63 protein-coding genes (2 of these 63 running past the window's edge) are annotated in these 55,924 nt (G+C 69.1%); 59 read left to right on the top strand and 4 right to left on the bottom strand.

The window, feature by feature from the left end; all coding sequences use genetic code 11:
- From QRN30_RS06735 to rpoC, 6 genes are all read left to right on the top strand, one after another.
- Window positions 1–74: the final stretch of a hypothetical protein gene (locus tag QRN30_RS06735; protein WP_214563204.1), read on the top strand. It extends 448 nt beyond the left edge of the window; 74 of the gene's 522 nt are visible here — the last part of the coding sequence; the start codon falls outside the window, past its left edge; its stop codon occupies window positions 72–74.
- A complete protein-coding gene (locus QRN30_RS06730) occupies window positions 71–1,339 on the top strand; it encodes a sensor histidine kinase (protein WP_284760690.1) in 1,269 nt (422 codons plus the stop codon). The genes QRN30_RS06735 and QRN30_RS06730 overlap by 4 nt, the downstream gene beginning before the upstream one ends.
- Window positions 1,336–2,019: a response regulator transcription factor gene (locus QRN30_RS06725; RefSeq protein WP_042537513.1), complete on the top strand. Its 684-nt coding sequence runs from the start codon at window positions 1,336–1,338 to the stop codon at window positions 2,017–2,019. The genes QRN30_RS06730 and QRN30_RS06725 overlap by 4 nt, the downstream gene beginning before the upstream one ends.
- A 332-nt stretch (window positions 2,020–2,351) precedes the next feature.
- Entirely contained in the window at window positions 2,352–2,951 is a 600-nt protein-coding gene (locus tag QRN30_RS06720) for a hypothetical protein (RefSeq protein WP_017885549.1), read from the top strand.
- Window positions 2,952–3,369: 418 nt separating this feature from the next.
- Entirely contained in the window at window positions 3,370–6,858 is a 3,489-nt protein-coding gene (gene rpoB / locus QRN30_RS06715; protein ID WP_071250140.1) for a DNA-directed RNA polymerase subunit beta, read from the top strand.
- 44 nt (window positions 6,859–6,902) lie between these two features.
- Window positions 6,903–10,784: a DNA-directed RNA polymerase subunit beta' gene (rpoC, locus tag QRN30_RS06710; protein WP_017885547.1), complete on the top strand. Its 3,882-nt coding sequence runs from the start codon at window positions 6,903–6,905 to the stop codon at window positions 10,782–10,784.
- Between the two features lie 129 nt (window positions 10,785–10,913).
- Here rpoC and QRN30_RS06705 read toward each other — a convergent pair whose 3' ends face one another.
- The gene (locus tag QRN30_RS06705; protein WP_017885546.1) at window positions 10,914–11,309 is read right to left on the bottom strand and encodes a VOC family protein; all 396 of its coding nucleotides are present in this window, start codon (window positions 11,307–11,309) and stop codon (window positions 10,914–10,916) included.
- A 185-nt stretch (window positions 11,310–11,494) separates the two neighbouring features.
- On the opposite strand from QRN30_RS06705, the gene QRN30_RS06700 reads away from it, so the two are divergent.
- From QRN30_RS06700 to map, 34 genes are all read left to right on the top strand, one after another.
- On the top strand, window positions 11,495–12,412 hold the full coding sequence (locus QRN30_RS06700) for a prepilin peptidase (RefSeq protein WP_250891863.1): 918 nt from the start codon (window positions 11,495–11,497) through the stop codon (window positions 12,410–12,412).
- 61 nt (window positions 12,413–12,473) lie between these two features.
- Window positions 12,474–12,722: a type IV pilus biogenesis protein PilM gene (locus QRN30_RS06695; protein WP_017885544.1), complete on the top strand. Its 249-nt coding sequence runs from the start codon at window positions 12,474–12,476 to the stop codon at window positions 12,720–12,722.
- A gap of 161 nt (window positions 12,723–12,883) precedes the next feature.
- Window positions 12,884–13,504 carry a CBU_0592 family membrane protein gene (locus QRN30_RS06690; RefSeq protein WP_414734093.1) on the top strand — a complete coding sequence of 207 codons (621 nt, stop codon included), beginning with the start codon at window positions 12,884–12,886 and terminating at the stop codon, window positions 13,502–13,504.
- Window positions 13,505–13,531: 27 nt separating this feature from the next.
- Window positions 13,532–14,059, top strand: coding sequence for a DUF6121 family protein (locus tag QRN30_RS06685; RefSeq protein ID WP_042537507.1), 528 nt, complete (start codon window positions 13,532–13,534; stop codon window positions 14,057–14,059).
- A gap of 37 nt (window positions 14,060–14,096) precedes the next feature.
- Window positions 14,097–15,329 (top strand): hypothetical protein, encoded by a 1,233-nt coding sequence (locus QRN30_RS06680; protein ID WP_042537506.1) that lies wholly within the window; start codon window positions 14,097–14,099, stop codon window positions 15,327–15,329.
- 228 nt (window positions 15,330–15,557) lie between these two features.
- Window positions 15,558–15,926 (top strand): 30S ribosomal protein S12, encoded by a 369-nt coding sequence (gene rpsL, locus QRN30_RS06675; protein WP_017885540.1) that lies wholly within the window; start codon window positions 15,558–15,560, stop codon window positions 15,924–15,926.
- Between the two features lie 5 nt (window positions 15,927–15,931).
- Entirely contained in the window at window positions 15,932–16,402 is a 471-nt protein-coding gene (rpsG, locus tag QRN30_RS06670; protein WP_017885539.1) for a 30S ribosomal protein S7, read from the top strand.
- Between the two features lie 87 nt (window positions 16,403–16,489).
- On the top strand, window positions 16,490–18,607 hold the full coding sequence (gene fusA / locus QRN30_RS06665) for an elongation factor G (RefSeq protein WP_017885538.1): 2,118 nt from the start codon (window positions 16,490–16,492) through the stop codon (window positions 18,605–18,607).
- Between the two features lie 147 nt (window positions 18,608–18,754).
- Entirely contained in the window at window positions 18,755–19,942 is a 1,188-nt protein-coding gene (gene tuf / locus QRN30_RS06660; protein ID WP_017885537.1) for an elongation factor Tu, read from the top strand.
- 173 nt (window positions 19,943–20,115) lie between these two features.
- Complete coding sequence (locus QRN30_RS06655) at window positions 20,116–21,093, top strand: DNA topoisomerase IB (RefSeq protein WP_042537504.1); 978 nt, start codon at window positions 20,116–20,118, stop codon at window positions 21,091–21,093.
- Window positions 21,094–21,172: 79 nt separating this feature from the next.
- Window positions 21,173–22,000 (top strand): DarT ssDNA thymidine ADP-ribosyltransferase family protein, encoded by an 828-nt coding sequence (locus QRN30_RS06650; protein ID WP_052481641.1) that lies wholly within the window; start codon window positions 21,173–21,175, stop codon window positions 21,998–22,000.
- Between the two features lie 521 nt (window positions 22,001–22,521).
- Window positions 22,522–22,830, top strand: a complete 309-nt coding sequence (gene rpsJ / locus QRN30_RS06645) for a 30S ribosomal protein S10 (RefSeq protein WP_017885534.1) — start codon at window positions 22,522–22,524, stop codon at window positions 22,828–22,830.
- A gap of 12 nt (window positions 22,831–22,842) precedes the next feature.
- Window positions 22,843–23,499 (top strand): 50S ribosomal protein L3, encoded by a 657-nt coding sequence (rplC, locus tag QRN30_RS06640; protein WP_017885533.1) that lies wholly within the window; start codon window positions 22,843–22,845, stop codon window positions 23,497–23,499.
- Between the two features lie 2 nt (window positions 23,500–23,501).
- Window positions 23,502–24,161 (top strand): 50S ribosomal protein L4, encoded by a 660-nt coding sequence (gene rplD / locus QRN30_RS06635; protein WP_027466730.1) that lies wholly within the window; start codon window positions 23,502–23,504, stop codon window positions 24,159–24,161.
- A complete protein-coding gene (gene rplW / locus QRN30_RS06630) occupies window positions 24,158–24,457 on the top strand; it encodes a 50S ribosomal protein L23 (RefSeq protein ID WP_017885531.1) in 300 nt (99 codons plus the stop codon). The genes rplD and rplW overlap by 4 nt, the downstream gene beginning before the upstream one ends.
- Window positions 24,458–24,475: 18 nt before the next feature.
- Window positions 24,476–25,315: a 50S ribosomal protein L2 gene (gene rplB / locus QRN30_RS06625; RefSeq protein WP_017885530.1), complete on the top strand. Its 840-nt coding sequence runs from the start codon at window positions 24,476–24,478 to the stop codon at window positions 25,313–25,315.
- An 11-nt stretch (window positions 25,316–25,326) separates the two neighbouring features.
- Window positions 25,327–25,608 (top strand): 30S ribosomal protein S19, encoded by a 282-nt coding sequence (gene rpsS / locus QRN30_RS06620; protein ID WP_017885529.1) that lies wholly within the window; start codon window positions 25,327–25,329, stop codon window positions 25,606–25,608.
- 25 nt (window positions 25,609–25,633) lie between these two features.
- Window positions 25,634–26,026, top strand: a complete 393-nt coding sequence (rplV, locus tag QRN30_RS06615; RefSeq protein ID WP_017885528.1) for a 50S ribosomal protein L22 — start codon at window positions 25,634–25,636, stop codon at window positions 26,024–26,026.
- Window positions 26,026–26,838, top strand: a complete 813-nt coding sequence (gene rpsC, locus QRN30_RS06610) for a 30S ribosomal protein S3 (protein ID WP_017885527.1) — start codon at window positions 26,026–26,028, stop codon at window positions 26,836–26,838. Before rplV ends, rpsC begins: the two co-directional genes overlap by 1 nt.
- A 2-nt stretch (window positions 26,839–26,840) precedes the next feature.
- Window positions 26,841–27,260 (top strand): 50S ribosomal protein L16, encoded by a 420-nt coding sequence (gene rplP / locus QRN30_RS06605; protein WP_017885526.1) that lies wholly within the window; start codon window positions 26,841–26,843, stop codon window positions 27,258–27,260.
- Window positions 27,260–27,580, top strand: coding sequence for a 50S ribosomal protein L29 (gene rpmC / locus QRN30_RS06600; RefSeq protein WP_017885525.1), 321 nt, complete (start codon window positions 27,260–27,262; stop codon window positions 27,578–27,580). The genes rplP and rpmC overlap by 1 nt, the downstream gene beginning before the upstream one ends.
- Complete coding sequence (gene rpsQ, locus QRN30_RS06595; RefSeq protein ID WP_017885524.1) at window positions 27,580–27,864, top strand: 30S ribosomal protein S17; 285 nt, start codon at window positions 27,580–27,582, stop codon at window positions 27,862–27,864. The genes rpmC and rpsQ overlap by 1 nt, the downstream gene beginning before the upstream one ends.
- 31 nt (window positions 27,865–27,895) lie before the next feature.
- Window positions 27,896–28,264, top strand: coding sequence for a 50S ribosomal protein L14 (rplN, locus tag QRN30_RS06590; protein ID WP_017885523.1), 369 nt, complete (start codon window positions 27,896–27,898; stop codon window positions 28,262–28,264).
- A gap of 3 nt (window positions 28,265–28,267) precedes the next feature.
- On the top strand, window positions 28,268–28,627 hold the full coding sequence (gene rplX / locus QRN30_RS06585; protein WP_017885522.1) for a 50S ribosomal protein L24: 360 nt from the start codon (window positions 28,268–28,270) through the stop codon (window positions 28,625–28,627).
- Complete coding sequence (gene rplE / locus QRN30_RS06580; protein ID WP_042537502.1) at window positions 28,627–29,217, top strand: 50S ribosomal protein L5; 591 nt, start codon at window positions 28,627–28,629, stop codon at window positions 29,215–29,217. The genes rplX and rplE overlap by 1 nt, the downstream gene beginning before the upstream one ends.
- Before the next feature lie 153 nt (window positions 29,218–29,370).
- Window positions 29,371–29,769 carry a 30S ribosomal protein S8 gene (gene rpsH / locus QRN30_RS06575; RefSeq protein WP_017885519.1) on the top strand — a complete coding sequence of 133 codons (399 nt, stop codon included), beginning with the start codon at window positions 29,371–29,373 and terminating at the stop codon, window positions 29,767–29,769.
- 6 nt (window positions 29,770–29,775) lie between these two features.
- A complete protein-coding gene (gene rplF, locus QRN30_RS06570; protein ID WP_017885518.1) occupies window positions 29,776–30,312 on the top strand; it encodes a 50S ribosomal protein L6 in 537 nt (178 codons plus the stop codon).
- A 2-nt stretch (window positions 30,313–30,314) separates the two neighbouring features.
- Window positions 30,315–30,689, top strand: coding sequence for a 50S ribosomal protein L18 (gene rplR / locus QRN30_RS06565; RefSeq protein WP_031259041.1), 375 nt, complete (start codon window positions 30,315–30,317; stop codon window positions 30,687–30,689).
- Window positions 30,686–31,534: a 30S ribosomal protein S5 gene (gene rpsE, locus QRN30_RS06560; RefSeq protein WP_017885516.1), complete on the top strand. Its 849-nt coding sequence runs from the start codon at window positions 30,686–30,688 to the stop codon at window positions 31,532–31,534. The genes rplR and rpsE overlap by 4 nt, the downstream gene beginning before the upstream one ends.
- Complete coding sequence (gene rpmD / locus QRN30_RS06555) at window positions 31,534–31,719, top strand: 50S ribosomal protein L30 (protein ID WP_017885515.1); 186 nt, start codon at window positions 31,534–31,536, stop codon at window positions 31,717–31,719. The genes rpsE and rpmD overlap by 1 nt, the downstream gene beginning before the upstream one ends.
- Window positions 31,716–32,180: a 50S ribosomal protein L15 gene (rplO, locus tag QRN30_RS06550; protein ID WP_017885514.1), complete on the top strand. Its 465-nt coding sequence runs from the start codon at window positions 31,716–31,718 to the stop codon at window positions 32,178–32,180. Before rpmD ends, rplO begins: the two co-directional genes overlap by 4 nt.
- 147 nt (window positions 32,181–32,327) lie before the next feature.
- Window positions 32,328–33,650 (top strand): preprotein translocase subunit SecY, encoded by a 1,323-nt coding sequence (secY, locus tag QRN30_RS06545; protein ID WP_017885513.1) that lies wholly within the window; start codon window positions 32,328–32,330, stop codon window positions 33,648–33,650.
- On the top strand, window positions 33,647–34,237 hold the full coding sequence (locus tag QRN30_RS06540; protein ID WP_017885512.1) for an adenylate kinase: 591 nt from the start codon (window positions 33,647–33,649) through the stop codon (window positions 34,235–34,237). Before secY ends, QRN30_RS06540 begins: the two co-directional genes overlap by 4 nt.
- 59 nt (window positions 34,238–34,296) lie before the next feature.
- Window positions 34,297–35,076: a type I methionyl aminopeptidase gene (map, locus tag QRN30_RS06535; RefSeq protein WP_042537634.1), complete on the top strand. Its 780-nt coding sequence runs from the start codon at window positions 34,297–34,299 to the stop codon at window positions 35,074–35,076.
- Between the two features lie 150 nt (window positions 35,077–35,226).
- Here map and QRN30_RS06530 read toward each other — a convergent pair whose 3' ends face one another.
- A complete protein-coding gene (locus tag QRN30_RS06530; RefSeq protein ID WP_071250148.1) occupies window positions 35,227–36,525 on the bottom strand; it encodes an LCP family protein in 1,299 nt (432 codons plus the stop codon).
- Window positions 36,526–36,821: 296 nt separating this feature from the next.
- On the opposite strand from QRN30_RS06530, the gene infA reads away from it, so the two are divergent.
- The 13 genes from infA to glmM all read left to right on the top strand — a co-directional run bounded on the left by infA (window position 36,822) and on the right by glmM (window position 48,870).
- Window positions 36,822–37,043: a translation initiation factor IF-1 gene (infA, locus tag QRN30_RS06525; protein ID WP_017885509.1), complete on the top strand. Its 222-nt coding sequence runs from the start codon at window positions 36,822–36,824 to the stop codon at window positions 37,041–37,043.
- 70 nt (window positions 37,044–37,113) lie between these two features.
- Window positions 37,114–37,230, top strand: a complete 117-nt coding sequence (rpmJ, locus tag QRN30_RS06520) for a 50S ribosomal protein L36 (RefSeq protein ID WP_022903266.1) — start codon at window positions 37,114–37,116, stop codon at window positions 37,228–37,230.
- Window positions 37,231–37,416: 186 nt separating this feature from the next.
- Entirely contained in the window at window positions 37,417–37,791 is a 375-nt protein-coding gene (gene rpsM / locus QRN30_RS06515; RefSeq protein ID WP_017885508.1) for a 30S ribosomal protein S13, read from the top strand.
- A 9-nt stretch (window positions 37,792–37,800) separates the two neighbouring features.
- Complete coding sequence (gene rpsK, locus QRN30_RS06510; protein WP_017885507.1) at window positions 37,801–38,199, top strand: 30S ribosomal protein S11; 399 nt, start codon at window positions 37,801–37,803, stop codon at window positions 38,197–38,199.
- 205 nt (window positions 38,200–38,404) lie between these two features.
- Complete coding sequence (locus tag QRN30_RS06505) at window positions 38,405–39,400, top strand: DNA-directed RNA polymerase subunit alpha (RefSeq protein WP_017885506.1); 996 nt, start codon at window positions 38,405–38,407, stop codon at window positions 39,398–39,400.
- A 63-nt stretch (window positions 39,401–39,463) separates the two neighbouring features.
- A complete protein-coding gene (gene rplQ, locus QRN30_RS06500) occupies window positions 39,464–40,030 on the top strand; it encodes a 50S ribosomal protein L17 (RefSeq protein ID WP_042537495.1) in 567 nt (188 codons plus the stop codon).
- A gap of 141 nt (window positions 40,031–40,171) precedes the next feature.
- Complete coding sequence (locus QRN30_RS06495) at window positions 40,172–41,290, top strand: FUSC family protein (protein ID WP_017885504.1); 1,119 nt, start codon at window positions 40,172–40,174, stop codon at window positions 41,288–41,290.
- A 76-nt stretch (window positions 41,291–41,366) separates the two neighbouring features.
- On the top strand, window positions 41,367–42,275 hold the full coding sequence (gene truA, locus QRN30_RS06490) for a tRNA pseudouridine(38-40) synthase TruA (RefSeq protein WP_175470701.1): 909 nt from the start codon (window positions 41,367–41,369) through the stop codon (window positions 42,273–42,275).
- Window positions 42,272–43,015 carry an MBL fold metallo-hydrolase gene (locus QRN30_RS06485; RefSeq protein WP_017885502.1) on the top strand — a complete coding sequence of 248 codons (744 nt, stop codon included), beginning with the start codon at window positions 42,272–42,274 and terminating at the stop codon, window positions 43,013–43,015. The genes truA and QRN30_RS06485 overlap by 4 nt, the downstream gene beginning before the upstream one ends.
- An 84-nt stretch (window positions 43,016–43,099) precedes the next feature.
- Window positions 43,100–46,171, top strand: coding sequence for an ExeM/NucH family extracellular endonuclease (locus QRN30_RS06480; protein WP_284760680.1), 3,072 nt, complete (start codon window positions 43,100–43,102; stop codon window positions 46,169–46,171).
- A 333-nt stretch (window positions 46,172–46,504) separates the two neighbouring features.
- Window positions 46,505–46,951 (top strand): 50S ribosomal protein L13, encoded by a 447-nt coding sequence (gene rplM, locus QRN30_RS06475; protein ID WP_017885500.1) that lies wholly within the window; start codon window positions 46,505–46,507, stop codon window positions 46,949–46,951.
- Between the two features lie 37 nt (window positions 46,952–46,988).
- Window positions 46,989–47,474 (top strand): 30S ribosomal protein S9, encoded by a 486-nt coding sequence (gene rpsI, locus QRN30_RS06470; RefSeq protein WP_017885499.1) that lies wholly within the window; start codon window positions 46,989–46,991, stop codon window positions 47,472–47,474.
- A 22-nt stretch (window positions 47,475–47,496) separates the two neighbouring features.
- Entirely contained in the window at window positions 47,497–48,870 is a 1,374-nt protein-coding gene (gene glmM, locus QRN30_RS06465; protein WP_056072023.1) for a phosphoglucosamine mutase, read from the top strand.
- Between the two features lie 93 nt (window positions 48,871–48,963).
- Here glmM and coaA read toward each other — a convergent pair whose 3' ends face one another.
- Both coaA and QRN30_RS06455 read right to left on the bottom strand, forming a co-directional pair.
- Window positions 48,964–49,908 carry a type I pantothenate kinase gene (coaA, locus tag QRN30_RS06460; RefSeq protein ID WP_056072020.1) on the bottom strand — a complete coding sequence of 315 codons (945 nt, stop codon included), beginning with the start codon at window positions 49,906–49,908 and terminating at the stop codon, window positions 48,964–48,966.
- Between the two features lie 105 nt (window positions 49,909–50,013).
- A complete protein-coding gene (locus QRN30_RS06455) occupies window positions 50,014–50,499 on the bottom strand; it encodes a glutathione peroxidase (RefSeq protein ID WP_017885496.1) in 486 nt (161 codons plus the stop codon).
- 70 nt (window positions 50,500–50,569) lie between these two features.
- Between QRN30_RS06455 and glmS the strand changes: the two genes are divergently transcribed.
- From glmS to QRN30_RS06425, 6 genes are all read left to right on the top strand, one after another.
- The gene (gene glmS / locus QRN30_RS06450) at window positions 50,570–52,417 is read left to right on the top strand and encodes a glutamine--fructose-6-phosphate transaminase (isomerizing) (protein WP_284760676.1); all 1,848 of its coding nucleotides are present in this window, start codon (window positions 50,570–50,572) and stop codon (window positions 52,415–52,417) included.
- An 8-nt stretch (window positions 52,418–52,425) separates the two neighbouring features.
- Window positions 52,426–52,821, top strand: coding sequence for a holo-ACP synthase (locus QRN30_RS06445; protein WP_017885494.1), 396 nt, complete (start codon window positions 52,426–52,428; stop codon window positions 52,819–52,821).
- Window positions 52,818–53,921: an alanine racemase gene (alr, locus tag QRN30_RS06440; protein WP_284760674.1), complete on the top strand. Its 1,104-nt coding sequence runs from the start codon at window positions 52,818–52,820 to the stop codon at window positions 53,919–53,921. Before QRN30_RS06445 ends, alr (QRN30_RS06440) begins: the two co-directional genes overlap by 4 nt.
- Window positions 53,918–55,084: an alanine racemase gene (gene alr, locus QRN30_RS06435; RefSeq protein WP_284760673.1), complete on the top strand. Its 1,167-nt coding sequence runs from the start codon at window positions 53,918–53,920 to the stop codon at window positions 55,082–55,084. The genes alr (QRN30_RS06440) and alr (QRN30_RS06435) overlap by 4 nt, the downstream gene beginning before the upstream one ends.
- Complete coding sequence (gene tsaE / locus QRN30_RS06430; RefSeq protein WP_017885491.1) at window positions 55,081–55,596, top strand: tRNA (adenosine(37)-N6)-threonylcarbamoyltransferase complex ATPase subunit type 1 TsaE; 516 nt, start codon at window positions 55,081–55,083, stop codon at window positions 55,594–55,596. Before alr (QRN30_RS06435) ends, tsaE begins: the two co-directional genes overlap by 4 nt.
- 92 nt (window positions 55,597–55,688) lie before the next feature.
- Window positions 55,689–55,924 carry the 5' portion of a GNAT family N-acetyltransferase gene (locus QRN30_RS06425; RefSeq protein WP_308159306.1) on the top strand. 127 nt of this gene lie beyond the right edge of the window, so the window shows 236 of its 363 coding nt (coding positions 1–236); the start codon lies at window positions 55,689–55,691; its stop codon lies beyond the right edge, outside the window.

The following is a 55,924-nucleotide window of genomic DNA, read 5'->3' as shown; positions in this document are numbered from 1 at the left end:
TGGTCGTCGACCAGCGCATCCCTCGCGGGACCGACCGCCCGGCGACCGTCGGCCGCGGCATGATGGTGCGGTGAGCCTGCCGACCGAACCGGAGCGGACCGACCCCGCCGGGGTCCGGTCCCGCTCCGGCGTCTCGTGGCTGCTCAACGGCGTGGGCATCGCCGTGGTCGCCTTCTGGTTCGTCCGGAACGGCGTCCTGCTCCACCACCCCGCGTGGGTCTGGGTCCTCGGGGCCGCTGCGCTCGCCGCCTGGGCCGTCCGCGAAGGGGCACGTACACCCCGGGTCCTCGTCGCCGCAGCCGGCGTGATGGTCGCCGCCGGATCGCCCACCGTGGTGCCGACCGACTCGCTGCTGGTCGTGCCGGTGATCGTCGGGCTCGTCGTCCTCGGTGCCGACCTCCGCCTGCCGGTCTGGACGGCCGCGGTCGCCGCGCTCGCCGCAGTCGTGGTGGTCGCCGTCACCGCGACGCTCGAGCAGACGTCCGTGCAGTTCGTCCTCGGCGTGAGCGGCGGGCTGCTGCTCGGCGTGCTCGTCGGGTTCAGTCGTCGGCAGGCGCGGCTCACGACGGCGCAGGCCCGCGAGACCGAGCGCCAGCAGCAGCGCGCACGGCTCCTGGCCGACCGGTCGCGGGCGTCCCGGGACATCCACGACGTCCTCGCCCACTCGCTCGGCGGCCTGGTGCTGCAGCTCGACGCGGTCGAGGCCCTGCTCGAGGCCGGCCGCGTCGACGAGGCCACCCGCCGTGCCGGTGACGCCCGCGCGCTCGCCGCCGACGGTCTGGCCGAGGCGCGGCGTGCGGTGCACGCGCTCCGCGACGAGCCGCCGTCCGGACGACCGGCGCCCGACGAGTCCCGGACCCACCGACCGCAGCCCGACCAGCCGGAGCCGACCCGTGCCTCCAGTCCGTCCGCCGACCGCGGGGCGGGCCTGACGGCCCTCGTCGACGCGCACCGCTCGTTCGGCGGCGAGGTCGTGGTGCAGGGCGACGCGACCCTCGCGGTCCTCGACGACGCCCACCGTGCCGCCGTGGTCCAGGTCGTCCGGGAGGCCCTCAGCAACGCCCGCAGGCACGCCCCCGGCCGCCCCGTGTCCCTGTCCGTGATCCGGGACGGCGACGCCGTGGACGTCGTCGTGGCGAACCCGTTGCCGAGCGGCGGCCAGGGGCTGCTCGGGATGCGCGAGCGGTTCGCGGAACTCGGCAGCGAGGCCACGGTCGAGGCCGAGCGTTCCGACGACGAGTTCGTCGTCGCCATGCACCTGCCCGTCGACGGCACGCGCGAGGCGGACACTGCGGACGACGCGGACGCGGCGGTCGTCGCCGAGGACGACCGCTCGTGACCATCCGGGTGCTCGTGGTCGACGACCAGGCCATCGTCCGCGACGGCCTGGTGACGGTGCTGTCGCTCGTGCCAGACCTGCGGGTGGTCGGGCAGGCGGCCGACGGGGCCGAGGCGATCGCCGCCGTCGGCCGGGACACACCCGACGTCGTCCTGATGGACCTGCGGATGCCGGGCGTCGACGGGCCGACCGCCACCGCACGGATCGTCGCCGAGCACCCCGGGGTCGCGGTGCTGGTGCTGACGACGTACGCCGACGACGACTCCATCGTCACCGCGATGCGGGCCGGGGCGCGTGGCTACCTGACGAAGGACGCGGGGCGGGCGGAGATCGCGGCCGCGGTGCGTGCGGTGGCCGCGGGGCAGTCGACCTTCGACGCGACGGTGGGAGCGCGGCTCGTGGCACACCTCGTCGGTGGTGCCGGTGCCGGTGCCGGTTCCGGTGGCCCTGCTGCTGCGCCTGCGGAGCCCGATCCCGGCCCGGCGCTCGGTGCGCGGTTCCCGGACCTCACCCCGCGCGAAGTGGACGTCCTCGAGCGCATCGCCGACGGCCGGACGAACCCCGAGATCGCCGCCGAGCTGTTCCTGACGGTGCCCACCGTGAAGTCGTACGTGAACCAGGTCTTCGCGAAGCTCGGGGTCCGCACCCGCGCCGAGGCCGTCGCCCGCGTCCTGCGCTGACCGTCCGCAGCACCCCGTCGTCCCCGGGCGACGCACTGCGGACACGTGAATGCGTACACATGGACGACCAGCGGACGCCAAGACTCGTCGCCTACCGTTGACGCCTGTCGTCACGACGCCCGAGCGTCGATGCGTGTGTGCCCCACACCCCACGCGTCCGCCCGGACACCGTGACCACGACGTGCCCGTGAGCGCCCCCACCGCTCGAGCGTGCGCGCCGTCGGCGTGCTGCTGCGCGCCACCCCTCCGGCCACCCGCGCGCGCTGGCCGTCGAACGCACCGCACCCGATGACGAGTGCACCACTGCTGATCCGCCGCAGGAGACCTCCGTCATGACCGCCGACACCATGAGCGTGCCCACCACACGCCGCACCACCCCGGACCCCCACCGGTCCGGGAGCCGACCCACCCGGGCGATCCGGGCCTCCAGGCCGTTCCACGCCGACCGCGAGGCGGCGCCGACCTGGATGCGCGTCGTCGGCACCGCGCTGTTCGTGGCCGGCGCCGGGCTGTCCGCCGCCGTGCTCGGCTGGCCGGGCGATGCACCCGAGGTCGCGCTCCTGGTGCCGGGACTGCTCGCCGTCGCCCTCGGACTGCTGCTCGTCCTCGCCCGTGCCGGGTTCACCGTCACCGAGCGGCACGTGACCCTGCACTTCCGTCCGCTCCCGCCGCGGCGCATCGCGCGCCGGCGGATCACCGACGTCCGTCTGGTCGAGGCGGACGCGGCCACCTACGGCGGGGTCGGCCTGCGGATCCGTCGCGGCGTGCGGGCGCTCATCCTCACGCCGGGGCTCGGGATCGAGCTCACCGACGACCGGGGGCGGGTCACGTTCGTCCGCACGCGGCGTCCCGAGGACGCGTTCCGTGCGCTGGCCGGACTGCCGGGCGGGCCGGGAGGCGCGGATCGCGTCGATCGCGAGCGTCTGGGCTGAGCAGGGGGCGCGTCCGGGCCGCACATCGGATGCGTCTCGGCTGCCTGCGCAGGGGAATGGAAGCGGCGTCCGGCGGCTTATACACGCCACTGCCGAATCCGGTCAAGCCGGGACTGGACAGCACGCCGCGGAGCGAACTATGATGACAGTTCGCGCTCCCTGGCATCCGTGTCGTCATATTTCGGTCGACGCAGAGTTCTGAGACAGAAACTCATCTCGCCCTGGTGCAGCCGGACCCGTATATGGCGGCGGGTACCGCTCACGGAGATCATCCCACACGTGCACCGACGTTCCGCGTCAGGCACGCGTCGGCGTGGTCGCAGGGCTTGCACTCTCAGGGTTCGCCGAGCGATCAATCCACTCACCTACACACTGCTCGTCAGTGTCGGCCCGACGGGGCCTACCGGAGGTCACACCCTTGGCTGCTGCGCCCAACGCATCCACCAACCCCAAGAACGGTCGCAACCACTCGCGACTCTCGTTCGCCAAGATCACGGACACCCTCACGGTTCCTGATCTGCTCGCACTCCAGACGGAGAGCTTCGACTGGCTCGTCGGCAACGACGTCTGGAAGGCCCGCCTCGCCGAAGGGCAGGAGCAGGGTCGCACCGACCTCGCGCTGCACTCGGGGCTCGAGGAGATCTTCGAGGAGATCTCCCCGATCGAGGACCTCGGCGAGACCATGCAGCTCTCGTTCACGGCTCCCGAGCTCGAGGACCCGAAGTACTCGATCGACGACTGCAAGGAGCGCGGCAAGACCTACGCCGCTCCGCTGTACGTCAACGCCGAGTTCATGAACCACATGACGGGTGAGATCAAGACGCAGACGGTCTTCATGGGCGACTTCCCGCTCATGACCGAGCGCGGCACGTTCATCATCAACGGCACTGAGCGCGTCGTCGTGTCGCAGCTCGTCCGTTCGCCCGGCGTGTACTTCGAGCGCCAGCAGGAGAAGACCTCCGACAAGGACATCTACTCGGCGCGGATCATCCCGTCGCGTGGTGCCTGGCTCGAGTTCGAGATCGACAAGCGCGACCAGGTGGGCGTGCGCATCGACCGCAAGCGGAAGCAGTCCGTGACCGTCTTCCTCAAGGCCCTCGGCCTGACGAGCGAAGAGATCATGGACGAGTTCCAGGGCTTCGCGTCGATCGAGTCGACCCTCGAGAAGGACGCCGTCCTCACGAAGGAAGAGGCGCTCAAGGACATCTACCGCAAGCTCCGCCCGGGCGAGCAGGTCGCTGCCGAGGCCGCGCGTGCGCTCCTCGACAACTTCTACTTCAACTCGAAGCGCTACGACCTGGCGAAGGTCGGCCGGTACAAGGTCAACCGCAAGCTCGGCATGGACGCCCCGCTGTCCGACTCGGTGCTCACCGTCAAGGACATCGTCGCGACGATCAAGTACCTGGTGTCGCTGCACGCCGAGCGCACCACGATCGACGGCACCCGTGACGGCGAGCCGGTGCAGCTGCGCCTCGACGTGGACGACATCGACCACTTCGGCAACCGTCGCATCCGCGCCGTCGGCGAGCTCATCCAGAACCAGGTCCGCACGGGTCTGTCCCGCATGGAGCGCGTCGTCCGCGAGCGCATGACCACGCAGGACATCGAGGCGATCACGCCCCAGACGCTCATCAACGTGCGTCCGGTCGTCGCCGCGATCAAGGAGTTCTTCGGGACCTCCCAGCTGTCGCAGTTCATGGACCAGAACAACCCGCTCGCGGGTCTGACGCACAAGCGTCGCCTGTCGGCCCTCGGCCCGGGTGGTCTGTCCCGTGAGCGTGCCGGCGTCGAGGTCCGCGACGTCCACCCGTCGCACTACGGCCGCATGTGCCCGATCGAGACCCCGGAAGGCCCGAACATCGGCCTGATCGGCTCGCTCGCGTCGTTCGGTCGGATCAACTCGTTCGGTTTCATCGAGACCCCGTACCGTCGCGTCGTCGACGGCGAGGTCACGAAGACCATCGACTACCTCACCGCTTCGGAAGAGGACGACTTCGTCGTCGCGCAGGCCAACGCCCCGCTGACGAACGACTTCCACTTCGCCGACGACAAGGTGCTCGTCCGCAAGAAGGGCGGCGAGGTCGAACTCGTCGCCAAGGGCGAGGTCGACTACATGGACGTCTCCCCGCGCCAGATGGTGTCGGTCGCGACGTCGCTCATCCCGTTCCTCGAGCACGACGACGCGAACCGCGCCCTCATGGGTGCGAACATGCAGCGTCAGGCCGTCCCGCTGCTCCGCTCCGAGTCGCCGCTCGTCGGCACCGGCATGGAGGGCTACACGGCCATCGACGCCGGCGACGTCGTCACCGCCGACAAGGCCGGTGTCGTCTCCGAGGTCTCGGCCGACGCCGTCACCCTGCAGCTCGACGAGGGCGGCACGCAGACCTACTACCTGCGCAAGTTCGACCGCTCCAACCAGGGCACGAGCTATAACCACCGCGTCATCGTCTCCGCAGGCGAGCGCGTCGAGCAGGGCGAGGTCATCGCCGACGGTCCCGCGACGGAGAACGGCGAGCTCGCGCTCGGCAAGAACCTCCTCGTCGCGTTCATGCCGTGGGAGGGCTACAACTACGAGGACGCGATGATCCTGTCGCAGAACCTCATCAAGGACGACACGCTCTCCTCGATCCACATCGAGGAGTACGAGGTCGACGCCCGCGACACCAAGCTCGGCAAGGAGGAGATCACCCGTGACCTCCCCAACGTCAGCCCGGACCTGCTGGCCGACCTCGACGAGCGCGGCATCATCCGCATCGGTGCCGAGGTCCGCCCCGGCGACATCCTCGTCGGCAAGGTCACGCCGAAGGGCGAGACCGAGCTGAGCGCCGAGGAGCGTCTGCTCCGTGCCATCTTCAACGAGAAGTCGCGCGAAGTCCGCGACACCTCGCTCAAGGTGCCCCACGGTGAAGAGGGCACGATCATCGGCGTCAAGGTGTTCGACTCGCAGGACGGCGACGACGAGCTCGGCTCGGGCGTCAACCAGCGTGTGGTCGTCTACATCGCCCAGAAGCGCAAGATCACCGCGGGTGACAAGCTCGCCGGTCGTCACGGCAACAAGGGCGTCATCTCGACCATCCTCCCGGTCGAGGACATGCCGTTCCTCGCCGACGGCACCCCCGTCGACATCGTCCTCAACCCGCTCGGCGTCCCCGGCCGCATGAACTTCGGTCAGGTGCTCGAGATCCACCTCGGGTGGCTCGCCAAGCAGGGCTGGAACGTCGAGGGCATCCAGGAGTGGGCCGAGAACCTGCCGGAGGCAGCGCACAGCGCCGAGCCCGGCACCAAGGTCGCCACCCCGGTGTTCGACGGTGCGTACGAGCGCGAGATCGAGGGCCTCCTCGACTCGACCCTCCCGAACCGCGACGGCGAGCGCCTGATCGGCTCGTCCGGCAAGGCGCAGCTCTTCGACGGCCGCTCCGGCGAGCCGTTCCCGGAGCCCGTCTCGGTCGGCTACATGTACATCCTCAAGCTGCACCACCTGGTCGACGACAAGATCCACGCGCGTTCGACCGGTCCGTACTCGATGATCACGCAGCAGCCGCTGGGTGGTAAGGCGCAGTTCGGTGGACAGCGATTCGGTGAGATGGAGGTGTGGGCGCTCGAAGCGTACGGCGCCGCTTACGCCCTCCAGGAGCTCCTGACGATCAAGTCCGACGACATCCTCGGCCGCGTGAAGGTCTACGAGGCGATCGTCAAGGGCGAGAACATCCAGGAGCCCGGTATCCCCGAGTCCTTCAAGGTCCTCATGAAGGAGATGCAGTCGCTCTGCCTGAACGTCGAGGTCCTCTCGGCCGACGGCCAGGCGGTCAGCCTGCGCGACAACGATGACGAGGTCTTCCGCGCTGCGGAGGAGCTGGGCATCAACATCTCCTCGCGGTTCGAGTCGTCCTCCGTCGACGACATCTGATCCCGCCCGTACATCGAAGCCTGAATCAGCAAGAGAGAAGAACATTGCTCGAAGCAACTTCCTTTGACGCCATTCGGATCGGCCTCGCAACCGCCGAGGACATCCGTCAGTGGTCGTACGGCGAGGTCAAGAAGCCGGAGACCATCAACTACCGCACCCTGAAGCCCGAGAAGGACGGTCTGTTCGGCGAGCAGATCTTCGGTCCTTCCCGCGACTGGGAGTGCGCCTGTGGCAAGTACAAGCGTGTCCGGTTCAAGGGCATCGTCTGCGAGCGCTGCGGCGTCGAGGTCACCAAGTCCTCGGTCCGTCGTGAGCGCATGGGCCACATCGAGCTCGCTGCCCCCGTCACGCACATCTGGTACTTCAAGGGCGTCCCGTCGCGCCTCGGGTACCTCCTCGACATGGCGCCGAAGGACCTCGAGAAGGTCATCTACTTCGCGGCGTACATGATCATCGACATCGATGAAGAGGGCCGTCACGCGGACATGCCGGGTCTCGAGAACGAGATGCGTCTCGAGATCAAGACCCTCGAGGGCCAGCGCGACTCGATCATCGCCGACCGCCTCAAGAAGCTCGAGGACGACCTCGCAGCCCTTGAGGAAGAGGGTGCGAAGGCCGACGTCAAGCGCCGCACCAAGGACACCGCCGAGAAGGAGATGTCCCAGGTCCGCAAGTCGTTCGACGAGGACATCACCCGTCTCGAGCGTGTGTGGGAGGACTTCCGCAACCTCAAGGTGGGCGACCTCAAGCCCGAGGACGCCGTCTTCCACGAGCTCCAGGACCGGTTCGGGATCTACTTCGACGCCTACATGGGCGCCGAGGCGATCAAGCTCCGGCTCGAGGCGTTCGACCTGGCCGCCGAGGCCGAGGCGCTGCGTCTGCAGATCGCCGAGGGCAAGGGCCAGAAGAAGATCCGTGCGATCAAGCGTCTGCGCGTCGTCAGCTCCTTCCTCGCCACCGGCAACTCGCCGGCGGCGATGGTGCTCGGCGTCGTGCCGGTCATCCCGCCGGAGCTGCGCCCGATGGTGCAGCTCGACGGTGGCCGGTTCGCCACGTCGGACCTCAACGACCTCTACCGTCGTGTGATCAACCGCAACAACCGTCTCCGCCGCCTGCTCGACCTCGGTGCTCCCGAGATCATCGTGAACAACGAGAAGCGCATGCTGCAGGAAGCCGTCGACGCGCTGTTCGACAACGGTCGTCGTGGACGTCCGGTCACGGGTACCGGCAACCGCGCCCTGAAGTCCCTGAGCGACATGCTCAAGGGCAAGCAGGGTCGTTTCCGCCAGAACCTGCTCGGCAAGCGTGTCGACTACTCGGGCCGTTCGGTCATCATCGTCGGCCCGCAGCTGAAGCTGCACCAGTGCGGTCTGCCCAAGCAGATGGCGCTCGAGCTCTTCAAGCCGTTCGTCATCAAGCGCCTGATCGACCTGTCGCACGCGCAGAACATCAAGTCGGCCAAGCGCATGGTCGAGCGTTCGCGTCCGCAGGTGTGGGACGTGCTCGAGGAGATCATCCGCGAGCGCCCCGTCCTGCTGAACCGTGCGCCGACGCTGCACCGTCTGGGCATCCAGGCGTTCGAGCCGCAGCTCGTCGAGGGCAAGGCCATCCAGCTCCACCCGCTCGTCTGTGCTGCGTTCAACGCGGACTTCGACGGTGACCAGATGGCCGTGCACCTGCCGCTGTCGGTCGAGGCCCAGGCCGAGGCACGCATCCTGATGCTCGCCTCGAACAACATCCTGAAGCCGTCCGACGGCCGCCCGGTGACCCTGCCCGCACAGGACATGATCATCGGTCTGCACCACCTCACGACCGTCCGCGAGGGCGCCGTGGGCGAGGGCCGTGCGTTCTCGTCGGTGGCCGAGGCGATCCTGGCGAACGACCAGCACACGCTGCACCTCAACGCGATGGTGAAGATCCGCATGACGGGTGTCCACTTCGCCGAGGGTGAAGCCCCCGAGGGCTACGAGCAGGGCGACACGCTGCTGCTCGAGACGACCCTGGGCCGTGCGCTCTTCAACGAGACCCTGCCGGCGAACTACCCGTTCGTCCAGAAGGTCACCGACAAGGGTGTGCTCTCCGCGATCGTCAACGACCTCGCCGAGCGCTACTCCAAGACCGAGACGGCCGCTGCGCTGGACCGGATCAAGGACGCCGGCTTCTACTGGGGCACCCGCTCCGGTGTGACCGTCGCCCTGTCGGACGTCGTGACGCCTCCTCGCAAGAAGGAGATCATCGCGGGCTACGAGATCCAGGCCGCCAAGGTGCAGGGCGAGTTCGACAAGGGTCTGATCACCGACTCCGAGCGTCGCGCCGACCTGATCAAGATCTGGACCGAGGCCACCAACGAGATCGCACAGGAGATGCGGGACAACTTCCCCGTCGACAACACGATCAACCGCATGGTGTCGTCCGGTGCTCGTGGTAACTGGCTGCAGGTCCGCAACATCGCCGGTATGCGTGGTCTGGTGAACAACCCGAAGGGCGAGATCATCGCCCGCCCGATCATCAACTCGTACCGCGAGGGCCTGACCGTGGCGGAGTACTTCATCGCCACGCACGGTGCTCGCAAGGGTCTGGCCGACACGGCGCTCCGTACGGCCGACTCCGGCTACCTGACCCGTCGTCTCGTCGACGTCTCCCAGGACGTCATCATCCGCGAGGACGACTGCGGTACGACGCGTGGCCTCGAGCTGCCGATCGCGACCGTGGACGCCGACGGCAAGCTCGTCCGCGACCCGCGCGTCGAGAACACCGTGTACTCCCGCACCCTGGCCACCGAGGCCGTGGACGCCAAGGGCACGGTCGTTGCAGAGGCCGGTGAGGACGTCGGTGACGTGCTCCTCGAGAAGCTGCTGGCAGCCGGTGTCGAGAGCATCAAGGTGCGCTCGGTCCTGACCTGCGAGTCGGCCGTCGGTGTCTGCGCGAAGTGCTACGGCCGTTCGCTCGCCACCGGCAACCTGGTCGACATCGGTGAGGCAGTCGGCATCATCGCCGCGCAGTCCATCGGTGAGCCCGGTACCCAGCTGACGATGCGTACCTTCCACACGGGTGGTTCGGCCTCGGCCGACGACATCACCCAGGGTCTGCCGCGTGTCACGGAGCTCTTCGAGGCCCGTACGCCCAAGGGCGCGTCCCCGATCGCCGAGGCCCCCGGCCGCGTCGTCGTCGAGGACACGGACAAGGGCCGTCGGATCATCCTGACGCCGGACAACGGCGACGAGCCGTTCATCTACCCGGTGCTCAAGCGTGCGACGCTCCTCATCGAGGACAACCAGCACGTCGAGCTCGGCGAGCAGTTCATCGCCGGCACCGTCGACCCGAAGGAAGTCCTCCGGGTCAAGGGTGTCCGAGAGGTCCAGAAGCACCTGGTCAACGGTGTGCAGGACGTCTACGGCTCGCAGGGTGTGCCGATCCACGACAAGCACATCGAGGTCATCGTCCGCCAGATGCTCCGCAAGGTCACCGTCGTCGACCACGGCGACACCGACCTGCTGCCGGGTGAGCTCGTCGACCGGTCGCGCTACAACGCGCTGAACCGTGCGGCGCTGCAGGAGGGTCGCAAGACCGCCTCGGCTCGCCAGGAGGTCATGGGCATCACGAAGGCGTCCCTCGCGACCGAGTCGTGGCTGTCCGCCGCTTCCTTCCAGGAGACCACCCGCGTGCTCACGCAGGCGGCCATGGAGGGCAAGCAGGACCACCTCGTCGGCCTCAAGGAGAACGTCATCATCGGTAAGCTCATCCCTGCCGGGACGGGCCTCAGCCGGTACCGTGACGTGGACGTGAACGCGACCGAAGAGGCGAAGGCGGAGCGGTACCCCAACCGCATCTTCGCTGACGACTCGTCGTTCTCGGACGCCGACCTGAGCTTCGTCGACTTCGACAGCTTCTCGTCGGACGACTTCACGCCGGGCACGTACAACTGAGCCTGATGTGATCCCACGAAGGCCCCGTCTCCGCAAGGAGGCGGGGCCTTCGTCGTGTCGTCACCACGTGACGGCCTGGAGGCACGGTGCCCGGCCGTCACGGGCCTCCCGTCCGCCGTGGGGTCGCGGCTAGAGCGCGCGGCCCGCGCCGTTGTCGCGGCCGGAGCCGCGACCGGTCTCGTCGACCAGCGAGAACAGGCTCAGCACGTTGCCGTCGGGGTCGCGGACGTCGAACCAGTCGACCGCGCCGTCGACGCACTCGACGGGGCCGATGTCGATGCCGAGCGCGCCGATCCGTGCGTGCTGCGCGGCGACGTCGTCGACGCCGAAGCGGACGCTGACCGGGTTCTCCTCGGCCTGTTCGTCGACGTAGAGCTGGATCCAGATGCCGCCGACCTCGTACTCGGCGACGCCGTCCTCGGGTTCGAGGTCCGGCTCAGTGCGCTCGAAGACCGCGCCGTACCAGAGGCAGGACGCCTCGATGTCGGTGACGGGCAGCCCCACGGTCACGCTCGTGATGTCCATGTCTCATCATGTGCCCGGGCGGGGGCGCGCGTCGAGAGGGATTCCGCTGCGTCGCGCTGTCCGGCCCGTGTCGACCTGGTGTCGTTCGTCGCGGTGTTCCTCCACAGGCGGCATCGCGCCGATGTCCTCCACCGACTGCCGGTCGGAGGCCACGGAGCGGTGCGCGGTTGGTGAGGCTGGTCGACATGTGCACCCGAACGACCGCAGCGAGACCGCACCGACGGCACCCCGACGGGGAGGTGACCGGCACCGTGTCCACCTCGGCGCTGCCCCTCGTCACCGCGTTGGTCGGTCTGCTCGGTCTCGCGATCGGGTCGTTCCTGAACGTCGACGTGCACCGCATCCCCGCCGGGATGTCGGTCGTCGCACCGGCCAGCTCCTGCCCCGGCTGCGGCCACGGGATCCGGGGGCGCGACAACGTGCCGGTGGTGTCCTGGCTCCTCCTGCGTGCCCGGTGCCGTGACTGCGACGCGCCCATCTCGGCTCGATACCCGCTCGTCGAGGCCGCCACGGGCCTCCTGTTCGTCGCGGTGACCCTGCTCTCGGTCCTCGCACCGTGGTCGACGTCGGCGGCACCGGACGGTCTTCCCGGAGCGATCCACGCTGCGATCCTGCTCGTCGCACTGCTGTACCTGATGGCGATCAGCATCTCGTTGACGCTCATCGACCTCGACACCCACACCCTGCCGAACCGGATCGTGCTGCCGGCGTACATCGTGTTGCCCGTGCTCCTGCTCGTGGCATCGGCGGTGTCCGAGGACTGGGGCGCCGCGGTCCGCGGGATCGTCGGTCTCGTCGTCCTCGGCGGTGTCTACCTCTTGCTCGCGCTGGCGGTCCTCGGCGGGATGGGACTCGGGGACGTGAAGCTCGCCGGCGTGCTCGGTCTCGTGCTGGCGTACCTCGGATGGGGACCCCTCGCAGTGGGTTCTTCCGCCGCGTTCCTGCTCGGCGGTACCTTCGCAGTCGTCCTCCTGGCCGTGCGCCGGGCGGGCCGCCGGAGCGGGATCCCGTTCGGCCCCTGGATGCTCGCGGGTGCCTGGCTCGGCATCGCCGTCGGTGCGCCCACGTGGGATGGCTACCTGCGCCTGCTCGGACTCACCTGACGCCTCGTCACGCGCTGCCCCACCAGACCGACCCGAAGACGGTCACGGGGAAGGACCGCCCATGTCGAAGAGCATCGTCGGCGTCGACATCGGCGCCGCCGCGATCCGTTCCGTCGAGGTGCAGGACGCGGACCGGGCGAGACCGACGATCCTGCGGTTCGCCGAGGTGCCGGTACCCGTCGGCGCGACGAAACAGGGCGAGGTGCTCGAACCGAACACCGTGGCGGTCGCACTCCGCCAGCTCTGGTCGATCGGACGCTTCCGCTCGAAGGACGTGACGACGGACGCAGGCGGCACCGCGGCGGGCTGATCCGACCCGCACGGACCGGTGTCGGCCGCGCCACGCCGACATCACTTCCGCGACGCCCGTCGCGGAGATTACGATGCTCACGGCGCCGTGTCCGCGGCTGCTCATCCCCTCTCGAACGGTCGGCTCGAATCGGCCGTTCCTCGTCGTGCCCGGAGTCGCGCGTGTTGGTCGGAATCGTGGAGTTCCTCGGTTGGTTCGGGGCGGTAACCGTCCTTGCTGGTTACATCTTGTTCTCCACGGGCAGGATCCCGAACGGTCCGCTCTACCAGTTGCTCAACCTGGTCGGCGGCCTCGCGGTGGCCGTCAACGTCGCCGCCCACCACGCCGTCCCCTCGACGATCGTCAACGGCATCTGGGCGATCGTCGCCGTCGTCGTCCTGGTGAAGATGCTCCGTGCGCGTCGCGCGGCGAAGCGCGACGGGTCCGCTGCGGCCGAGCCGCCGGTCCTGCACGCGGAGCCCCCGGCCACGACCGGGGTCCTGCCGGTGATCGGGCCGGCGCTGCGCGACCACGAGCCGGAGGGGGCCGGCGAGACGGACGCGACCACGGGCCTCCAGTGGGTCGACCTGGCGGACGCGACGGACGCCACGGACGCGACTGACCCGACCCGCCCGACGACGTCGGATCTCGTGCCCGCGACGGTGCCGGAGGCGCCCGCCCCGATGACGGAGACCGTCCCGATCATCACGGCGACCATCGCGCTCGCCCTGGTCGCCGCAGCGCAGGAGCAGTCCGACCGTGCGCACGCCGACGACACGGACCACGCCGAACCCGCTCGCTGACCAGCCGGTCGGCGATACGATCGGCCCATGTCCCGGTGGCTGATCGCGACGATGACGTCGATCCTCTTCATCGCGCTCGTGATCGCCGTCACGGGCTTCGAAGCCCTGCTCGCCGACGTCGAGGTCATCTCGCAGCCCGACGCCACCCCGTACCTCGGGCCTGCGATGGTGGTCGGCGGCGCGGTGGTCGTCTTCCTGGCGACCGCGGCGGGTGTCCGCGACGGCAACCCCGGGGTGACCGCCCTCGTCGCGGCGGCGACCGTCTACCTGGTCATGCTCGGCGTCGGAGCCGTGGGCTACGCACTCGTCCGCTCGGACGCGACCGAGCTCCTCGTCTTCCCGGCGGGGTACGCCCTCGGCCCGTTCGTGGTCGGTTCCGTCGTGGTGGCGCTCCTGTCGGTGCTCGGCGGGATCGCGACGGCTCGCCACCAGGCGCGGACCGCGGGCGGCTCGGTCGCGACCGACGGGACGCACGCGACCAGCGGTGCGGACGGGTCGGGCGGGCTCTCCGGGCACAACCGGACGAACGCGGGCGAGGGACCCGCCGAGCGGTAGTCTTCGGACAGCACGACGCACACCAAACGGGGGAACGATGAGCGACCAGCACGCGCAGGATCCGGACCAGCAGGGCGGCTGGGGTGCCGTCCCGCCGGTGGCATCGATCCGTGGCACCGACGGCACGTCCGCCGCAGCCGGCCAGACGGTCGGCCCTGGTCCTGCGGTCGGTCCCGGCGCCGGTTTCGCCGGAGCGCCCGGCGCCGGCTTCGCCGGAGCGCCCGGGCCGGTGCCGCAGCGTCCCCGCCGGAAGCTCCGCCGCGGGCCGCTCATCGGGATCATCTCGGGTGGCACCGCCGTCGTCCTGCTGCTCGTCGCCGGGGTCGTCGGGTACTCGGTCGGTTCCGCCTCGCACTCGGCCGACCGCCCCGTGCGGGCGTTCCTCGACGACCTGACGGCCGGACGCGTGGCCGACGCCCTCGACGACGCGGGCATCGAACGTGGGAAGTCCGACGTGCTGCTCGGTGACGCCGCCTACGCGAAGGCATCGGACAAGGTCACCGGGTACCGCGTCGCCGCGACGCGGACGGACGGCGACACCGCGACCGTCCGGGCGTACCTGCGCCAGGGTGGCCAGGACGTCGCCGCGACCTTCACGCTCGACAAGACCGGGACCGACTGGGGTGTGTTCCCGGTCTGGGAGCTCCAGGCCCCCGAGCTCGGCTCGGTCGACGTCGCCGTGCGCGGACCGTCCGGTGCGTCGGTCACGGTCGCAGGCCGGAACGTGCGGACCGCGAAGGACGGCACGGTGAGCCTCCGCGCGCTGCCCGGTACCTACGACGTCGCCTTCGACGGCGGCAAGTGGACCACGGCACGTGGTGGATCGGCGGACGTCAGCGGGTTCGGCCGGACGACGTCGACCCCGGTGCAGATGACGACCACCCTCACGACCGCGGGGCAGCAGGCCGCCAAGCGAGCGGTGGACGACTGGGTGGACGGCTGCATCGCCTCCACCGACGCCGCGCCGGCCGGCTGCAGCTTCTACGCGTACGGCCAGAACCCCGCGTACACCTACACGAACCAGAAGTGGACGCTCGAGACGCGGCCGACGGTCCGGGTCGGCAGCTGGACGACGAACGGCTGGTTGATCACGACGACCACGTTCGGGCGGGCGAAGTACACGGCGGACATCTCGGGTGCCGCCGGCACCGGAACGGCGTCCGCGGGGCCGCTCAACGTCAACGCGAGCGGGTACGTCACCGGCTTCTCGAGCGACGGTGCGACGTTCCGCTCGGCGGTGGGCAACGGCTCGTCCGACACCGGCTCATGACGGTGTCGGTTCCCGGGGTGACCCGGATTGATTTCGTCCCGTTCCGCGGGTAGTCTCTACCGGGTGTGCGCCCTCGGGCGCGCCCGAAAAGTCCGGCGAGCGGGATCGCCCAGCCGGACCACTCCGTCCCCCACTCGAACACCCGCCGTCCGGCGGTGATCAGCGTGGGACGAGGAAGCCGGCGGAACGCGCCGGCCAGAGAGCACGAGCGAAGAACCAGGAGAACAGTTGCCTACTATTCAGCAGCTGGTTCGCAAGGGTCGTACGCCGAAGGTCACCAAGACCAAGGCGCCCGCCCTGAAGGCGAACCCCCAGCAGCGTGGTGTGTGCACCCGCGTCTACACCACCACCCCCAAGAAGCCGAACTCGGCACTGCGCAAGGTCGCTCGTGTCAAGCTCTCGAACGGCACCGAGGTCACGGCCTACATCCCCGGTGAGGGCCACAACCTCCAGGAGCACTCGATGGTGCTCGTCCGCGGCGGTCGTGTGAAGGACCTCCCGGGTGTGCGGTACAAGATCATCCGTGGCGCCCTGGACACCCAGGCAGTCAAGAACCGTAAGCAGGCTCGCAGCCGCTACGGTGCGAAGAAGGGTTGAGTTAGATGCCTCGTAAGGGTCCCGCTCCCAAGCGTCCCGTCGTCGCCGACCCGGTCTACGGTGCGCCGATCGTCAGCCAGCTCGTCAACAAGATCCTGCTCGACGGCAAGAAGGGCCTCGCTGAGCGCATCGTCTACGGTGCACTCGAGGGCGTTTCCGCCAAGAACCAGCAGGACGCCGTCGTGACGCTGAAGAAGGCGCTCGACAACGTCCGTCCGACCCTCGAGGTCCGCAGCCGCCGTGTCGGTGGCTCGACCTACCAGGTCCCGGTCGAGGTCAAGCCGCACCGCGCGAACACCCTCGCGCTCCGTTGGCTCACCTCGTACGCCAAGGCCCGTCGCGAGAAGACGATGACCGAGCGTCTCATGAACGAGATCCTCGACGCGTCCAACGGCCTCGGTGCCGCGGTCAAGCGCCGCGAGGACACGCACAAGATGGCCGAGTCGAACAAGGCCTTCGCCCACTACCGCTGGTAGTCCCGGCACCGTCCGGGCGCCGGTGGTCAAGAACCCCGGCGCCCGGACGGCCGCCAACCTCTCCTACAACTCTTCCGGAGGAACCCTGTGGCACAGGACGTGCTCACCGACCTGAACAAGGTCCGCAACATCGGCATCATGGCGCACATCGATGCCGGCAAGACCACGACGACCGAGCGCATCCTGTTCTACACGGGCATCACGCACAAGATCGGTGAGGTCCACGACGGCGCTGCCACGATGGACTGGATGGCGCAGGAGCAGGAGCGCGGCATCACGATCACGTCGGCCGCGACGACCTGCTTCTGGGACAACAACCAGATCAACATCATCGACACCCCCGGTCACGTGGACTTCACGGTCGAGGTGGAGCGTTCGCTCCGCGTCCTCGACGGTGCCGTCGCCGTGTTCGACGGGAAAGAGGGCGTCGAGCCCCAGTCCGAGACCGTCTGGCGTCAGGCCGACAAGTACGAAGTCCCGCGCATCTGCTTCGTCAACAAGATGGACAAGCTGGGCGCCGACTTCTACTACACCGTCGACACCATCGTGAACCGCCTCGGCGCGGAGCCCCTCGTGCTCCAGCTGCCGATCGGTTCCGAGAGCTCGTTCGAAGGCGTCGTCGACCTCGTCCAGATGCGTGCACTCACCTGGCGCGGCGACGCCAAGGGTGACGTCGCGATGGGCGCGAAGTACGAGATCGAAGAGATCCCGGCCGACCTGCAGGACCGTGCCGCCGAGTACCGCGAGAAGCTCATCGAGCGCGTGGCCGAGGCGGACGACGTCCTCATGGAGCGCTACCTCGAGGGCGACACCGACTTCTCGGTCGCCGAGATCAAGGCAGCGATCCGTGCCCTCACGGTGAGCAGCACGCTCTACCCGGTCCTCTGCGGTTCCGCGTTCAAGAACCGTGGTGTCCAGCCGATGCTCGACGCCGTCATCGACTACCTCCCGTCCCCGCTCGACGTGCCGCCGATGATCGGCCACGACGTCAAGGACGAGGAGAAGGAGATCATCCGCAAGCCCGACGCGACCGAGCCGTTCTCGGCGCTCGCGTTCAAGGTCGCGGTGCACCCCTTCTTCGGTCGTCTGACCTACGTGCGCGTCTACTCCGGCTCGATCGAGTCCGGTGCCCAGGTCATCAACTCGACCAAGGGCAAGAAGGAGCGCATCGGCAAGATCTTCCAGATGCACTCCAACAAGGAGAACCCGGTCGCCAACGTGACCGCTGGCCACATCTACGCGGTCATCGGCCTCAAGGACACCACCACCGGTGACACCCTGTGCGACCCGACCAACCAGGTCGTCCTCGAGTCGATGACGTTCCCGGAGCCGGTCATCGAGGTCGCCATCGAGCCGAACACGAAGGCTGACCAGGAGAAGCTCTCCACGGCCATCCAGAAGCTCGCCGAAGAGGACCCGACGTTCCGCGTCGAGCTCAACGCCGAGACCGGTCAGACGACGATCAAGGGCATGGGCGAGCTCCACCTCGACATCCTCGTCGACCGCATGAAGCGCGAGTTCCACGTCGAGGCGAGCGTCGGCAAGCCCCAGGTGGCCTACCGCGAGACGCTCACCAAGATCGTCGAGCGCTACGACTACACCCACAAGAAGCAGACCGGTGGCTCCGGTCAGTTCGCGAAGGTGCAGATCGCGCTCGAGCCGATGGAGGTCACGAGCGAGAAGGTCTACGAGTTCGTCAACGCGACCTCCGGTGGCCGTGTCCCGCGCGAGTACATCCCGTCGGTCGACGCCGGTATCCAGGACGCCATGCAGGTCGGCATCCTCGCGGGCTACCCGACCGTCGGCGTGAAGGCCATCCTCAAGGACGGCGCGGCGCACGACGTCGACTCGTCCGAGATGGCGTTCAAGATCGCCGGCTCGATCGCCTACAAGGAAGCGGCTCGCAAGGCCGGTCCGGCGATCCTCGAGCCGATCATGGCCGTCGAGGTCCGTACTCCTGAGGAGTACATGGGCGACGTCATCGGTGACCTGAACTCCCGTCGTGGCCAGATCGCCTCGATGGAGGACGCCTCGGGCGTCAAGGTGGTCCGCGCGAGCGTGCCGCTGTCCGAGATGTTCGGCTACGTCGGCGACCTGCGGTCGAAGACCTCTGGTCGTGCGGTCTACTCGATGACCTTCGAGACCTACAGCCAGGTCCCGGCCAAGGTCGCCGAGGAGATCATCGCGAAGAACGCGGGGGAGTAGCGCTCAGCGCTTCTCCACAGGCGGGGGCGCCCGGCGACGGGCCCCTCGCCACCAAGTAAAGTACAGACACACACCGCGCACCAACGGTCCCGAGCCCATCCAGGGCCGGCCGGGGGTGACGCTTCCGAGTCCTGAGGAGGACCCACAGTGGCCAAGGCCAAGTTCGAGCGCACCAAGCCGCACGTCAACATCGGAACCATCGGTCACGTCGACCACGGCAAGACCACGCTCACGGCGGCGATCACCAAGGTTCTGCACGACCAGTACCCGGACCTCAACGAGGCCCGCGACTTCGCGCAGATCGACAACGCTCCCGAGGAGCGCCAGCGCGGCATCACGATCAACATCTCGCACGTCGAGTACCAGACCGAGAAGCGTCACTACGCGCACGTCGACGCCCCCGGTCACGCCGACTACGTGAAGAACATGATCACGGGTGCGGCACAGATGGACGGCGCGATCCTCGTGGTCGCCGCCACCGACGGCCCGATGCCCCAGACGCGTGAGCACGTCCTGCTCGCCCGCCAGGTCGGCGTCCCCTACATCGTCGTCGCACTGAACAAGTCCGACATGGTGGACGACGAGGAGATCCTGGAGCTCGTCGAGCTCGAGGTCCGCGAGCTCCTCGGCTCGCAGCAGTTCGACGAGGACGCCCCCGTCGTGCAGGTCTCGGCGCTCAAGGCGCTCGAGGGCGACGAGAAGTGGGTCAAGTCGGTCCAGGACCTCATGGCCCAGGTCGACGAGCACGTGCCGGACCCGGTGCGCGCCACCGACCAGCCGTTCCTGATGCCGATCGAGGACGTCTTCACGATCACCGGTCGTGGCACCGTCGTCACCGGTCGCGTCGAGCGTGGCACGCTCAACCTGAACGCCGAGGTCGAGATCGTCGGCATCCGCGCGACGCAGAAGACCACGGTCACGGGCATCGAGATGTTCCGCAAGCTGCTCGACTCCGCGGTCGCCGGTGACAACACCGGTCTGCTCATCCGTGGCCTCAAGCGCGAGGACGTGGAGCGCGGCCAGGTCGTCGTGAAGCCGGGTTCGGTCACGCCGCACACCGAGTTCCAGGCGAACGCGTACATCCTGACCAAGGACGAGGGTGGGCGTCACAACCCGTTCTACGCGAACTACCGCCCGCAGTTCTACTTCCGCACCACGGACGTCACCGGCGTCATCACGCTGCCCGAGGGCACCGAGATGGTCATGCCCGGTGACACCGTCGCCATGACGGTCGAGCTGATCCAGCCGATCGCCATGGAAGAGGGCCTCCGCTTCGCCATCCGTGAGGGTGGTCGTACGGTCGGCGCCGGTACGGTCGAGAAGATCATCAAGTAACTCCGGTTCCTTGCGACAGCGGGGTCGGGCCTTCGGGTCCGGCCCCGCTTCGTCGTACCCGGCCACTGGCGCGCCGTACAGGGCGCCGGACAGGAGGCACGGGGCGGGGTCGGCCACGGGCCTCCTGTCCGCCCCGTGCCCCGTCACAGGCTTCACGGAGTTGGCTCGGGCACGTGACCCGCCTCCGCAGATCCGCGACCTCCGGTCGCGGCTACCACCGCGTCCGTTCCGGACGCGGTTTCTCGTTCCGTGACCCCGACGGCAAGACCGTGACCGATCCGGACGAGCGCCGTCGGCTCGAGGAGTTCGTGATCCCGCCGGCGTGGGACGACGTCTGGATCTCGCCGTACCCGAACGGCCACATCCTGGCCACGGGCACGGACGGTGCTGGCCGTCGCCAGTACATGTACCACCCGTCGTGGCGTGAACGGATGGACCGGATCAAGTACGACCGCGCGCTCGCGCTGGCGGAGTCGTTGCCGGTCGCCCGTCGCGGTGTCACACAGGACCTCCGCCGGCCGGAACCGGACCGCCGGCGCGCGCTGGCCGCAGCCTTCCGGATGCTCGATCAGGGGTCGCTCCGGGTCGGGTCCGAGCGGTACGCCACCGAGCACGGCAGCCGCGGGCTGTCCACGCTGCTCTGCGCGCACGCCCACGTGTCCGGCGACGACATCGAACTCGACTTCCCCGGCAAGAGCGGGCAGGAGTGGTCGTCGTCGATCCACGACCACGACCTGGCGCGGGTCATCGTCGGCATGAAGCGTCGCGGACCCAATGCGCGTCTGCTGTCGTTCCGCGAGCGCCGTGGGGCGGAGTGGGAGCCGCTCTCCGCCGAGGACATCAACGCCTACGTGAAGGAACGTGCCGGCGACGAGTTCACCGCGAAGGACTTCCGGACCCTGCACGGGACGGTCGCGGCCGCGGTCGACCTGGCGAAGACCGGGCCGCAGTCATCCCAGGCCAAGCGGAAGAAGGCCGTGTCGCACGCGGTGAAGGCCGCGAGCGACGAGCTCGGCAACACCCCGACGGTGTGCCGACAGAGCTACATCGACCCCCGTCTGCTCGATGCGTACGACCACGGGGAGACCATCGATCCGGACCGCCTGGCGTCCGCCGAGGCCGAGGTCCGGGCACTGCTCTACCGACAATGACCCGGGGGCCGTCCGGATGACGTAGCGTTGGTCGACGTGCCGGACCACCCCACACGGCACGGAAGGACCCACAACAGTCGTGACCGACGAGTGCATCCACGGTTTCCCCACCGAGCTCTGCGACATCTGCGCACCCCGGCAGCGCGAGGCGTCGGAGATCCCAGCCACCCCGGCACCACGCCGGACCCGCATCACCACCAACCTGCGCGTCGACCCGCCGGCCTCCGGGCCGAACACGTCGCTCCGGTCGCCGACGTCGCTCCGTTCGTCGTCCGCCGACCTGCCCGAGGCACGTGAGTTCGCAGCGCTCCGTGCCCACCACGTCACCCACATCGACAACCTCGACGGCATCGTCGGCGCCGGCGCGATCCTGGCGGCCGACCAGGCCGAGCCTGTCGTGGACGTCAGCTCCGCCGACACCCGTGCCGCACGTGCCGAGGCCGAGGCACCGGACGGTTCCTCGATCGCCGGGCACGTGCCGTTCACGCTGTCGCCCGACGCGACGCGGTGGGACGAGCTCCGCACGGGCGCCGAGGGTGAACGCTGGTCCGATGCCGCCCGTCGCACCCGCGCGATCGACTACGTGGTGCTCGTCGTGCCGGTCTCGGCGTTCGGCGCCTCGGTGATCGTCGCGGACCAGGACGCCGACGCCGACGACGTCCGGTTCGCCGTCGGCCCCGACGCCGGCACGAACCTGATCCGTCGCACCGACTTCACGGACCCGGAGATGCACGGCCTCGAGCTGCTCGCCGGTCCGAGCGTGCCGTTCACCTCGGTGGCCGTGATCGGTGTGCCGAACGACAAGGCCCGGCAGACCGTCCGCGCCGTGCTCGCCGACCACGGCGGACACGCTCCCCGCGTGGCCGTCTTCCCGCCGTGGTTCGTGCCCCCGGTGACCGCCGAGTGACGGTCTCCTGACCCGTGTCGACGCACCCTCCGGACCACGTCCGGAGGGTGCGTTGCGTTGCGGGGCCGAGCCGGGCCTCCAGACCGTCCGATCCCCGTGGATCCGGGCAAGCGAGCCGGCGGGACACGCCCGGCAATTCGCGACACGCCCGGGTTGCACGTGGGCCGGGGCTATGCGAGACTTGTCCGGTTCCGAATTCCCCGTGGGTGTACGCCCACAGGATCACTGCTCTGGCAGTGCACAACCCCCTTGTTCAGCAGGGCTGGGTTGGGCCGCAGGCAGCAGAACACGACTCCCCGAGATGTGACGGACGCGGTGCACCACTGCTGCGCCCGGAGCACGAGGCAGTCGATTGCCCACGCTGGACGGCCACGGTCGCCCGCGAGGTTGACAGGTGAACAGCGGTCATCCCCAGTGGATGCGGCCGGTTGGTTCAGGAAAACAGCACGGTCTGCAGGAATGCGGAACCGAGCGGCGTCAGGCGGCCAGAGGGTGCGCGGCGCAGAGAGGACAAGAGACACATGGCGGGACAGAAGATCCGCATCCGGCTCAAGTCGTATGACCACGAGGTCATCGACACGTCGGCCCGGAAGATCGTCGACACGGTGACCCGTGCCGGTGCAACCGTGGTCGGCCCGGTGCCGCTCCCCACCGAGAAGAACGTGATCGCAGTGATCCGTTCCCCTCACAAGTACAAGGACTCGCGCGAGCACTTCGAGAAGCGCACGCACAAGCGGGTCATCGACATCGTCGACCCGACGCCGAAGGCCGTGGACTCGCTCATGCGACTCGACCTGCCGGCCGACGTCAACATCGAGATCAAGCTGTAAGGGGGCTGACCAATGGCGAACTCAACCAAGACCGTCAAGGGCCTCCTCGGCAAGAAGCTCGGGATGACCCAGGTGTGGGACGAGAACAACAAGTTCATCCCCGTCACCGTGATCGAGGTCGGCCCGAACGTGGTCACCCAGATCCGCAACGCTGAGCGCGACGGCTACGAGGCGATCCAGATCGCCGCCGGTGCCATCGACCCGCGCAAGGTCAACAAGCCGGCCGCTGGCCACTTCGAGGCCGCTGGCGTGACCCCGCGTCGCACCCTCACCGAGATCCGTACCAACGACTCCGCTGAGTACACGCTCGGCCAGGAGCTCACCGTGGACAGCACGTTCACGGCGGGCCAGAAGGTCGACGTCGTCGGTACCTCCAAGGGCAAGGGCTTCGCCGGTGTCATGAAGCGCCACGGCTTCCACGGCGTCGGCGCCTCGCACGGTGCGCACCGCAACCACCGCAAGCCCGGCTCGATCGGTGCTTCCTCGACCCCGTCGCGTGTCTTCAAGGGCATGCGCATGGCCGGTCGTATGGGTGGCGACCGCGTGACCGTCCTCAACCTCACGGTGCACGCCGTCGACGCCGAGAAGGGTCTGCTGCTCGTCAAGGGCGCCGTCCCCGGTGCTCGTGGCCGCTCCGTCTTCGTCCGCACCGCCGTGAAGGGTAAGTGATCATGGCCACCACGACCGCAACCACGATCGACGTCCTCGACGCATCGGGTGCCAAGTCCGGCACCGTCGAGCTCCCCGCAGCTCTCTTCGACGTCGAGACCAACGTCCCGCTGATCCACCAGGTCGTCACCGCGCAGCTCGCAGCCGCGCGTCAGGGCACCCACAAGACCAAGAACCGCGGCGAAGTCCGCGGTGCCGGTCGCAAGCCGTTCAAGCAGAAGGGCACCGGCCGCGCCCGTCAGGGTTCCGTCCGTGCTCCGGAGCACACCGGCGGTGGCGTCGTCCACGGACCGACCCCGCGTGACTACTCGCAGCGCACCCCGAAGAAGATGATCGCCGCTGCTCTGCTCGGCTCGCTCTCGGACCGCGCCCGCGGTGGCCGCATCTCCGCTGTGGAGGGCTTCGTCGCGGCTGAACTGCCGTCGACCAAGACCGCCCGCACGCTCCTCGAGAAGGTCGCGCCCGTCAAGAACGTGCTCGTCGTGCTCGAGACGGACGACGAGCTGACGCTCAAGTCGATCCGCAACCTGTCGAACGTCCACGCGCTCTCGTACGGCCAGCTCAACGCCTACGACGTGCTGCGTTCGGACGCCGTCGTCTTCAGCAAGAGCGCCCTCGACGCCTTCATCGCGTCGAAGACCGCGAAGGAGATCACCGCATGAGCGGCTTCAACAAGGACCCGCGCGACGTCGTCATCTCGCCGGTCGTCTCGGAGAAGAGCTACGCGCTCATCGACCAGGGCAAGTACACGTTCATCGTGGACCCCCGCTCGAACAAGACCGAGATCAAGCTCGCCATCGAGAAGATCTTCAACGTCAAGGTCGCGAGCATCAACACGCTGAACCGCCCGGGCAAGACCCGTCGCACCAAGTTCGGTCTCGGCAAGCGCAAGGACACCAAGCGCGCCATCGTGACGCTCAAGTCCGGTTCGATCGACATCTTCACGGCTGTCGGCTGAGGACCAGAGGGATAAATCATGGCTATTCGTAACTACAAGCCGACGACCCCCGGTCGTCGCGGCTCGTCGGTCGCCGACTTCGCTGAGATCACCCGTTCGACTCCGGAGAAGTCACTGCTTCGTCCGCTGCCGAAGACCGGTGGTCGCAACAGCTCCGGCCGTATCACCACGCGTCACATCGGTGGTGGCCACAAGCGCCAGTACCGCGTGATCGACTTCCGTCGCTCCGACAAGGACGGCGTCGACGCCAAGGTCGCTCACATCGAGTACGACCCCAACCGCACTGCGCGCATCGCGCTCCTGCACTACGTGGACGGCACGAAGCGGTACATCATCGCGCCGAACAAGCTGAAGCAGGGCGACGTCGTCGAGCAGGGCCCCGGCGCCGACATCAAGCCCGGCAACAACCTGCCGCTGCGCAACATCCCCGTGGGTACCGTCGTGCACGCCATCGAGCTCCGCCCCGGTGGCGGCGCCAAGATGGCCCGCTCCGCCGGCGCCTCGGTGCGTCTCGTCGCCAAGGACGGCCCCTACGCGCAGCTCCGTCTGCCGTCGGGCGAGGTCCGCAACGTCGACGCACGCTGCCGCGCCACGATCGGCGAGGTCGGCAACGCCGAGCAGTCGAACATCAACTGGGGTAAGGCCGGCCGCATGCGCTGGAAGGGCGTCCGCCCGACCGTTCGTGGTGTCGCCATGAACCCGGTCGACCACCCGCACGGTGGTGGTGAGGGCAAGACGTCCGGTGGTCGTCACCCGGTCAGCCCCTGGGGCCAGTCCGAGGGCCGTACGCGCAAGCCGAACAAGCCGAGCGACAAGCTCATCGTCCGTCGCCGTAACGCCGGCAAGAAGCGCAAGTAGGAGTTCAGAAGATGCCACGCAGTCTGAAGAAGGGCCCCTTCGTCGACGAGCACCTGCTCCGCAAGGTCGTCACGCAGAACGAGGCCAACACCAAGAACGTGATCCGTACGTGGTCGCGTCGGTCGATGATCGTCCCGAACATGCTCGGGCACACGATCGCCGTCCACGACGGCCGCAAGCACATCCCGGTGTTCGTCACCGAGTCGATGGTCGGTCACAAGCTCGGCGAGTTCGCGCCGACCCGCACCTTCCGTGGTCACGTGAAGGACGACAAGAAGGGCCGTCGCCGCTGAGGCGGCGACGCAGAGGAGGAACGAAATGGTGGAGTCGATCGCACGCGTGCGACACATCCGCGTCACGCCTCAGAAGGCCCGTCGCGTCATCGAGCTGATCCGCGGCAAGCAGGCCCACGAGGCCCTCGCCATCCTGAAGTTCGCCCCCCAGGGCGCTTCGGAGCCCGTGTACAAGCTGGTCGCCTCGGCGATCGCGAACGCACGGGTCAAGGCGGACTCGACGAACAGCTTCCTCGACGAGCGCGACCTCTACGTGAGCCGCGTCTTCGTCGACGAGGGCACGACCCTGAAGCGGTTCCAGCCGCGCGCCCAGGGCCGCGCCTTCCGCATCAACAAGCGCACCAGCCACATCACGGTCGTCCTCGCGACGCCGGACGAGGTCGAGGCTGCCGCGACGAGCAAGAAGGCGAGCAACTAATGGGCCAGAAGGTCAACCCGTACGGTTTCCGTCTCGGGATCACGACGGACCACGTCTCGCACTGGTTCACCGACAGCAAGAAGGCCGGTCAGCGCTACGCCGACTACGTGGCCGAGGACATCAAGGTGCGCGAGTACCTGAAGAAGACCCTCGACCGCGCCGGTGTCGCACGCATCGAGCTCGAGCGCACCCGTGACCGTGTCCGCGTGGACATCCACACGGCTCGTCCGGGCATCGTCATCGGCCGCCGCGGCGCCGAGGCGGAGCGCGTTCGCGGTGAGCTCGAGAAGCTCACCAAGAAGCAGATCCAGCTGAACATCCTCGAGGTCAAGAACCCCGAGACCGAGGCCCAGCTCGTCGCGCAGGGCATCGCCGAGCAGCTCTCCGCTCGTGTCGCGTTCCGTCGCGCCATGCGCAAGGGCCTGCAGGGTGCACAGCGCGCCGGCGCCAAGGGTGTCCGCATCCAGGTGTCGGGTCGTCTCGGCGGCGCCGAGATGTCGCGTTCGGAGTTCTACCGCGAAGGCCGTGTGCCGCTGCACACGCTCCGCGCGAACATCGACTACGGCTTCTACGAGGCCCGGACCACGTTCGGCCGCATCGGCGTGAAGGTCTGGATCTACAAGGGCGACATCACGAACAAGGAGCTCGCTCGCGAGCAGGCGAACCAGCGTTCGTCGCGCCCCGAGCGTCGTGGCGGCCCGCGCGGTGAGCGTGGAGACCGTGGCGGCGACCGTCGTGGCGGCGACCGCGGTGACCGTCGCCCGCAGCAGGCCCCGCAGGACGCGCCGGCCGGCGCAGGAGTTGAGGCGTAACCATGCTTATTCCCCGTCGAGTCAAGCACCGCAAGCAGCACCACCCGAAGCGTTCGGGTCAGGCAACCGGTGGTACCAAGGTCAGCTTCGGCGACTACGGCATCCAGGCCCTCACCCCGGCGTACGTGACCAACCGTCAGATCGAGTCCGCTCGTATCGCCATGACGCGTCACATCAAGCGTGGTGGCAAGGTCTGGATCAACATCTACCCGGACCGTCCGCTGACCAAGAAGCCCGCCGAGACCCGCATGGGTTCCGGTAAGGGCTCGCCCGAGTGGTGGGTCGCGAACGTGAAGCCGGGCCGGGTGCTCTTCGAGCTCTCCGGCGTCAGCGAGGAGATCGCCCGCGAGGCGTTGACTCGTGCAATCCACAAGCTGCCCCTCAAGGCACGCATCATCAAGCGCGAGGAGGGCGACGCATAATGGCGATCGGTTCCAAGGAGCTCCGTCCGACGGAGCTCGACACGTTCGAGAACGAGCGTCTCGCTGACGAGCTGAAGAAGGCCAAGGAGGAGCTCTTCAACCTCCGCTTCCAGTCGGCCACCGGCCAGCTGGAGAGCCACGGTCGTCTCCGTGCCGTCAAGCGCGACATCGCCCGCATCTACACCGTCCTCCGCGAGCGCGAGCTCGGCATCCGTGCCACTCCCGCGCCCGTCGAGACCGCCCCCAAGGCCAAGAAGACGACGAAGAAGGCTGACAAGCCGGCCGAGTCGACCGAGGCCGAGACCGCCGAGGAGAAGTAATGGCGAACGAAGAGAAGAACTCCGCCGCCCTCACTCGCGGCTACCGCAAGACGCGTCGCGGCTACGTGACGAGCGACAAGATGGACAAGACCATCGTGGTCGAGGTCGAGGACCGCGTGAAGCACGCGCTCTACGGCAAGATCATCCGTCGTACGTCCAAGGTGAAGGCCCACGACGAGCTCGGCACCGCTGGTGTCGGCGACCTCGTCGTGATCAGCGAGACCCGTCCCCTCAGCGCGTCCAAGCGCTGGCGCCTGGTCGAGATCCTCGAGAAGGCCAAGTAGGCCTCGGCCTGCTTCGGAATAGGAGACAGCAGTGATTCAGCAGGAATCCCGCCTGAAGGTCGCCGACAACACGGGTGCCAAGGAGATCTTGACCATCCGCGTGCTCGGTGGCTCGGGTCGTCGCTACGCCGGCCTCGGTGACGTCATCGTCGCCACGGTGAAGGACGCCATCCCCGGCGGCAACGTGAAGAAGGGTGACGTCGTCAAGGCCGTCATCGTTCGCACCAAGAAGGAGACCCGTCGTCAGGACGGCTCCTACATCAAGTTCGACGAGAACGCGGCAGTGATCCTCAAGGCCGACGGCGACCCGCGCGGTACGCGCATCTTCGGTCCGGTCGGTCGCGAGCTCCGTGACAAGAAGTTCATGAAGATCATCTCGCTCGCGCCGGAGGTGCTGTAAGCCATGGCGAACATCAAGAAGGGTGACCTCGTCCAGGTCATCACGGGCGCGACGCAGGAGCGTGGCGGCGACCGTGGCAAGCAGGGCAAGGTCATCGAGGTCCTCAAGGACAAGAACCGCGTCGTCGTCGAGGGCGTGAACTTCGTCACGAAGCACGTCCGCGTCGGCCAGACGCAGCGTGGTTCGAAGACCGGTGGCATCGAGCAGCACGAAGCCTCGATCCACGTCTCGAACGTCGCGCTCGTCGACCCGAAGACGAAGAAGCCGACGCGTGTCGGTTTCCGCACCGAAGAGGTGGAGAAGGACGGCGTCAAGAAGACCGTCCGTGTCCGCTACGCGAAGAAGTCTGGTGAGAAGCTCTGATGACTGACACGACTGCTGCGCCCGCTGGCAAGATCCAGCCGCGCCTCAAGCAGAAGTACCTGGCCGAGATCAAGACGGCCCTCACCGAGCAGTTCGGTTACGCGAACGTCAACCAGGTCCCCGGCCTGGTCAAGGTCGTCGTGAACACCGGTGTCGGTGAGGCAGCTCGCGACTCGAAGATCATCGAGGGGGCCATCAAGGACCTCACGGCGATCACGGGTCAGAAGCCCCAGGTGAACATCGCCCGCAAGTCCATCGCACAGTTCAAGCTGCGCGAGGGTCAGGCCATCGGCGCGCACGTCACCCTCCGTGGTGACCGCGCGTGGGAGTTCCTCGACCGCCTGGTCACGCTCGCACTGCCCCGCATCCGCGACTTCCGCGGTCTCAGCGACAAGCAGTTCGACGGCAACGGCAACTACACGTTCGGTCTCACGGAGCAGTCCGTGTTCCACGAGATCGACCAGGACCGCATCGACCGTGTCCGCGGCTTCGACATCACTGTCGTGACCACCGCGAAGACGGACGACGAGGGACGCGCGCTGCTCCGGCAGCTCGGGTTCCCGTTCCGCTCCAACGAGCAGACGGTCTAAGCTACTTCGAGCAGTGCGGGCCGGAGGATTCACGTCCTCCGGCCCGCACGCACGAACACACCGATCTCGGGGAACCGCCCCGGGATCACTCGATCGCTCAGGTCGGCATTCGTGGAACGGGTGTCGAAACCAGGCGAGAAATGGACGAACATCATGACGATGACCGATCCGGTCGCAGACATGCTGACCAGATTGCGGAACGCGAACTCCGCGCACCACGACGCAGTCGCGCTCCCGAGCTCCAAGCTCAAGAAGAACATCGCCGACATCCTCAAGCGTGAGGGCTACATCAGCGAGTGGAAGGTGGAGGACGCCCGAGTCGGGCAGACCCTCACCATCGACCTGAAGTACGGCCCCGAGCGCGAGCGTTCGATCGCCGGCATCAAGCGCGTCTCGAAGCCGGGCCTCCGGGTCTACGCGAAGTCGACGGAGATCCCCCAGGTCCTCGGTGGCCTCGGTGTGGCGATCCTCTCGACCTCCTCCGGCCTCCTGACCGACCGCGAAGCCGAGCAGAAGGGCGTGGGTGGGGAAGTCCTCGCCTACGTGTGGTGATCGACAATGTCACGAATCGGACGTCTCCCCATCGACATCCCCGCCGGCGTCACCGTCTCCGTTGACGGTCAGAACGTGGCGGTCAAGGGCCCGAAGGGCGAGCTCGCGCTCGTCATCGCGGAGCCCATCCAGGCCAAGGTCGAGGAGAACCAGGTCCTCGTCACCCGTCCGGACGACGAGCGCGAGTCGCGTTCGCTCCACGGACTGACCCGGACCCTCATCGCCAACAACATCATCGGCGTGACCCAGGGCTACACCAAGGGCCTCGAGGTCGTCGGCACCGGTTACCGTGTCGCGGCCAAGGGCTCGAACCTCGAGTTCGCGCTCGGGTACTCCCACTCGATCACGGTCGAGCCGCCGGCGGGCATCAGCTTCGCGGTGGAGGGCAACAACAAGGTCACCGTCGCCGGTATCGACAAGCAGGCTGTCGGCGAGGTCGCCGCGAACATCCGGAAGCTCCGGAAGCCCGAGCCCTACAAGGGCAAGGGTGTCCGTTACGCCGGCGAGAACGTGCGCCGCAAGGCCGGAAAGTCAGGTAAGTGATCATGGGACTCCTCAAGACACGAGGCAAGAGCAAGGCGGCCGCCAAGGCGCGTCGTCACAACCGTCTCCGCAAGAAGATCACCGGCACCGAGGCTCGTCCCCGTCTCGCCGTCACCCGCTCGTCGCGTCACGTGTTCGTGCAGGTCATCGACGACGCGAAGGGTCACACCCTCGCCAGCGCCTCGACGATGGAGGCAGACCTCCGCTCGTTCGACGGCGACAAGACCGCCAAGGCCCGTCGCGTCGGTGAGCTCCTCGCCGAGCGCGCGAAGTCGGCTGGCGTCGAGGCCGTGGTCTTCGACCGCGGTGGCAGCAAGTACGCCGGTCGCGTCGCCGCGATCGCCGATGGTGCCCGTGAAGGAGGGCTGAACCTGTGAGCGACAACGCGAACACCAACGAAGACGCCAAGACCGAGGCCGTCGAGGCCACGGAGACCGAGGCAGTCGAGACCACGGAGGCCACCGAGGCGAGCACGGAGGCCACGGCCACCGATGCGACCGCCGAGGCACCTGCCGAGGGCGCCAAGACCGGCAAGGAGGCGGAGGCACCTGCCGTCGCCGAGCGTCCGGTCGAGACCGCCGCGGGTTCCGCGTCCAACAACCGCGACTCCGCTGACAACCGTGGCCGTCGTGGTGGCGGTCGTGACCGTCAGCAGGGCCGTGACCGCAACAACCGCGGTGGCGACAGCCAGTTCCTCGAGCGCGTGGTGACCATCAACCGCGTGTCGAAGGTCGTCAAGGGTGGTCGTCGCTTCAGCTTCACGGCGCTCGTCGTCGTCGGCGACGGCAACGGCCTCGTGGGCGTCGGCTACGGCAAGGCCAAGGAGGTCCCCACGGCGATCTCCAAGGGCGTCGAAGAGGCGAAGAAGAACTTCTTCCGCGTCCCCCGCGTCGGCAACACGATCCCGCACCCGGTGCAGGGTGAAGCCGCCGCTGGCGTCGTCCTCCTGCGTCCGGCAGGCCCCGGTACCGGTGTCATCGCCGGTGGTCCGGTCCGCGCCGTGCTCGAGTGCGCCGGCATCCACGACGTGCTGAGCAAGTCGCTCGGCTCGTCGAACACCATCAACATCGTGCACGCGACCGTCGAGGCTCTGAAGCAGCTCGAGGAGCCCCGCGCCGTCGCGAGCCGTCGTGGCCTCGACGTCGAGCGGGTCGTCCCGGCCCGTCTGCTCCAGGCCGAGGCCGCAGCCCTGCGTGCCGCGACCGAGAAGGCAGGTGCGTGATGGCGATGCTGAAGATCACGCAGATCAAGTCCGTTATCAGCGAGAAGCAGTACCAGCGCGACACCCTGCGCAGCCTGGGCCTCAAGCGCATCGGCCGTTCGGTCGAGCGTGAGGACAACTCCCAGAACCGCGGGTACATCGCGACGGTGGCGCACCTCGTGAAGGTCGAGGAGGTCGACGCATGAGCGACGAGAAGAACGAGCGCGTGCAGGTGCTGAAGCTGCACCACCTCCGTCCCGCAGAGGGCGCCAAGAAGGACCGCACCCGTGTGGGTCGCGGTGAGGGCTCGAAGGGCAAGACCGCTGGGCGTGGTACCAAGGGCACGAAGGCCCGTTACCAGGTCCGGGTCGGCTTCGAGGGTGGGCAGATGCCGCTGCACATGCGCACCCCGAAGCTCCGCGGGTTCAAGAACCCGTTCCGGGTCGAGTACCAGGTCGTGAACCTGGACAAGATCTCGGAGCTCTACCCCGATGGTGGCGACGTCACCGTTGCGGGCCTGGTCGCCAAGGGCGCCGTCCGCAAGAACGAGAAGGTCAAGGTTCTCGGTCAGGGTGACATCACCGTGAAGATCACGGTCGCGGTCGACAAGGTCTCGGCGTCCGCCGCCGAGAAGATCGTGGCTGCTGGCGGCACCGTCTCCCAGTAACCCCCGTCGGCGGCCCGTGCGTTTGCGCACGGGCCGCCGTTACGGTTTCCTTGACAGTGGCCGGCATCCGCCAGCCGGGTCGGCCCTGCCGACCGAAACCGGTCCGGCCGCGATCGACGGCCCCGGTCCCACAAGTTCGGAGTCATCGTGTTCAGAGCGGTCGCGCGCATCATGCGCACCCCTGATCTTCGCAAGAAGATCGGCTTCACCCTCGCGATCATCGCGCTGTTCCGTCTCGGGTCGTACATCCCGGCACCGTTCGTCGACTACACCGCTGTGCAGAGCTGTCTCGCCAGCGCGTCGTCCTCCGGCGGCCTCTACGACCTGATCAACCTCTTCTCCGGCGGCGCGCTGCTGAAGCTCTCGGTCTTCGCGCTCGGCATCATGCCGTACATCACGTCGTCGATCATCGTGCAGCTGCTGCGCGTGGTCATCCCGCACTTCGACACCCTCTACAAGGAGGGCCAGTCGGGCCAGGCGAAGCTGACGCAGTACACGCGGTACCTCACGATCGCGCTGGGCGTCCTGCAGTCCACGACCCTGATCACGGTCGCTCGTTCCGGCGCCCTGTTCGGCACCAACGCCTCCGCCTCCTGCACGTCGATCATCTCGAACGACAGCTGGTACGCCATCATGCTGATGGTCGTCACGCTGACCGCCGGCACCGGCATCATCATGTGGATGGGCGAGCTCGTCACCGAGCGCGGCATCGGCAACGGGATGTCGCTCCTGATCTTCACGTCGATCGCGGCGCAGTTCCCGTCGGCGCTCTGGGCGATCGAGCAGTCGCAGTCCTTCGAACTCTTCCTGTTCGTGATCCTCGTCGGACTCGTGATCATGATGGCCGTCGTGTTCGTGGAGCAGTCACAGCGCCGGATCCCCGTGCAGTACGCCAAGCGCATGGTCGGGCGGCGGACGTACGGCGGCAACAACACGTACATCCCGATCAAGGTGAACATGGCCGGCGTCGTGCCCGTCATCTTCGCCTCGTCGCTGCTGTACCTGCCGGCCCTGGTCGCGCAGTTCAACCAGCCCTCCGACGGCTCCGAGCCGGCCGCGTGGGTGACGTGGGTCCAGAACAACCTGACCTCGGGTGACAACTGGTTCTACATGGTCCTGTACTTCCTGCTCATCGTCGGGTTCACGTACTTCTACGTGGCGATCACCTTCAACCCCGAAGAGGTCGCCGACAACATGAAGAAGTACGGCGGGTTCATCCCCGGCATCCGTGCCGGGCGTCCGACCGCCGAGTACCTCGACTACGTCCTCACCCGGGTGACGCTGCCCGGCTCGCTCTACCTCGGTCTCATCGCGCTCATCCCGCTGGCAGCACTGGCGCTGTTCGGCGCGAACCAGAACTTCCCGTTCGGTGGCGCGAGCATCCTCATCATCGTGGGTGTCGGTCTCGAGACCGTGAAGCAGATCGACTCCCAGCTGCAGCAGCGTCACTACGAAGGGCTTCTCCGTTGAGCGCACGTCTCATCATCGTCGGACCTCCCGGAGCCGGGAAGGGCACCCAGGCCGGCCGCATCGCCGAGTCCTTCGGGATCCCCGCCATCTCGACCGGGGACATCTTCCGCAAGAACGTGGCAGAGGGCACGCCCCTCGGCGTCCAGGCGAAGGCGATCATGGACGCCGGCGACTACGTGCCGGACTCGCTCACGAACGAGCTCGTCAAGTCCCGTCTGCAGGAGCCGGACGCCGAGAACGGGTTCCTGCTCGACGGCTACCCCCGGACTGTCGGCCAGGTCGAGTACCTCGACGCACTGCTCGCTGAGCAGGGCACCGGGATCGACGCCGTCGTGCAGCTCGTCGCGGACCAGGACGAGCTCGTCGGTCGCCTGCTGAAGCGTGCTGAGGACCAGGGCCGCAGCGACGACAACGAGGAGACGATCCGTCGTCGTCAGCAGGTCTACGCCGAGCAGACGGCGCCCATCGTGGCGGCGTACGGCGAGCGTGGCCTGGTGGTCGACGTCGACGGCCTCGGCGGCATCGACGAGGTCGGCGACCGGATCCAGACCGCACTGTCGGGTCGCGGGCTCGCCGCGGCCGTCTGACCAGCGTGGTGCGGTTCCGGAAGCCCTCGATCTACAAGACCCCGGACGAGCTCCGGGCGATGGTCCGCCCGGGGCTGCTGACGGCTGAGGCGCTGGACGCCGTCCGTGCAGCGATCCGTCCCGGCGTCACCACCGGTGCGCTCGACGTGATCGCGGAGCGCACGATCCGCGACGGCGGCGGCATCCCGAACTTCCAGCTCGTCCCCGGCTACCGCCACACCTTGTGCGTCTCGGTGAACGACGAGATCGTGCACGGGATCCCCGGCGACCGCGTGCTCGCGCCCGGTGACATCGTGTCGGTCGACGCCGGTGCCGAGGTCGACGGTTGGAACGGCGACAGCGCCTTCACGACCGTCGTCCCCGGTGGCGACGAGACGGTCACGGTGGCTCGGCAGGCGCTCTGCGACACGACGGAGCGGTCGCTCTGGCACGGCATCGCAGCACTGGCCAGCGCCAAGAACCTGCACGAGGTCGGCTCGGCGGTCGAGGACGCGATCGACGAGACCGGTTCGTGGGGCATCGTCGAGGACTACACCGGCCACGGCATCGGCCGGTCGATGCACGAGGAACCACCCGTCTTCAACTACCGCGTCCGTGGCGCCGGTCCGGCCGTCAAGCCCGGCCTGGTGGTCGCCATCGAGCCCATGGTCACGGCCGGGTCGATCGACAGCTCGACGGACGACGACGACTGGACGGTCCGCACGCTGGACGGCAAGGACGCCGCCCACTGGGAGCACAGCGTCGCGGTGCACGCGTCCGGCATCTGGGTGCTCACCGCCGCCGACGGCGGCGCACGGGGCCTGGCCCCGCTGGGCGTGACGCCCGTCCCGATCCCGTAGGGCGGGCCTCCAGGGCTGGGCCTGACGGCCTGACGGCCTGACGACCTGGAGGCGCGGCCCGGGTCCGCCCCGCCGGGTCCCCGTGTGTGCGGCGCGCGCTCAGGGCGCGTCAGGCGGACCGTGCGGGTGGGCGACCGACGGCGGCGGCCGTCAGTTGCCGACGGAGCAGGTCTGCTCCGAGGCACTCTGCCCGGTGATCGACGAGGGCAGCGGTGTCGCCGACGCGGCAGGCGTCCGGGTGGCCGTTGCGCTCGACGAGGGTGCGGGGGTGCCGGCAGGCGACGAACCGCCAGTCGACGTTCCCGACGATCCCGACGACCCCGACGACCCCGACGACCCGGTCGTGCCCGACGATCCGCCGCTCGACGTCGACTCCTCGGACGCCCGGCCGGTGCTCGAGTCGCTCAGCGAGGACCGGACGTCGTTCTGCAGCGCCACGTTGAGCGTGTGCGCGGTCTCCTGGTCGACGACCACGCGCGCGTTGTCGGCGGGGTCGTCGACGACGGGGTACTGCACGAAGAGCATGTTGGCCGTGCTCATCCCACGCAGGGCGGCGGCGAGCTTGACCAGTGTCCCGGTCTGCGCCAGCCCGTCGGAGAGCGTCATGTTGGACAGCGCGGCGCCGGCCAGCTTGTAGAGCGTGATGGGGTTCGAGAGGGTGCCGTCCGAGGTGACCTTGCGGAGCAGCGCCGAGAGGAACACCTGCTGCGAGCTGATCCGGGCCAGGTCGCTGCCGTCACCGACACCGTGGCGGCTGCGCAGGAAGGCCAGGGCGTCCGTGCCCTGGAGCGAGTGCGAGCCCTTCGTCAGGTGCAGGCCGGTGAACGTGTCGTCGATCGGCTGGGCGACGCAGACGTCGACGCCGCCCAGGGCGTTCGACATCTCGATGACACCGTCGAAGGTGATCAGGCCGGCGTAGGGGATGCTCAGGCCGGTCAGGTTCTCGACCGTGTCCACGACGCAGGAGACACCACCGTTGCCGAGTGCGGTGTTGAACATCGCCGACGTCGCGGCGGGGTAGGTCGTGCCGGTCGCGGGGTTCGTGCACGCCGGGATCGGGACCATCAGGTCACGGGGGAAGCTGACCGCGGTGAGCTGCTGGTGGTCGGCTGAGATGTGGATGAGCATCGTGACGTCGTTGCGAGCGCCCTCGACGTCCTCGTCGGAGTCGAACTGGCCGACACGGGTGTCGCTGCCGATGAGCAGGATGTTCGCCCCGCCCTTGATCGCCGAGATGTCGGCGGTCTTCGCGGTGCTCTGGTCGTCGGTGCTGAGCGCGACGGTCCGGGGAGCGGACGACAGCTGTGCGCCGGCGATCGCGGCGACGCTCGTGCCGCTGACGAGCAGGACGGCGACGGCGGACGCCACGACGGTGACGAGCGTGCCCCAACCCCGGCGACGGGCCTGCTTGCCGTGACTGGCGAAGGGGCGTCGTGTGGCGTCGGGCACGTGTTCTCCGTTCGGTGGTCCGTCGCGTTGGCTGCTGGCGCGGCGGACGTGGCTGCGGAGCAAAACTACGGTTCGCACGCATGAGCGCGCCCGGAGCGCGCCGTCAAACCACTGTGGAACGCTCAGACACTGCTCCGGAAGCCCCAGACGTGGGGTGTTCCGCGCCCCCACTTGGCAATTGCGGGTTTACCACATAAGATCGATCTTTGGTGTGTCATGCCCTCTCGGGTGTGGCGACCGACCCGCAGACCGGTTCGGGGATCACACCTGTTCCACAACCAAGCGACAGTGAGGCTATGGCCAAGAAAGACGGCGTCATCGAGATCGAAGGCTCGGTGCTCGAAGCTCTGCCCAACGCGATGTTCCGCGTTGAGCTGACGAACGGACACAAGGTCCTCGCGCACATCTCCGGGAAGATGCGCCAGCACTACATCCGCATCCTCCCCGAGGACCGCGTGATCGTGGAGCTGAGCCCGTACGACCTGACCCGCGGCCGGATCGTCTACCGCTACAAGTGATCCGCGAGCTGGAAAGGAACGGCACGGCAATCCTGCCGAGCACGAAGCCAGCGAGCACGAGGAAAGAACCATGAAGGTCAACCCCAGCGTCAAGCCCATCTGCGAACACTGCCGTGTGATTCGCCGCAAGGGCCGCGTCATGGTGATCTGCAAGAGCAACCCGCGTCACAAGCAGCGCCAGGGCTAGTCCCGGGCGCGTGACCGGCGCCGACGGTGTCCCTCGGACACCAGGCTGCTCGAGCACGACCCACAACTGAAGATCGACAACGCAGTACCAGAACCCGACCGCACGACGGCCGGGGGACACCTCGGGGCGGAGGCCCGAGCACCGGTACTGCGCCACACCTCCATCGACAACAGGAGCAGCCATCACATGGCACGTCTAGCAGGCGTCGACATCCCGCGCGAGAAGCGCGTGGAGATCGCACTCACGTACATCTACGGCGTCGGCCGTACCCGCGCCGTCCAGGCACTGACGGAGACCGGTATCTCCGGTGACATCCGCGTCAAGGACCTGACCGACGACCAGCTCGTCGCCCTCCGTGACTTCATCGAGGGCAACTTCAAGGTCGAGGGTGACCTCCGCCGTGAGGTCGCCGCCGACATCCGACGCAAGGTCGAGATCGGCAGCTACGAGGGTCTCCGCCACCGTCGTGGTCTCCCGGTGCGCGGTCAGCGCACCAAGACCAACGCTCGTACCCGCAAGGGACCGAAGCGCACCGTGGCAGGCAAGAAGAAGGCTCGATAGGAGACCCCGATGGCTACCCCCAAGACTGCCGCGCGCAAGCCGCGCCGCAAGGAGAAGAAGAACGTCGCTGTGGGCCAGGCCCACATCAAGAGCACGTTCAACAACACGATCGTCAGCATCACCGACCCGTCGGGTGCCGTCCTCAGCTGGGCGTCCTCGGGTGCCGTGGGCTTCAAGGGTTCGCGCAAGTCGACGCCGTTCGCGGCGCAGCTCGCTGCCGAGTCCGCTGCGCGTCAGGCGCAGGAGCACGGCGTCAAGAAGGTCGACGTCTTCGTGAAGGGCCCGGGTTCGGGTCGCGAGACCGCGATCCGTTCCCTCCAGGCCGCTGGCCTCGAGGTCGGCTCGATCAACGACGTCACGCCGCAGGCGCACAACGGGTGCCGCCCGCCCAAGCGCCGCCGCGTCTGACGCGAGGAGCAACCGGCCGCGCCCTGCTCGTCCCCTGACCGGATCCGTTCCGGCGAGGGCGGGCAGGGCCCGCGGCCATTCCTGGTCGTTCGATCGCGCACGTGTGTGCGCGTGATCACAACTCAACAGACCCGTCGGGGCCCATGCGGCCCCGTCGTACCGCCAAGTGTCATATAGCGGACACTTCGCCGAAAGGAATCCCACAGTGCTCATTGCACAGCGCCCCACCCTGACCGAGGAGCCGATCTCCGAGCACCGCTCGCGCTTCGTCATCGAGCCGCTCGAGCCCGGCTTCGGGTACACCCTCGGCAACTCGCTGCGCCGCACGCTCCTCTCCTCGATCCCCGGCGCGGCTGTCACCAGCATCCGCATCGACGGCGTCCTCCACGAGTTCAGCACCGTTCCCGGTGTCAAGGAAGACGTCACCGAGATCATCCTCAACATCAAGAGCCTGGTCGTCTCCAGCGAGCACGACGAGCCCATCACGGCGTACCTGCGCAAGCAGGGTGCCGGTCAGGTCACCGCAGCGGACATCTCCGCTCCGGCCGGCGTCGAGATCCACAACCCGGAACTCGTCATCGCGACCCTGAACGACACCGCGCGCTTCGAGCTCGAGCTGACGATCGAGCGTGGCCGTGGCTACGTCTCGGCGACGCAGAACCGTTCCGAGTTCAGCGAAGCCGGTCAGATCCCGATCGACTCGATCTACTCGCCCGTCCTCAAGGTCACCTACCGCGTCGAGGCGACGCGTGCCGGTGAGCGCACGGACTTCGACCGCCTGGTCGTCGACGTCGAAGCGAAGCCGGCCATCACGCCGCGCGACGCCATCGCGTCGGCCGGTCGCACGCTGGTCGAGCTGTTCGGGCTCGCTCGCGAGCTCAACACGGCGGCCGAGGGCATCGAGATCGGCCCCGCGCCGGTCGACGCCGTGCTCTCGAACGAACTGCAGACCCCGATCGAGGACCTCGACCTGTCGGTCCGCAGCTACAACTGCCTGAAGCGGGAGGGCATCAACACGGTGTCCGAGCTCGTCGCCCTGTCGGAGACGCAGCTCATGAACATCCGCAACTTCGGTCAGAAGTCGGTGGACGAGGTCAAGGACAAGCTCACCGAGCTCGGCCTGTCCCTCAAGGACACCGTCCCCGGATTCGACGGCGCCCACTTCTACAGCGGGTACGACGAGGACGAGTCCAACAACTGACCTCGCGCTCACGCGCAAGCGCGCTGACACCGCGCGCACCACTTTCACCACTGGAGAACTGACATGCCGAAGCCCACCAAGGGCCCCCGCCTCGGTGGCGGTCCCGCCCACGAGCGCCTGCTCCTGAGCAACCTCGCCAACGCCCTCTTCACGCACGGTCGCATCACGACCACCGAGACGAAGGCCAAGCGCCTCCGTCCGGTCGCGGAGCGTCTCATCACGTTCGCGAAGCGCGGCGACCTGCACGCGCGTCGTCGTGTGATCAGCATCCTGCGCGATAAGTCCGTCGTGCACACGCTGTTCACCGAGATCGCCCCCCAGGTCGAGGACCGCCAGGGTGGTTACACCCGCATCACGAAGCTCGGCTTCCGCAAGGGCGACAACGCCCCGCTGGCGTCGATCGAGCTCGTCCTCGAGCCCGTCTCGAGCACGCCCGCTCCGGTCAAGCGCAACTCGGCTCCGGCCGCTGCTGCCGCCCCGGCCGCCGACGAGACCACCGAGGAGGCCCCGGTCGAGGAGACCGAGACCACCGAGGAGTCCGCCCCGGTCGAGACCGAGTCCGAGACCGAGGCAGCTGCCGAGGTCGAGGCCGACGCCGCCGAGAAGTCGGACGACGCCGACACCAAGTAGTCCGGTGCGCCCCGGGCGCGCTGCACCACCACGACGAAGCCCCCGCGACCCAGGTCGCGGGGGCTTCGTCGTGCCCGAGGCTGGTCGCGCTCACCGACGGCTCGGCGTAACGTCACCGGCCGGGTGCGACGGAGGGAAGTCATGGCGTTCCAGCACGTAGCGGGTCTGGGGACACGGGTCTGGCGGTGGAGCCGGACCTCGGGCACGCAACCGCGCCTGCTGCACGCAGGCAAGGCCGCTGCCGCCGCGGTGATCGCCTGGTTCGTGGCGCAGCACATGCCGGGCGTCGCGGCCGAGTACCCCTACTACGCACCGCTCGGTGCCGTCGTCGCGATGCAGACCACGGTGTTCGCGGGCATCCGGAGCGGCGTGCAGACCCTGGTCGGGATCGCGCTCGGCATCCTGATCGCCGGGTTCACGATGTGGGTCGGGGACCCCGGTTTCCTGGCGATCGCCCTGGCGGTCGGCGTCGGTGTGCTCGTCGGTGGGTTCCGCGTGCTGGGCGAGGGCAGCTCGTGGGTGTCCACCGCGGCGCTCTTCGTGCTGCTCGTCGGCGGCGCGCACGCCGAGGGCTACTCGCTCGGGTACCTGGTGCAGATGGCCGTGGGCGTGGTCGTCGGGCTGCTCGTCAACTTCCTGGTGTTCCCGCCGCTGCACTTCTGGGACGCCGAACACCGCATCGACGCGGTGAACGGCGTGCTCGCCGACCACCTCGACGGCCTGGCTGCCGTGCTCGAGGAGGGCAAGCGCGACGAGAAGGCGTGGGACCACCAGCAGGACCGCCTGGACCGCGCCATCGCCGACGTGCGATCGCGCGTGGCGATCGCGCACGAGAGCCGACGGCTCAACCCCCGCGGTGCCCTGCGCGGATCCCGCGCGCGGCTCCAGAAGGACGGTGGACGCTTCCGCGCGCTGGAACGGGTCGCCTGGTACACGACGGACCTCACCGAGCTCGTGGCACGTTCCGGCCCGGTGTCCGAGGGCGTCGGGCGGCCGGACCCCGCCTTCGCCACGCCCATCGCCGAGGCGGTCCGGAAGATCGCCAGCACGATCCGCGGCGACTCCCCGGAGGACCAGGCCGAGGCGGCGATCGCCGACCTCGAGCAAGCGCTCGACGCCTCGCGCGAGAACCCCTCCCACGTCGCCGTCACGTCGGCCGCGCTCGTCGCCCTGCGTGGGATCGTCGAGTCCGAGCGACGCGCCACCGACGACCTCGACACCCGCACGGGCCCGTCAGCGTTCGGTCGGCCGCGCGGCTGAACGGGTGCAGGCAGCCACGACCCGGTGGACGGGGCACCTGCCGGGAGGCACGGACCACCCCCGCTACGGTGGTCACGTGGACGAGACGGCCGGGTTGCAGGATTCCGACAGCACCGCCGACGTGCGGCTGCGGCTCGACATCGCCTACGACGGGGCCGCGTTCTCCGGGTGGGCACGGCAGCCCGGGCTCCGGACCGTGCAGGGTGCCCTCGAAGCCGCCCTCGCCACCGTCTTCACCCGCTGGGGCGAACCGCCGCTGCTCACCGTCGCCGGACGCACCGACGCCGGCGTGCACGCCACCGGGCAGGTCGCGCACCTGGACCTGTCGGCAGAGCAGTGGGCAGCACTCACCGGGAAGCGTGGGTCGGGCCGCTCACCCCTCGACGGGTTGCGCAAGCGGGTGAACGGCATCGCGGCACCCGAGGGGGACGTCGTCGTCACCGGGGCCTCGGTGGCGCCCGCCGGGTTCGACGCCCGGTTCTCGCCACTCTGGCGCCGGTACGAGTACCGGATCGCGGACGCCGACGCCCCGCGCGATCCACGTCGGCGGGGGCACACGCTCTGGCACGCGGCGCGGCTCGACCCGGCAGCGATGGAGCGCGGTGCGCTGACGCTGCTCGGGCTGCACGACTTCGCGACGTTCTGCAAGCCGCGCGAGGGGGCGACCACCATCCGGACGTTGCAGCAGTTCCGCTGGGACCGCGAGCCGGACGGCGTGCTGGTGGCGCGCCTCCAGGCCGACGCCTTCTGCCACTCGATGGTGCGGGCCATGGTCGGCGCGACCATCGCCGTCGGCGAGGGCCGCTTCGGCCCGGACCGCCTCGAGGAACTGCGCGTCGCCGAGGAACGCACCAGCGCGTTCAAGACGGCGCCCGCGAAGGGACTGACCCTGACCGAGGTGGGCTACCCGGCGGACGCTGCGCTCGCGGAGCGGGCGGAGCAGACCCGGGCCCGACGCTCGGCGGACGGTACCGTCGAGGGATGAGCCCGCGCGAACCCCGTTCCGTCGTGTCCGTCGCCCCCGGAGTCGTCTTCGTCGAGGGCCCCGTGTCCAACTGGGTGGTGCTGGCGGAGGAGGACGGCGTCGCGCTCATCGACGCGGGGTACCCGGCCGACACGGACCTGGTGCTCGACACCGTGCGCGCCGCCGGACACGACCCCGCCGACCTCCGACGCGTCTACGTCACGCACGGACACGTCGACCACGTCGGCGGCATCCCCGGGATCCTGGAGCGGTACCCGCACGTCGAGGTGCTCGCCCACGCCGACGAGCTCGACAACGTCCGCGGGCCGGAGCGGCAGCAGGTCACCCCGGCGGAGATCGGCGGTCGGCTCGCCAGCCCACGCGTCCTCGCCTGGTTGGCACGGGCGATCCGGTCGGACGCCCTGCGGCCCACCACCGTGCCGTCGGCGCGTGCGTTCACGGGCGCGGACTTCGCGGGACGCGCGATCGCGCCGCTCCCGGCCGTCGGGCACACCGACGGTTCGACGGCGTACCTGCTGCCCGCAGCCGACGCGATCGTGACGGGCGACGCGGTCGTCAGTCGCCACGACACCCAGCCCGGGTCGTGGGCCCCGCGGCCGCGGATGATCACGCCGTTCTTCACCGCCGACCAGGACCGCGCGCTCGAGTCGGCGCGGGCGCTGCCGTTCCCGGCACTGGTACTGCCCGGACACGGACCAGCCGTGCGGCGCGTGGGCGGGACCTGGCTGCCGATCGGCTGATGCCGCCGCATCGCTGATGTTGCCGAACGCAATCATTTACCTCAGCGCAACCTGAATGTCCCCGCAGGTCGGTAGCGTGCGGGCATGGCCAACACCCTCGGGCGCACTCTGCTGTGCGCCACGGCGGCCGCGACGCTCCTCGCGGCACCACTCGTCACCGTCACCGCAGCGTCCGCGAACCCCGAGGGGACCGGCCTCGTCATCGAGGAGGCCTACCTGAAGGCGGGCAGCAAGGGCGCCTCCTACAACCAGAAGTTCGTCGAGATCGGCAACCCGACCGACGCCCCGGTGTCGCTCGACGGGTGGTCGCTGCAGTACCGCTCCGCGACGGGCACCGGCACCTTCTCGGCCAGCGCACTCGCGGGCACCGTGCCGGCGAAGGGCACCTTCCTGGTGTCGATGGCGGGCAACGGCGGGGCCACCGCGGCCGGCGAGGACCTGCCCGCCGCCGACGACACCGCGTCGCTCACCCCGTCGGGCACCACGGGCACCCTCGTGCTCTCCGACGCCACCGCACCGCTGGCGCTCGCCGCCGGACCCGTCGCCGCCGGCACCGACGGCGTCGTCGACCTGCTCGGCTACGGCGCCTCGAACACGTTCGAGTCGACCGTCCGCACCGTGACCGGGGACAACTCGGTGCCGAACGGCCTGGTCCGCCAGGGCACCACGGACACCGACGTCAACGGCGCGGACTTCTCGGTGACGACGACGCTCACCCCGCGGAACGCCGCGGGCGAGACGACGGCGCCGACCGAACCCACGGACCCGACCGACCCGGGCGACGGCGGGACCCCCACGCCCGGCACCCCCGCCGAGACGGTGACCATCGCCCAGCTGCAGGGCACCACGGACACCTCGCCGTACGCCGGCAAGAACGTCACGACCGACGGCGTCGTCACCGCGGTGTACGGCACCGGTGGCTTCGACGGCTACACGATCCAGACCGCCGGCACCGGCGGCGCGATCGACCTCGGCGCCCACACCGCGTCCGACGCCGTGTTCGTGTTCTCGTCCGCCACCGCCGGACTGGTGCAGCGGGGCGACCACGTTCGCGTCACCGGCGCCGTCTCCGAGTACTTCGGCCTGACCGAGCTCACGGTGTCCGGTGCCTCGTCGCTGCAGCAGCTCGACGACACCGTCGCGGCACCGCAGCCCGCCGCGGTCGCGTTCCCGTCGTCCGACGCCCAGCGGGAGTCGCTCGAGAGCATGCTCGTCGCTCCCCAGGGCGCCTTCACCGTCGCCGACAACTACACGACGAACCAGTACGGCGAGGTCGTGCTCGCCAGTGGGACGAAGCGTCTGGTCCAGCCGACCGAGGTCGGTCGCCCCGGCAGCGCCGAGGCGAAGGCCGTCGAGGCCGACAACGCCGCGCGCAAGGTCACGCTCGACGACGGCGCGAGCACGAACTTCCTCACCCAGGCGAACCAGGGCATCCCGGTGTCGTGGCTCACCCAGGGCCCCGTCACCGTCGGGGCCGCCGCCACCTTCACCGAGCCGGTCGTCCTCGACTACCGCAACAACGGGTGGAAGTTCCAGCCGACCGCGCCGATCACCGGTGCGACCCCGGCGGCCGACCTGCCGGCGTCGTTCTCGAAGGTGCGCCAGCCGGCACCGCAGGACGTCGGCGGTGACCTGAAGCTCGCCGGCTTCAACGTGCTCAACTACTTCCCGACCACGGGCGACGAGCTCACCGGCTGCAAGTACTACACCGACCGTGCCGGCGACCCCGTCACGGTGAACTCCGGCTGCGACGCCCGCGGCGCCGCTGAGCAGGAGGACTTCCTGCGCCAGCAGGTCAAGATCGTCAAGGCCATCAACGGGCTGGACGCCGACGTCGTCTCGCTCGAGGAGATCGAGAACTCGGCCCGCTTCGGCCAGGACCGCGACGCCGCCGTGGCCACCCTGGTCGACGCGCTCAACGCCGCCACCGGCCAGGACACCTGGGCGTATGCGAAGTCCCCGGCCGTCGTGCCCGCGAGCGAGGACGTCATCCGCCTCGCACTCATCTACAAGAAGGCCCGCGTCGAGCCCGTCGGCGAGTCCACGATCCTGCTCGACGACGCGTTCACGAACGCCCGCCAGCCCGTCGCGGACGCGTTCCGCCCGGTCGGTGGCACCGCGGACGACGACTTCCTGGTGATCGCGAACCACTTCAAGTCCAAGGGCTCCGGCACCGGTGAGAACGCCGACCAGGGTGACGGGCAGGGAGCGTCGAACGCGTCCCGCGTGGCCCAGGCGAAGGCCCTCGTGACCTTCTCCAGCGCCATGCAGGACCAGTACGGCACCGACAAGGTGTTCATGCTCGGCGACTTCAACGCCTACAGCAAGGAGGACCCGGTGGTCGTCCTCGACGACGCCGGCTACACCGACCTCGGCCCGGCTCGGGACAGCACCGAGTACTCCTACGTGTTCTCCGGCCTGAGCGGTTCGCTCGACCACGTGTTCGCCTCGAAGGCCGCACTCGAGACGGTCACGGGCGTGGACATCTGGAACATCAACTCGGTCGAGTCGGTGGGCCTGGAGTACAGCCGCTACAACTACAACGCGACGAACCTGTACACCGACGACGTGTACCGGGCGAGCGACCACGACCCGATCCTGGTCGGCTTCGACCTGGACGCCCCGGGCACGGACCCGGGCACCGAGCCCGGGACCGACCCGACCCCGGTGCCGAGCCCGACGCCCTCGAAGCCGACCCCCGCTCCGACCCCGTCGACTCCCGGGGCGGTGCCGCCGGTGGCCCCGTCGGAGACCGGTCTCACCGACGCGAACCGCGGGAGCGTCTCGGCGCCGTCGTCGGCTCGTGCGGGGGAGACCATCACGGTGACGGTGGGCACGCAGTACGCGGGTGACGTCGTGGACGTGTGGTTGTACTCGACCCCGACGCTGATCGGAACGGTGACGGTCGGCGCTGACGGCACGGTGCGCGTCACGATCCCGGCGGACACCTCCGCTGGTGCGCACCGGTTGGCGGTGACGGCTGCGGACGGCACGCTGATCGGGTGGAGCCCGATCACGATCACCGCGGACGGGCAGCTCGCGTTCACGGGCGCTTCCGGGCTCGGTGCCGGTGCGCTGGTGGCGTTCCTGCTGCTCGCGGCGGGTGCGGGTGTGCTGGTCGTGCGTCGCCGCCGTCGGGCTGCGGCTGCGGAGTAGTCCCCACGCCCCACGTCGGGGCGATGAGTGTGCAGAAGACGTCGGGTTCGCGGTGCGGACCCGACGTCTTCTGCTCACCCATGCGCGGTGGGCGCGACCGCGCGGAGGACTGGAGGCGCGGTGCGGGGCCGCCCCGCGCCTCCAGGCCGGTGGGTGGCCGCGTTTGACCGACGCACCCCGCGTCGGCTAGGCTCTCACCTTGGTCTGTGCGCCCCGCGCGCGGACAGTCAGATGAGCCCTCCAACCGAGGTGTTCCCCGTGCTTCTGCCCGCGGAACTCCCGACCGGAGTGGGATTCACGGACTCCTCACCTCGACACGAAAGCAGCACTCCTGTGACTCGCACGTTCTCACCGAAGCCGGCAGACGTCCAGCACGACTGGATCGTCATCGACGCCACCGACGTCGTCCTCGGCCGTCTCGCCACCCACGCCGCGGCGCTCCTGCGCGGCAAGCACAAGGCCACCTTCGCCCAGCACATGGACATGGGGGACTACGTCATCATCGTGAACGCCGACAAGGTCGCACTGACCGGTTCGAAGCTCGCGAAGAAGGTCTACTACCGTCACTCGGGGTACCCGGGCGGCCTGACGGCGACCTCCTACCCGGAGATGCTCGAGAAGCACCCCACCCGCGCCGTCGAGAAGGCGATCCGCGGCATGCTGCCGAAGAACACCCTCGGCCGCGAGCAGCTCAAGAAGCTGAAGGTCTACGCCGGCGCGGAGCACCCGCACGCCGCGCAGCAGCCCAAGGCGTACATCTTCGACCAGGTCGCACAGTAGTTCCGGCCACGACGACTTCAAGGACATAGAGAAACTCATGGCTCAGATCGCTGATTCCCTCGACCAGACCCCGGAGAGCTTCACCACGGAGAGCGCACCCGCCGCTGCCGAGGCTGCTCCCCGTCAGATCCTCAACGTCTCCGGCGGTGCCGTCGGGCGCCGCAAGGAGGCCATCGCGCGCGTTCGCCTCGTTCCGGGCTCCGGCACGTTCGTCGTGAACGGTCGCACGCTCGAGGACTACTTCCCGAACAAGCTGCACCAGCAGCTCATCAACGACCCGTTCAAGGTGCTCGAGCTCCTCGGCTCGTACGACGTCGTCGCCCGCATCACCGGTGGCGGCCCCTCGGGTCAGGCCGGCGCGCTCCGCCTCGCCATCGCCCGCACCCTGAACGAGATCGACCGCGAGAACAACCGCGCGGCCCTCAAGAAGGCCGGCTTCCTCACCCGTGACGCCCGCGTCATCGAGCGCAAGAAGGCCGGTCTCAAGAAGGCCCGCAAGGCGTCGCAGTTCTCGAAGCGCTAGTCGTCACCGGCTGAAGATCGCCATGCCGCGTCTGTTCGGTACCGACGGGGTTCGTGGTCTCGCCAACGGCGAGCTGACGGCCGCGCTCGCACTGGGTCTTGCCCAGGCGAGCGCGGCCGTCCTCACACACGGACACCATGCCGACGCCCGCCGGGCGTCGGGTCGACCGCGCCCGCGCGCGGTCCTCGCGCGTGACCCGCGCGTCTCCGGCGAGTTCCTCGGTGCCGCCGTCGCGGCCGGGCTCGCCTCGGCCGGCGTCGACGTGCTCGACGCCGGGGTCATCCCCACGCCCGCTGCGGCGTTCCTCGTCGCGGACATCGACGCCGACTTCGGCGTGATGATCTCCGCGTCGCACAACCCCGCTCCCGACAACGGGATCAAGTTCTTCGCCACGGGTGGTCGCAAGCTGCCGGACGAGGTCGAGGACCGCATCGAAGCGGCCATGCACGACCACTCCGCACCGACCCCCACCGGCATCGACGTCGGGCGCATCTCGCGGTTCGCCGACGCCGAGGACCGCTACGTCGTCCACCTGCTCGGCACGCTGCCGCACCGGCTCGACGGCATCCACGTCGTGCTCGACTGCGCCAACGGTGCCGCCGCTGGCGTCTCACCCGAGGTCTTCGTCAACGCGGGTGCCCGCGTGACGCTCATCGGTGCCGACCCCGACGGTTGGAACATCAACGACGGCGTCGGGTCGACCCACATCGACAACCTGTCGCGCGCCGTGCTCGAAGCCGGCGCGGACGTCGGCATCGCGCACGACGGCGACGCGGACCGTTGCCTGGCGGTCGACGCCGCGGGCAACGCGATCGACGGCGACCAGATCATGGCGATCCTGGCGTTGTCGCTGCAGGAGCGCGGACGCCTGAAGGACGACACCCTCGTCGCGACGGTCATGTCGAACCTCGGGCTCAAGCGGGCCATGGCCGACGCGGGCATCACCGTGATCGAGGCCGGTGTCGGCGACCGCTACGTGCTCGAGAAGATGACCGAGGGCGACTACTCCATCGGTGGCGAGCAGTCCGGCCACATCATCTTCAACGAGTTCGCCACCACGGGCGACGGCATCCTCACCGGGCTCCACCTGGTCGCCGAGATGGCGCGGACGGGCAAGACCCTGCAGGAGCTCGCCTCGTGCATGACGGTGTTCCCGCAGGTGCTGCTCAACGTCCGCGGCGTCGATCGTCACGGGCTCGCCGACCAGGGCGTGCAGGACGCCGTGACTGCGGCGTCCGCGGCACTCGGCGACACCGGTCGCGTGCTGCTCCGACCCTCCGGCACCGAGCCGGTCGTGCGGGTCATGGTCGAGGCTGCGTCGCAGGACGACGCCCAGCGCATCGCCGAGGAGCTCGCCGCCGTCGTGCAGGACCGCCTGGCGCTCGACGCCGCGTAGGTTCCCCTCCGCAAGACACCGGTGTTCGCCGGTTGAACACGCGCAGGACGCGGTTCAGCTCGCGAACACCGGTGTTTTGCTGCCCGCTCCCGTTCAGATCTTGCGGAGCAGGACCGAGTTCACCTTGTGGTTCGCGCCCTTCTTCAGCACCAGGGTGGCGCGGGAGCGCGTGGGCAGCACGTTCTCGAGCAGGTTCGGCTCGTTGATCGCCCGCCAGACCTCGGTCGCCGTCCGCACCGCGTCCTCACGCGAGAGCGAGGCGAACCGGTGGAAGAATGAGTCGGGGCTCGAGAACGCCTCTTCCTGCAGGGCGAGGAACCGGTCGACGTACCAGGACTCGATGTCCTTGGTCTTCGCGTCCACGTAGATCGTGAAGTCGAACAGGTCGGACAGCGCGAGCCGCCCGTGCACCGGGGGCGCCAGCACGTTGAGACCCTCGACGATGAGCACGTCGGGCTGCCGGACGACGATCTCGGCATCGGGCACGATGTCGTAGACCAGGTGCGAGTAGTACGGCGCCCGGACCTCGGTCGCCCCGCTCTTCACCTGGCTCACGAAGCGCAGCAGGGAGCGGCGGTCGTACGACTCCGGGAAGCCCTTGCGGTCCATGATCCCCCGGCGCTCCAGCTCGGCGTTCGGGTACAGGAAGCCGTCGGTCGTCACGAGCTCCACGCGAGGGGTGTCCGGCCAACGCTTCGTCAGCTCCCGCAGCAGACGGGCGACGGTGGACTTGCCGACGGCGACGGAACCCGCGACGCCGATGACGAACGGCGTGCGTCCGGCGCGCTCACCCAGGAACCGGCTCGTCTCGGCGTGCAGGTTCCGTGCGCCGGCCGCGTAGAGCGTGAGCAGGCGGGACAGGGGCAGGTAGACCTCCTGCACCTCCTGCATGTCCAACCGGTCGCCGAGTCCGCGCAGCTGCACGATCTCGGTCTCGGTGAGCGACAGGTGCTCCTTGGGTGCGAGCTGCGACCACTCGGCACGCGGGATCTCCACGAACGGGGTCGGGTGCGCGACGGCGGTCTCCGGGATCGGCATGGGATCGAGCGTACAGACGGGAGGCCCGGGCCACGTGAGCCGGTCGGCTCACGTGCCCCGGGCCTCCCGGCCAGTGCTCGGTGCGCGCCCGCAGGACGCGACGCGTCAGGCGGGCAGGGCCGCCTCGATGGCGGCGACGACCTCGGGGGCGTCCGGCTTCGTGGTGGGGCGGAAGCGCGTGACGGTGCCGTCGGGGGCGACGAGGAACTTCTCGAAGTTCCAGCTCACCCGACCGGCCTTGCCGTCGGCGTCCGGGGTCTCCTTGAGGGCCTGGTAGAGCGGGTGGGCGCTCTTGCCGTTGACCTTGACCTTCTCGGACATCGGGAACGTCACGCCCCACGTGGTGGAGCAGTACTCGTCGATCGCCTCGGACGAGCCGAGCTCCTGCAGGAACTGGTTGCTCGGGAAGCCCAGCACCGTGAACCCGCGGGGGCCGTACTGCTTCTGCAGGGCCTCGAGCTGCTCGTACTGCGGGGCGAGGCCGCACCGGGAGGCGACGTTCACGACCAGTACGGCCTTGTCGGCGTAGGCGCCGAACGTGGTGTCCTCGCCGTGCAGCGTGGTGATGGCGATGTCGTCGAAGCGTCCCATGGCCGAAACGTTATCCCCACCCCCGGGACTTCGCAGGGTCGGCGTCCAGGCAGACCGTAGGATCGGTCCCATGTGTGGAATCGTCGGCTACGTCGGCAGCAACAGCAGCCAGGACGTCCTCCTCGGTGGCCTCCGCCGCCTCGAGTACCGCGGCTACGACTCGGCGGGCATCGCCGTGGTCGACCCAGCCGGAGACCTCGTGTCGGCCAAGAAGGCCGGCAAGCTCCAGGCCCTGGTCGACGAACTCGAGTCGTCGCCGATCCCGGACGGCACGACCGGCATCGGGCACACCCGCTGGGCGACCCACGGTGGCCCGACCGACGGCAACGCCCACCCGCACCTGGCCGACGGCGACAAGCTCGCCCTCATCCACAACGGCATCATCGAGAACTTCTCCGAGCTCCGCGCCGAACTGCAGGCCGAGGGCATCGAGTTCCGCAGCGAGACCGACTCCGAGGTCGCCGCGCACCTGGTCGGGCGGACCTTCCGCGACACCGGTGACCTGACCGCCGCCATGCAGCAGGCCGTGCAGCGACTCGAGGGCGCCTTCACGCTCCTCGTTGTGCACGCCGACCAGCCCGGTGTCGTCGTCGGCGCCCGTCGCAACTCGCCCCTGGTGGTCGGGCTCGGCGACGGCGAGAACTTCATGGGCTCGGACGTCGCCGCGTTCGTCGCCTACACGCAGCGCGCGCTGTCGATCGGGCAGGACGAGATCGCCACGATCCGCCCCGACGGCGTCGACGTCATCCACTTCGACGGCACCCCCGCCACGCCGACCGAGTTCGAGGTCAACTGGGACGCCTCCGCCGCCGACAAGGGCGGCTGGTCTTCGTTCATGGCGAAGGAGATCAGCGAGGAGCCCGAGGCCGTCGCCAAGACGATCCTCGGCCGTGTCCACGACGGCGCCGTCACCCTGACCGACCTCGACCCGATCGCCGAGCGCCTGGCGACCGTCGACCGGGTCATCGTGATCGCCTGCGGCACCGCCGCCTACGCCGGCATCCTGGGCAAGTACGCCATCGAGCAGTGGGCCCGCATCCCGGTCGAGGTCGAGCTCGCCCACGAGTTCCGCTACCGCGACCCGGTGCTGAACGAGCGCACCCTGGTCGTCTCGATCAGCCAGTCCGGCGAGACCATGGACACGCTCATGGCCGTCAAGTACGCCCGCGAACAGGGCGCCCAGGTCCTGTCGATCTGCAACACCCAGGGCGCCACGATCCCGCGTGAGTCCGACGCCGTGATCTACACGCACGCCGGACCCGAGGTCGCCGTCGCGTCCACCAAGGCGTTCATCGCCCAGGGCGTCGCGCTGTACCTGCTCGGGCTGCACCTGGCGACGCTGCGCGGCACGCTCACCACCGAGCAGATCGCCGAGCAGGTGGCCGAGCTCGAGGGGCTCGCACCGAAGCTCCAGCAGACCATCGAGGACGCCGCAGGCATCAAGGACCTGGCCCGCTGGATGGCGGACACCCGGAGCGTGCTGTTCCTCGGTCGCCACGTCGGCTACCCGATCGCGCTCGAAGGTGCGCTGAAGCTGAAGGAACTCGCGTACATCCACGCCGAGGGCTTCGCCGCCGGTGAGCTCAAGCACGGTCCGATCGCGTTGATCGAGCCGGGCCAGATCGTCTTCGTCATCGTGCCGTCGCCCCGCGACCCGCGATCGCTGCACCCGAAGGTCGTCTCGAACATCCAGGAGATCCGCGCCCGCGGTGCCCGGGTCATCGCCATCGCGGAAGAAGGCGACGCCGCGGTGCTGCCCTTCGCCGACGAGGTCCTGCGGATCCCGCTCGCGACCCCGCTGTTCGAGCCGCTGCTCGCCGTGGCCCCGCTGCACATGTTCGGCATGGAGCTCGCCGCGGCCAAGGGCCTCGACGTCGACCAGCCACGCAACCTGGCGAAGTCGGTCACCGTCGAGTAGTCGAGACGGTGATCATCGGGATCGGGGTCGACGTGGTCGACCTGGAGCGGTTCGAACGGGTGCTGGAACGCACACCGGCGATGCGGGCGCGGTTGTTCACGCCGTCCGAGCAGGTCCGTGACGGCGAACCCCGTCCGATCGCGTCCTTGGCGGCACGGTTCGCCGCCAAGGAAGCACTGATCAAGGCCTTCGGGTCGAGCGCCGGGCTCAGCTGGCAGGACCTCGAGGTCGTGTCCGACGACCAGCGGAACCCCTCGCTCACCCTGCGCCAGGGTGCGCGCCGGGTCGCGGATGCGCGTGGCGTGACGAGCGTGCACCTGTCGCTCTCGCATGATGGAGGGATCGCGACCGCGTTCGTGGTCCTGGAAGGAACAGACGTGGTCCTGGAAGGAACGGCCCGGTGAGTGCGTTCACCGGCATCACGATCGATCGCGGAGCCCTGATCGAGAACTACGCGACGATCGCCGACCGGGTCGCCCCGGCTGGTGTCATCGCGGTCGTCAAGGCGAACGCCTACGGCCACGGGGCCCTCGACGCCGCGCAGGCCTTCGTCGACGCGGGCGCCGAGTGGCTCGGGGTCGCCGACATCGACGAGGCCGTCGCGCTCCGGCAGGGCGGGATCGACGAGGGGGTCCGGATCCTCACGTGGCTGCACGCCCCCGACGAGGACTTCCGTCGCGCCGCGCAGTTCGACGTCACGCCGGCGGTGTCGAGCGTCGAGCAGCTGTCCGCCGCCGCCGACTCCGACGTCCGTGCCGTGCACCTGTGCGTCGACACGGGCCTGAGCCGCAACGGGGCCGTCGAGTCCGAGTGGGCCGAGCTCTTCGCGACCGCAGGTGCCCTGGCCCGCGGCGGCAACCGCACCCGGGTCGAGGGGCTCATGTCGCACCTGTCGAACGCCTCGCGCACCGACGACCTCGACCAGGACGCCGCACTGCAGCGTGCGCTGGACGGTCTCGCCGCGAACGGCATCGTGCCGGACGTGGTGCACCTCGCCGCGAGTGCCGCGAGCATCGCCGTGCCGGAGACCCGCCACGACCTGTCCCGCGTCGGACTCGCCCTGTACGGACTGAGCCCCTTCGACGGCCGCACCTCGGCCGACCTGGGGCTGCGTCCGGCGATGCGGGTCACCGCCGCCGTGCTCCGCACCGTGCCGGTCGCCGCGGGTGACGGCGTCTCGTACGGGTACACCTGGCGCGCCGAGACGGAAACCCGCCTCGCTGTGATCGGCCTGGGCTACGCGGACGGCTTCGACCGCGACTTCGGCAACCGGGTCTCGGTGCGCATCGGGGACCGCACGTTCCCGGTGGTCGGACGCGTCGCGATGAACGCCATGCACGTCGACGTCGGCGACGCGGACGTGCAGGTCGGCGACGAGGCCGTGCTGTGGGGCGACCCCGCGAACGGCGACCCCGCCGTCGAGGACTGGGCCGACGCCATCGGCACGATCAACTACGAGGTGGTCGCCCGGATCGGCCGCAGCGTGGAACGGAGGACCACGTGAGCTCCGCACCGCTGCGTCAGGCACGCATCGACCTCGACGCGTACCGCGCCAACCTCGAGCGTGTCCGCGAGTGGATGGAACCGGTCGAGGTCATGGCGATCATGAAGGCCGACGCGTACGGGCACGGCCTCGAACCGATCGCGCTCGCCGCAGTCGACGCCGGCATCCGGTGGATCGGTGTGCTGACGGTCCCCGCCGCCCTGCGCCTGCGGTCGATCGGGGTGGGTGAGGACGTCCACCTGTTCACCTGGCAGCACGACCCTGACCTGGACTTCCGTGACGCCATCGACTCGGCCGTCGACCTCGGTGTCTCGAACGTCGCCGAACTGCAGCGCATCGTCGACGCCGTCGACCAGCGCCCCGCCCGGGTCCACCTGGGCGTCGACTCCGGACTGCACCGCGACGGCGCGGCCCCCGCGGACTGGCCGGCCCTCGTCGAGGCCGCGCGGGACGCCCAGCGGAACGGCCGCATCGAGGTCGTCGCCGCCTACACGCACCTGGCGGAGTCGTCCGACCACGAGGACAGCGCCGCGGTCGCCGTGTTCGACGCCGCGATCGAGATCGCCGAGGACCTGGGGCTCGACGTCCCGACGGAGCACGTCGCCGCGTCGCTCGCGGGGCTGGAACGCAAGGAGTTCCGCAAGGACATGGTCCGGATGGGTGCGAACCTGTTCGGCATCCCCGGGGCCGACGGGGTCTCGGCAGCAGACCTCGGGCTCGAGCCGGTGATGACCCTGACCGCGTCGGTGGCGAAGACGAAGCGTGTCCCCGTCGACACCGGCGTCTCGTACGACTACACGTACCGCACCGCGACCGAGACGACCCTGGCGCTCGTGCCCGTCGGGTACGCCGACGGGGTCCCGCGACTGGCGCAGGGCCGCATCGAGGTCGCGATCGGCGGCAAGCGCTACCCGATCGCCGGCCGCGTCGCGATGGACCAGTTCCTGGTGGACGTCGGCGACGACGACGTGCGGACCGGTGACACCGTCGTCCTCTTCGGCACCGGCGAGCACGACGAGATGACCGTGCTCGAGTGGGGCGCGGCGCTCGAGACCATCGGTGAAGAGATCGTCTGCCGGATCGGCAGCCGTGTGCCCCGGTCCTACGAGGGTCACGACATCGAGGGACGCGTCGGGGAGTACCTGCGGGGCGAGCGGCCGTGACCGGGTCGTCCCACGTCCTGCTCGACACCACCGTCGACGGCACCGAGGCGATGGGGGAGCTCGGTGCCCGGTTGGCCCGGGTGCTGCGCGCCGGAGACCTCGTCGTGCTGACCGGCCCCCTCGGCGCCGGCAAGACGACCCTGACCCGTGGGCTCGGCGCAGCACTCGGTGCGCGTGGACAGGTGTCCAGCCCGACCTTCGTCCTCGCCCGGACACACCCGACCACCGCCGGGCCGGACCTGGTGCACGTGGACGCCTACCGCCTGTCCGACCCGGTCGAGCTCGACGACCTCGACCTCGACTGGGACGCCGCGATCGTGGTGGTCGAGTGGGGCCGCGGGATGGTCGACGGCGTCAGCGACAGCCTGCTCGACGTCGAGATCACGCGGGCGACCGGTGCCGACGCCGGACCCGCAGCTCCCGACGACACGGACCCGGACGACGTCCCCGACGAGCCCCGCCGGGTCGTCGTCACCGCCTCCGGTCCGCGCTGGCAGGGCGTGGTCCTCTGACCCTGCGGCCCGTCACCGCGGACGACGTCGAGGCGCTCCGGGCGTTCCTCGTCGAGGCCGACCTGACCCTGGCCGGGCTCGACGTCCCGACCGTGCGGCTCTGGACCGACCGCGCCGACGACGGCAGCGTGATCGGCAGCACCGGCTTCGAGTCGAGCGCGGACGGCGTGCACGTCCTCGTCCGCAGCGTGGCCGTCGCTCCGCAGCACCGCGGGTCCGGAGCCGGCACCCGCCTCGCACGGTTCGCGATCGACCGGGCCACCGAGGCCGGCGCCCGGCGTGCGTGGCTGTTCTCCCGTCGCTCCGGTCCGTTCTGGCAGTCGCTCGG

This window comes from Curtobacterium sp. MEB011, assembly GCF_030209655.1.
Taxonomy (GTDB): domain Bacteria; phylum Actinomycetota; class Actinomycetes; order Actinomycetales; family Microbacteriaceae; genus Curtobacterium; species Curtobacterium poinsettiae.
The sequence above is the reverse complement of the archived record's forward strand: the minus strand, read 5'-3'. Positions and strand labels throughout refer to the sequence as shown.

What these genes read in the sequence shown, in the direction of transcription:
- QRN30_RS06720 (WP_017885549.1), top strand. Translation starts at nt 2,352, where the DNA reads ATGACCGCCGACACCATGAGCGTGCCCACCACACGCCGCACCACCCCG.
- QRN30_RS06705 (WP_017885546.1), bottom strand. Translation starts at nt 11,309, where the DNA reads ATGGACATCACGAGCGTGACCGTGGGGCTGCCCGTCACCGACATCGAG.
- QRN30_RS06700 (WP_250891863.1), top strand. Translation starts at nt 11,495, where the DNA reads ATGTGCACCCGAACGACCGCAGCGAGACCGCACCGACGGCACCCCGAC.
- QRN30_RS06695 (WP_017885544.1), top strand. Translation starts at nt 12,474, where the DNA reads ATGTCGAAGAGCATCGTCGGCGTCGACATCGGCGCCGCCGCGATCCGT.
- QRN30_RS06685 (WP_042537507.1), top strand. Translation starts at nt 13,532, where the DNA reads ATGTCCCGGTGGCTGATCGCGACGATGACGTCGATCCTCTTCATCGCG.
- QRN30_RS06680 (WP_042537506.1), top strand. Translation starts at nt 14,097, where the DNA reads ATGAGCGACCAGCACGCGCAGGATCCGGACCAGCAGGGCGGCTGGGGT.
- rpsG (WP_017885539.1), top strand. Translation starts at nt 15,932, where the DNA reads ATGCCTCGTAAGGGTCCCGCTCCCAAGCGTCCCGTCGTCGCCGACCCG.
- rpsJ (WP_017885534.1), top strand. Translation starts at nt 22,522, where the DNA reads ATGGCGGGACAGAAGATCCGCATCCGGCTCAAGTCGTATGACCACGAG.
- rplC (WP_017885533.1), top strand. Translation starts at nt 22,843, where the DNA reads ATGGCGAACTCAACCAAGACCGTCAAGGGCCTCCTCGGCAAGAAGCTC.
- rplD (WP_027466730.1), top strand. Translation starts at nt 23,502, where the DNA reads ATGGCCACCACGACCGCAACCACGATCGACGTCCTCGACGCATCGGGT.
- rplW (WP_017885531.1), top strand. Translation starts at nt 24,158, where the DNA reads ATGAGCGGCTTCAACAAGGACCCGCGCGACGTCGTCATCTCGCCGGTC.
- rplB (WP_017885530.1), top strand. Translation starts at nt 24,476, where the DNA reads ATGGCTATTCGTAACTACAAGCCGACGACCCCCGGTCGTCGCGGCTCG.
- rpsS (WP_017885529.1), top strand. Translation starts at nt 25,327, where the DNA reads ATGCCACGCAGTCTGAAGAAGGGCCCCTTCGTCGACGAGCACCTGCTC.
- rplV (WP_017885528.1), top strand. Translation starts at nt 25,634, where the DNA reads ATGGTGGAGTCGATCGCACGCGTGCGACACATCCGCGTCACGCCTCAG.
- rpsC (WP_017885527.1), top strand. Translation starts at nt 26,026, where the DNA reads ATGGGCCAGAAGGTCAACCCGTACGGTTTCCGTCTCGGGATCACGACG.
- rplP (WP_017885526.1), top strand. Translation starts at nt 26,841, where the DNA reads ATGCTTATTCCCCGTCGAGTCAAGCACCGCAAGCAGCACCACCCGAAG.
- rpmC (WP_017885525.1), top strand. Translation starts at nt 27,260, where the DNA reads ATGGCGATCGGTTCCAAGGAGCTCCGTCCGACGGAGCTCGACACGTTC.
- rpsQ (WP_017885524.1), top strand. Translation starts at nt 27,580, where the DNA reads ATGGCGAACGAAGAGAAGAACTCCGCCGCCCTCACTCGCGGCTACCGC.
- rplX (WP_017885522.1), top strand. Translation starts at nt 28,268, where the DNA reads ATGGCGAACATCAAGAAGGGTGACCTCGTCCAGGTCATCACGGGCGCG.
- rplE (WP_042537502.1), top strand. Translation starts at nt 28,627, where the DNA reads ATGACTGACACGACTGCTGCGCCCGCTGGCAAGATCCAGCCGCGCCTC.
- rpsH (WP_017885519.1), top strand. Translation starts at nt 29,371, where the DNA reads ATGACGATGACCGATCCGGTCGCAGACATGCTGACCAGATTGCGGAAC.
- rplF (WP_017885518.1), top strand. Translation starts at nt 29,776, where the DNA reads ATGTCACGAATCGGACGTCTCCCCATCGACATCCCCGCCGGCGTCACC.
- rplR (WP_031259041.1), top strand. Translation starts at nt 30,315, where the DNA reads ATGGGACTCCTCAAGACACGAGGCAAGAGCAAGGCGGCCGCCAAGGCG.
- rpmD (WP_017885515.1), top strand. Translation starts at nt 31,534, where the DNA reads ATGGCGATGCTGAAGATCACGCAGATCAAGTCCGTTATCAGCGAGAAG.
- rplO (WP_017885514.1), top strand. Translation starts at nt 31,716, where the DNA reads ATGAGCGACGAGAAGAACGAGCGCGTGCAGGTGCTGAAGCTGCACCAC.
- map (WP_042537634.1), top strand. Translation starts at nt 34,297, where the DNA reads ATGGTCCGCCCGGGGCTGCTGACGGCTGAGGCGCTGGACGCCGTCCGT.
- infA (WP_017885509.1), top strand. Translation starts at nt 36,822, where the DNA reads ATGGCCAAGAAAGACGGCGTCATCGAGATCGAAGGCTCGGTGCTCGAA.
- rpmJ (WP_022903266.1), top strand. Translation starts at nt 37,114, where the DNA reads ATGAAGGTCAACCCCAGCGTCAAGCCCATCTGCGAACACTGCCGTGTG.
- rpsM (WP_017885508.1), top strand. Translation starts at nt 37,417, where the DNA reads ATGGCACGTCTAGCAGGCGTCGACATCCCGCGCGAGAAGCGCGTGGAG.
- rpsK (WP_017885507.1), top strand. Translation starts at nt 37,801, where the DNA reads ATGGCTACCCCCAAGACTGCCGCGCGCAAGCCGCGCCGCAAGGAGAAG.
- rplQ (WP_042537495.1), top strand. Translation starts at nt 39,464, where the DNA reads ATGCCGAAGCCCACCAAGGGCCCCCGCCTCGGTGGCGGTCCCGCCCAC.
- QRN30_RS06495 (WP_017885504.1), top strand. Translation starts at nt 40,172, where the DNA reads ATGGCGTTCCAGCACGTAGCGGGTCTGGGGACACGGGTCTGGCGGTGG.
- QRN30_RS06485 (WP_017885502.1), top strand. Translation starts at nt 42,272, where the DNA reads ATGAGCCCGCGCGAACCCCGTTCCGTCGTGTCCGTCGCCCCCGGAGTC.
- QRN30_RS06480 (WP_284760680.1), top strand. Translation starts at nt 43,100, where the DNA reads ATGGCCAACACCCTCGGGCGCACTCTGCTGTGCGCCACGGCGGCCGCG.
- rpsI (WP_017885499.1), top strand. Translation starts at nt 46,989, where the DNA reads ATGGCTCAGATCGCTGATTCCCTCGACCAGACCCCGGAGAGCTTCACC.
- glmM (WP_056072023.1), top strand. Translation starts at nt 47,497, where the DNA reads ATGCCGCGTCTGTTCGGTACCGACGGGGTTCGTGGTCTCGCCAACGGC.
- coaA (WP_056072020.1), bottom strand. Translation starts at nt 49,908, where the DNA reads ATGCCGATCCCGGAGACCGCCGTCGCGCACCCGACCCCGTTCGTGGAG.
- QRN30_RS06455 (WP_017885496.1), bottom strand. Translation starts at nt 50,499, where the DNA reads ATGGGACGCTTCGACGACATCGCCATCACCACGCTGCACGGCGAGGAC.
- glmS (WP_284760676.1), top strand. Translation starts at nt 50,570, where the DNA reads ATGTGTGGAATCGTCGGCTACGTCGGCAGCAACAGCAGCCAGGACGTC.